This is a genomic window from Streptomyces sp. NPDC002888 (genome assembly GCF_042888465.1).
Lineage (GTDB): Bacteria > Actinomycetota > Actinomycetes > Streptomycetales > Streptomycetaceae > Streptomyces.
Genome location: NZ_JBIAPU010000017.1, coordinates 55,221 through 112,891, shown reverse-complemented (window position 1 = coordinate 112,891; position 57,671 = coordinate 55,221). Strand labels below are relative to the sequence as shown.

The following is a 57,671-nucleotide window of genomic DNA, read 5'->3' as shown; positions in this document are numbered from 1 at the left end:
CTCGGCAAAGGCTGGTGCGGACCCCGTCAACGGTGCCGTGAACAGGCGGTGAACGCCCGCTTCCCGGCATCCGATAGCCTCTGCCGACATGCCGCCCGCCTGGTGGAGCCATCCCGTCCGGTGCAGCCAAGGGGCGCCCCCATCGTGCAACGACCGGCGCGGACGCGTCGGGGACCCAGGGAGTGAGTTCGGTTGTCGACCGCCATCCTCACCGGTCAGCCGGTCCCGGGATCGTCGATCGAGGGGGATCTGCGGTCCCTCGGATTCGACGTCCGGGTCGCCGCCGACCCCACGGACGCGGAGACGCTCCTCGCCCAGGTGCCGACCGAGCAGCGGGTCGCCGTGGTCGACGCCCGTTTCGTCGGCCATCTGCACGCGCTGCGCCTCGCCCTCACCGACCCGCGTTTCCCGCTCGCCGCGATCCCGGGCGCCGTGACCGCCCAGGCGGCCGGCCGGCAGGCGCTGACCCGCGCGGTGGCCCGCGAGAACTCCGCGAGCGGCGGCACCGCACGTGGGGGCGCCCCCGCGCGAGCGAAGTCGAGCGTGGGGGACGTCGACAGCCTCGCCGACCGCATCGTCACCGCCCTCGACGCCGACGACACCCCGCTGCACCGCCCCACGCTCGGCAGCCTCGTCGCCGCCGTCCCCGCCGACCCGCAGGCCCGCAACGAGGCACGGCAGGCCGTCGCCGCCGTCGACGACGAGGCCGTACGCCTGAAGTCGGCCGTGAAGGCCCACGACGGCTTCTTCACCACCTACTTCATCAGCCCCTACTCCCGTTACATCGCCCGCTGGTGCGCCCGCCGAGGCCTGACCCCCAACCAGGTCACCACCGCCTCCCTGCTCACGGCGCTCATCGCGGCCGGCTGCGCGGCCACCGGCACCCGCGGCGGGTTCGTCGCCGCCGGCGTCCTGCTGATCGCCTCGTTCGTCCTGGACTGCACCGACGGTCAGCTCGCCCGCTACTCCCTGCAGTACTCCACGCTCGGCGCCTGGCTCGACGCCACCTTCGACCGGGCCAAGGAGTACGCCTACTACGCCGGCCTCGCCCTCGGCGCGGCCCGCGGCGGCGACGACGTGTGGGCGCTCGCCCTCGGTGCCATGGTCCTGCAGAGCTGCCGGCACATCGTGGACTTCTCCTTCAACGAGGCCAACCACGACGCCACCGCCAACACCAGCCCCACCGCCGCCCTCTCCGACAAGCTCGACAGCGTCGGCTGGACCGTCTGGCTGCGCCGGATGATAGTCCTGCCCATCGGCGAACGATGGGCCATGATCGCCGTGCTCACGGCGGCCACCACACCGCGGATCACCTTCTACGTCCTTCTCGTCGGCTGCGCCTTCGCGGCGACGTACACGACGGCCGGCCGGGTGCTGCGGTCCCTGACGCGCAAGGCACAGCGCACGGACAGGGCGGCGAAGGCGCTGGCGGACCTGACGGACAGCGGGCCGCTGGTGGAACTGCTGGTGCGCCGGGCCAGTGGCAAAAGCCACGCGCCGGCAGCCGGCGCAGCCGCCGTCGGCGGCGTGCTCGTGCTGATCCCCGCGCTGCTCTGGGGCGCCGGCTGGCAGACCGCCGTGTTCGCCGTCGGTTACGTCCTGGCCGCCGCCCTGGCCGTCGTCCGCCCCCTCAAGGGCACCCTGGACTGGCTGGTCCCCCCGTTCTTCCGCGCCGCCGAATACGGCACCGTCCTGATCCTGGCGGCCGAAGCGGGGGTGAACGGGGCCCTTCCTGCGGCTTTCGGGCTGGTGGCGGCCGTCGCCTACCATCACTACGACACGGTGTACCGCATCCGCGGCGACGCCGGAGCGCCCCCGGCCTGGCTGGTGCGCGCCATCGGGGGGCACGAGGGACGGACGCTGCTCGTCACCGTCCTCGCCGCGCTCCTCACCGCCTCGCAGTTCAAGGCAGCGCTCACGGCCCTCGCCGTGGCCGTCGCCCTCGTGGTGCTCGTCGAGAGCATCCGCTACTGGGTGTCCGCCCACAAGGGTGGCGCGCCCGCCGTACACGATGAAGGAGAACCCGCATGATCGGCCTCGTGCTGGCGGCCGGCGCCGGACGGCGTCTGCGCCCCTACACCGACAGCCTGCCCAAGGCGCTGGTGCCGGTGGGGCCCGCGGGCATAGAGGGCGAACCGACGGTCCTGGACCTCACTCTCGGCAACTTCGCCGAGATCGGCCTGACCGAGGTCGCGATCATCGTCGGCTACCGCAAGGAGGCCGTCTACGCCCGCAAGGCGGCGCTGGAGGAGAAGTACGGCCTCAAGCTCACCCTCATCGACAACGACAAGGCCGAGGAGTGGAACAACGCCTACTCCCTGTGGTGCGGCCGTGACGCCCTCAAGGACGGCGTGATCCTCGCCAACGGCGACACCGTCCACCCGGTCTCCGTCGAGCGGACGCTGCTCGCCGCCCGCGGCGACGGCAAGCGGATCATCCTCGCCCTCGACACCGTGAAGTCGCTGGCCGACGAGGAGATGAAGGTCGTCGTCGACCCCGACAAGGGCGTCCAGAAGATCACCAAGCTGATGGACCCGGCCGAGGCCACGGGCGAGTACATCGGCGTCACCCTCATCGAGGGCGACGCGGCCGCCGAACTCGGCGACGCGCTGAAGACGGTGTGGGAGACCGACCCGCAGCAGTTCTACGAGCACGGCTACCAGGAACTCGTCAACCGAGGCTTCCGCATCGACGTCGCACCGATCGGTGACGTCCGGTGGGTCGAGATCGACAACCACGAAGACCTCGCCCGGGGACGGGAGATCGCGTGCCACTACTGACCAGGCTCATCCCCTCGCCGGTCGTCGTGGACATCCGCCCGGGTGCCCTCGACGACCTGGGCTGCGTGCTCGCCGACGAGCGCATCTCGCACTCCGGCAAGCTCGCCGTCGCCGTCAGCGGCGGCTCCGGCGCCAAGCTCCGTGAGCGGATCGCCCCCAGCCTGCCCGGCGCCACCTGGTACGAGGTCGGCGGCGGCACCCTCGACGACGCGATCCGGCTGGCCGGCGAGATAAAGGCCGGCCACTACGACGCGGTCGTCGGCCTCGGCGGCGGCAAGATCATCGACTGTGCCAAGTTCGCCGCGGCGCGCATCGGCCTGCCGCTGGTCGCCGTACCGACGAACCTCGCCCACGACGGCCTGTGCTCGCCGGTCGCCACCCTCGACAACGACGCGGGCCGCGGCTCCTACGGCGTGCCGAACCCGATCGCGGTCGTCATCGACCTGGACGTCATCCGCGAGGCCCCGGTCCGCTATGTGCGCGCCGGTATCGGCGACGCCATCTCGAACATCTCCGCGATCGCGGACTGGGAGCTCGCCAACCGCGTCAACGGCGAGAAGATCGACGGCCTCGCCGCCGCGATGGCCCGTCAGGCCGGCGAGGCGGTGCTCCGCCACCCGGGCGGCATCGGTGACAACGACTTCCTCCAGGTGCTGGCCGAGGCGCTGGTCCTCAGCGGCATCGCCATGTCGGTGTCGGGCGACTCCCGCCCGTCCTCCGGCGCCTGCCACGAGATCAACCATGCCTTCGACCTGCTCTTCCCCAAGCGTGCCGCCGCCCACGGCGAGCAGTGCGGCCTGGGCGCGGCCTTCGCGATGTACCTGCGCGGAGCCCACGAGGAGTCGGCCTACATGGCCGAGGTGCTGCGTCGGCACGGGCTGCCCGTGACGCCGGACGAGATCGGCTTCACGGTGGACGAGTTCGTCCGGGCCGTGGAGTTCGCCCCGCAGACCAGGCCAGGCCGCTACACGATCCTCGAACACCTCGACCTCAGAACCCAACAGATCAAGGACACGTACGCCGACTATGTCAAGGCCATCGGTAGCTGAACTCCGTCCGGTCGTCCACCCCGCAGGGGTGAAGGACCGGCGCAGCGGTGAGCACTGGATGGGACGCCTCTACATGCGTGAGGTGTCCCTGCGGGTCGACCGCTACCTGGTGAACACCAGGGTCACGCCCAACCAGCTCACGTACCTGATGACCGTCTTCGGCGTGCTCGCGGCCCCGGCCCTGCTGGTGCCGGGGATCGCGGGCGCCGTGCTCGGCGTGTTCTGCGTCCAGATGTACCTGCTGCTGGACTGCGTCGACGGCGAGATCGCGCGCTGGAAGCAGCAGTACTCGCTCGGCGGGGTCTACCTGGACAGGGTCGGCGCCTACCTGACCGACGCCGCGGTGCTCGTCGGCTTCGGCCTGCGCGCCGCCGACCTGTGGGGCAGCGGGCGGATCGACTGGCTGTGGGCCTTCCTCGGCACCCTGGCCGCCCTCGGCGCGATCCTGATCAAGGCCGAGACCGACCTCGTCGGCGTCGCCCGCCACCAGGGCGGACTGCCGCCGGTCAAGGAGGCCGCCGCCGAGATGCGCTCCTCCGGCATGGCGCTGGCGCGCCGGGCCGCCGCCGCCTTCAAGTTCCACCGGCTGATCCTCGGCATCGAGGCGTCCCTGCTGATCCTGGTCCTCGCCGTCGTGGACCAGATGCGCGGCGACCTGTTCTACTCCCGGCTCGGCGTCGCGGTGCTGGCCGGCATCGCGATGCTGCAGACCGTGCTGCACCTGGTGTCCATCCTCGCCTCCAGCAGGCTGCGATGACCGGCACGAAGGTCGGCGCGGTGATCATCACCATGGGCAACCGCCCCGATGAGCTGCGCGCCCTCCTCGACTCGGTCGCCAAGCAGGACGGTGACCGGGTCGAGGTGGTCGTCGTCGGCAACGGCTCGCCCGTCCCGGACGTCCCCGAGGGCGTACGGACCGTCGAGCTGCCCGAGAACCTCGGCATCCCCGGCGGCCGCAACGTCGGCATCGAGGCCTTCGGCCCGGGCGGCCGCGACGTCGACGTCCTGTTCTTCCTCGACGACGACGGACTGCTCGCCCACCACGACACCGCCGAGCTGTGCCGCGCGGCCTTCGCCGCCGACCCGGAACTGGGCATCATCAGCTTCCGCATCGCCGACCCGGACACCGGCGTCACCCAGCGCCGCCACGTCCCCCGGCTGCGCGCCTCCGACCCGATGCGCTCCTCGCGGGTCACCACCTTCCTCGGCGGCGCCAACGCGGTCCGTACGACGGTCTTCGAGGAAGTCGGCGGGCTCCCGGACGAATTCTTCTACGCCCACGAGGAAACCGATCTGGCATGGCGGGCCCTCGACGCGGGCTGGATGATCGACTACCGGTCCGACATGGTGCTGTACCACCCCACGACCGCGCCCTCACGGCACGCGGTCTACCACCGCATGGTCGCCCGCAACCGGGTCTGGCTGGCCCGCCGCAATCTGCCCGCGCTCCTCGTCCCCGTCTACCTCGGGGTCTGGTTGCTGCTCACGCTGGCGCGCCGCCCCTCGCGGCCCGCGCTGAGGGCGTGGTTCGGCGGCTTCAAGGAGGGCTGGTCCACGCCTTGCGGACCCCGCAGGCCCATGAAGTGGCGTACGGTGTGGCGGCTGACGCGACTGGGACGGCCTCCCGTCATCTGACAAGCTCGTTCCTGAGAGCATTCGGGCCGTACCACGGCCCCCGGCTCATGCCAGGCCCGCACAGGCTGTGCATCTCGAAGACGAAAGTTTCCACTTGTGAGTGAGACAACGCATGACGGTGGAGTCGCGGTGAGTGCGCCTCCGTCGCCCGACGAGGGCCTCCCTCCGCGGCAGCTCGCCGCCAAGTACGGGCTGTCCGTGAGCGGCGCGCGGCCCTCGTTGAGGGACTACGTCCGCCAGCTCTGGGGGCGGCGTCACTTCATCCTGGCCTTCTCCCAGGCGAAGCTGACCGCCCAGTACAGCCAGGCCAAGCTCGGACAGCTGTGGCAGGTGGTCACCCCGCTGCTGAACGCGGCGGTGTACTTCCTGATCTTCGGCGTCATCCTCGAGGCGGACCGGGGTATGGAGCGCGAGGTGTACATCCCGTTCCTGGTGACGGGTGTGTTCGTCTTCACCTTCACGCAGAGCTCGGTGATGGCGGGCGTCCGCGCGATCTCCGGCAACCTCGGTCTGGTGCGCGCGCTGCACTTCCCGCGCGCGTCCCTGCCGGTCTCCTTCGCGCTCCAGCAGCTGCAGCAGCTGCTGTTCTCGATGGTCGTGCTGTTCATCGTGGCGGCGGCCTTCGGCAGCTACCCGGACCTGTCCTGGGTGCTGATCGTGCCGGCGCTCGCCCTGCAGTTCCTCTTCAACACCGGCCTGGCGTTGATCATGGCCCGGGCCGGCGCGAAGACCCCGGACCTGGCCCAGCTGATGCCGTTCGTGATGCGCACGTGGATGTACGCGTCCGGTGTGATGTTCTCCATCCCGATCATGCTGGAGGGCAAGCCGCAGTGGCTGGCCAACATCCTGCAGTGGAACCCGGCCGCGATCTTCATGGACCTGATGCGCTTCGCGCTCATCGACGGCTACGGCTCCGAGAACCTCCCCGAGCACGTCTGGGCGGCCGCGGGCGGCTGGGCCGCGCTGTTCGCCGTCGGCGGCTTCGTGTACTTCTGGAAGGCGGAGGAGAGGTACGGCCGTGGCTGAGCAGCAGACCGAGCAGATTCCCACCGTCATCGCGGACGAACTGCACATCGTCTACCGCGTCAACGGAGCCAAGACCGGCAAGGGCAGCGCCACCGCCGCCCTCAGCCGTATCGTCAAGCGCGGCGAGGAGCGCGGCGTGCGCAAGGTGCACGCGGTGCGGGGCGTCTCCTTCGTCGCCTACCGGGGCGAGGCCATCGGCCTGATCGGCTCCAACGGCTCCGGCAAGTCCACGCTGCTACGGGCCATCGCCGGTCTGCTGCCCGCGGAGAAGGGCAAGGTCTACACCGACGGCCAGCCCTCGCTCCTCGGCGTGAACGCCGCCCTGATGAACGACCTCACCGGCGAGCGGAACGTCATATTGGGCGGGCTCGCCATGGGCATGTCCCGTGAGGAGATCAGGGAGCGTTACCAGGACATCGTCGACTTCTCCGGCATCAACGAGAAGGGCGACTTCATCACCCTGCCGATGCGCACCTACTCCTCCGGCATGGCGGCCCGCCTGCGCTTCTCCATCGCCGCGGCCAAGGACCACGACGTCCTGATGATCGACGAGGCGCTGGCCACCGGTGACCGCAAGTTCCAGAAGCGCTCCGAGGAGCGCATCCGCGAGCTGCGCAAGGAGGCCGGCACGGTCTTCCTGGTCAGTCACAACAACAAGTCGATCCGCGACACCTGCAACCGCGTCCTGTGGCTGGAGCGCGGCGAACTGCGCATGGACGGCCCGACCGAAGAGGTCCTCAAGGAGTACGAGAAGTTCACGGGCAAGTAGCCCGTTCGGCCAGGGCCCCGCCGGAACTGTTCCGGCGGGGCCCTGCGTCTGCAAAGGAAACGTCAACTCCGGTCATGCCTAGGAATCTTGACGCCAATCGGTGTGTTCTTGTGATGCGCGGGACACCCCCTCGGACCTCGGCGCGTTGTACAACGTAAGCTGTACCGGTGCCGAAACGCGGCAAGTGGGGCGATAATGCGCGACACCCTTCGACAGCGCCACCGTGCGGACGGCTGGGCGGCGTGTCCGAAATAGTGTGCATTGGGTCGGCAGTGTAGAACGGGAGATGTGACGGCAATGGCTACGGAAACTCCCCAGCTCAACGCAGCACGTGCCGTCCCCGCGCCGGGCAGCCGACGGTGACGGGCACCGACACGCCGCGCACCGGCGCCGCGGAGCGCGGCACGCTCGACAAGGCCGCGGACGAGAACTTCCCCGTGGCGCCCTTCTTCCTGCCCCGGGCCTGGCGCGCCGACCTCATGGCCGTCTACGGCTTCGCCCGCCTCGTCGACGACATCGGCGACGGCGACCTCGCCCCCGGCGGCGCCGACGCCCGCCTCCTCGGCGTGTCGCCGCGGGAGGCCGAGGACCGGCTGGTGCTCCTGGACGCCCTCGAGGCCGACCTCCACCGCGTCTTCGACGGCACCCCGCGCCACCCCCTGCTGCGGCGTCTCCAGCCCACCGTCCACCTCCGCTCGCTCACCCCCGAGCCGTTCCTCGGCCTGATCGCCGCCAACCGGCAGGACCAACTCGTGCGGCGCTACGAGACCCACGACGACCTCCTCGCCTACTGCGAACTGTCGGCCAACCCCGTCGGCCGGCTCGTCCTCGCCGTCACCGGTAGCGCCACGCCCGAGCGCATCCGCCGCTCCGACGCGATCTGCACCGCCCTGCAGATCGTCGAACACCTCCAGGACGTGGCCGAGGACCTCGGCCGCGACCGCATCTACCTGCCCGCCGCGGACATGAAGCGCTTTCACGTCCAGGAGGCGGATCTCGCCACGAACACCGCGAGCGCATCGGTGCGCGCACTGGTTGCCTACGAAGCGCAACGCGCCCGCGACCTCCTGAATGAAGGCGCCCCTCTGGTGGGTAGCGTCCACGGCAGACTCAAGCTGCTGCTCGCGGGGTTCGTGGCGGGGGGGAGGGCGGCGATCCGCGCGATCTCCGCCGCCGAATACGACGTACTTCCCGGCCCGCCCAAGCCCGGCAAGCTCCGCTTGCTGCGCGAGGTGGGCCTGACTCTGCGAGGAGAGGGGTGATCCGGACCGTGGAGTCACCACCAGACGTGTCCGCACCGGTACTCGCCGCCTACAGCTACTGCGAGGCCGTCACCGGACAGCAGGCCCGTAACTTCGCGTACGGCATCAGACTGCTGCCGACGCCCAAGCGCCGAGCGATGTCGGCGCTCTACGCGTTCTCCCGGCGTGTCGACGACATCGGCGACGGCGCGCTGGGCGACGACGTCAAAGCCGCGCGACTGGAGGACACCAGGGCGCTGCTCACCCGGATCCGCCAGGACGAGATCGACGAGGACGACACCGACCCGGTCGCCGTCGCCCTCACCCACGCCGCCCGGGCCTTCCCGATCCCGCTGGGCGGCCTGGACGAGCTCATCGACGGCGTGCTCATGGACGTACGCGGTGAGGCCTACGAGACCTGGGACGACCTGAAGGTGTACTGCCGCTGCGTGGCGGGCGCCATCGGGCGGCTCTCGCTCGGCGTGTTCGGTACGGAACCGGGGGCGCGCGGCGCCGAGCGCGCTCCGGAGTACGCCGACACGCTCGGCCTCGCGCTGCAACTCACCAACATCCTCAGGGACATCCGCGAGGACGCCGAGGGCGGCCGCACCTATCTGCCCGCCGACGACCTCGCCAAGTTCGGCTGCTCGGCCGGGTTCAGCGGGCCGACACCACCGGAGGGCTCCGACTTCGCGGGCCTCGTGCACTTCGAAGTGCGACGGGCCCGCGCTCTTTTCGCCGAGGGCTACCGGCTGCTGCCCATGCTCGACCGGCGCAGCGGCGCCTGTGTCGCCGCCATGGCCGGCATCTACCGCCGTCTGCTCGACCGCATCGAACGCCACCCGGAGGCCGTGCTCCGCGGCCGGGTCTCGCTGCCCGGACGCGAGAAGGCGTACGTGGCCGTGCGCGGTCTTTCCGGGCTCGACACCCGGCACGTCACCCGGCATGTGTCCCGGCGGACCGTCAGGAGGCGCGCCTGATGGAGATCCTGGGCCGAGGCGACTCCACCGACGACATGGGCCGAGGTGACCGCACCGACGACATGCGCCGAGGCGGCCGCACCGGCCGCATCCGGCACGCAACCCTCCGGCGCGGGGCGGCGTCCCTGACTGCGACGGCTCGCCGCGCATGCTCGTCGCAGCTCGGCGGGGCCGCAGGGGAGGGTGCACGATGACCGACGGCACGCGGCCCGACCGGCTGCTCGCGGACGCTCCCGGAGACGGTGTCCATGAGCGCGGAACCCACGGCGGGAGGGACGCCGTCGTGGTGGGCGGCGGGCTCGCCGGCATCACCACCGCGCTCGCGCTCGCCGACGCCGGTGTGCGCGTGACCCTGCTCGAAGGCCGGCCGAGACTGGGCGGCCTCGCCTTCTCCTTCCGACGCGGCGAACTGACCGTCGACAACGGCCAACACGTCTATCTGCGCTGCTGCACCGCCTACCGCTGGTTCCTCGACCGGATCGAGGGCGCGGCGCTGGCTCCGCTGCAGGACCGTCTCGACGTGCCCGTCCTCGACATCACCAAGCCCGAGGGGCGGCGGCTGGGCAGGCTGCGGCGCGACGCGCTGCCGGTGCCCCTGCATCTGGGGCGCAGCCTCGCGACGTATCCGCACCTCTCGCTCGCCGAACGCGCGAAGGTCGGCCGTGCCGCGCTCGCGCTCAAGGGGCTCGACCTCGCCGATCCGACCCTGGACGCACAGGACTTCGGCAGCTGGCTGACCGCGCACGGTCAGTCGGCACGTGCCGTCGAGGCCCTGTGGGACCTGGTCGGGGTCGCCACCCTCAACGCGGTCGCGGGCGACGCCTCCCTGGGGCTCGCCGCGATGGTGTTCAAGACCGGTCTGCTGTCGGACCCGGGCGCGGCCGACATCGGCTGGGCGCGCGTACCGCTGGGCGAACTGCACGACCGGCTGGCCCGCAAGGCGCTCGACTCCGCGGGCGTGCGTACCGAAGTCCGTACACGAGTCACCTCCATCTCTACTGACGAAAACGGGACTTGGAGCGTTCAGGTTCCCGGGGAGACGCTCCGGGCCGACGCGGTCGTGCTCGCCGTACCGCAGCGGGAGGCGCACGGACTGCTGCCGGACGGAGCGCTCGAAGCGCCCGGACACCTGCTGGAGATCGACACCGCGCCGATCCTCAACGTGCACGTCGTCTACGACCGCAAGGTGCTCGCCCGCCCGTTCTTCACCGCCCTCGGCTCCCCGGTGCAGTGGGTCTTCGACCGCACCGAGGCGTCGGGGCTGCGCGAGGGCCAGTACCTCGCCCTGTCGCAGTCGGCCGCGCAGGACGAGATCGAGGAGCCCGTCGCCGTCCTGCGTGAGCGCTACCTGCCCGAACTGGAGCGGCTGCTGCCCGGCGCGCGGGGCGCCGAGGTGCGGGACTTCTTCGTGACCCGGGAGCGCACGGCGACGTTCGCGCCCACCCCCGGCGTCGGACGGCTCAGGCCCGGCGCCCGCACCAAGGCCCCCGGCCTCTACCTGGCCGGAGCGTGGACCGCCACAGGGTGGCCCGCGACCATGGAGAGCGCGGTCCGCAGCGGTGTGAGCGCGGCGGACGCCGCGCTGAGCGCTCTGGGCCGGCCCCGCCCCCGCCACCTCTTCGGCTTCGAGGAGGCAGCGTGACGTTCGATCAGCACGGCTCGGCAGGTCAACGCACCTCCGGTACCGCAACAAGAGGAGAGACTGTGCCCACTGTGCCCCCGGCCTCGACGGCCGCCCGGAGGACACCGGTGGACGTGACCGCGTTGCTGGAGCGCGGGCGGACCCTGGCCACCCCGGTACTGCGCGCGGCGATCGACCGCCTGGCGTCGCCCATGGACACTGTTTCCGCCTACCACTTCGGCTGGATCGACGCCCACGGCAACCCCACGGACGGCGACGGCGGCAAGGCCGTACGCCCCGCCCTGGCCGTGCTGTCCGCGGAGGTCACCGGGGCGGCGCCCGAGGTCGGCGTGCCCGGCGCGGTCGCCGTCGAACTGGTCCACAACTTCTCGCTCCTGCACGACGACCTGATGGACGGCGACGAGCAGCGCCGCCACCGCGACACCGTCTGGAAGGTGCACGGCCCCGCCCAGGCGATCCTCGTCGGCGACGCCCTGTTCGCCCTCGCCAACGAGGTCCTGCTGGAACTCGGCACGGTGGAGGCCGGCCGGGCCACCCGCCGCCTGACCACCGCCACACGCGCGTTGATCGACGGCCAGGCGCAGGACATCTCCTACGAGCACCGCGACCGCGTCAGCGTCGAGGAGTGTCTGGAGATGGAGGGCAACAAGACGGGCGCCCTGCTGGCCTGCGCCAGCTCGATCGGCGCGGTGCTCGGCGGCGCGAACGAGCACACCGCCGACACGCTGGAGAAGTACGGCTACCACCTGGGTCTCGCCTTCCAGGCCGTCGACGACCTCCTCGGCATCTGGGGCGACCCGGTCTCCACCGGCAAGCAGACCTGGAGCGACCTGCGCCAGCGCAAGAAGTCCCTGCCGGTCGTGGCCGCGCTCGCGGCGGGCGGCGCCGCCTCCGAGCGGCTCGGCGAGATGCTCGCCGCGGACGCCAAGAGCAGCGACTTCGAGAACTTCTCCGAGGAGGAGTTCGCGGCCCGCGCGGCCCTCATCGAGGAGGCCGGCGGCCGCGAGTGGACCGCCGAAGAGGCACGTCGTCAGCACACCATCGCCATCGAAGCCCTCGACGCCGTCGACATGCCCGACCACGTGCGGGCCCGGTTCACGGCGCTCGCGGACTTCGTCGTCGTACGAAAGAGATGATCACTATCGGTCGAATACTCCTCGCGTAGTCGCCGGCCGGTGTCGCGGACACCCGCGCACCGGCCGACGGCGGACCCACAGCAGACAGCACCACTTGCACACTGCACGAAGGGGAAGCCATGACAGCGACGACCGACGGAAGCACCGGGGCCCTGCCGCCCCGCGCTGCCGCGGCCAGCGAAACCGACAGCAATGTCCCCGCGGCGGCCGGGGTCCACGAAGCCGCCACGCGCGCGGTCCGGCGCGCCACCGACTTCCTGCTCTCCCGCCAGGACGCCGAAGGCTGGTGGAAGGGCGACCTCGAGACGAACGTCACGATGGACGCCGAGGACCTGCTGCTCCGTCAGTTCCTGGGCATCCGCGACGAGTCGACCACCCGGGCCGCCGCCCTCTTCATCCGCGGCGAACAGCGCGAGGACGGCACCTGGGCCACCTTCTACGGCGGACCCGGCGAACTCTCCACCACCATCGAGGCGTACGTCGCCCTCCGCCTGGCCGGCGACGCCCCCGACGACCCCCACATGGCGAAGGCGTCGGAGTGGATCCGTGCCCGGGGAGGCATCGCCGCCGCCCGCGTCTTCACCCGCATCTGGCTGGCCCTGTTCGGCTGGTGGAAGTGGGAGGACCTGCCCGAACTCCCGCCGGAGCTCATCTACTTCCCGAAGTGGGTGCCGCTCAACATCTACGACTTCGGCTGCTGGGCCCGGCAGACCATCGTGCCGCTCACCGTCGTCTCCGCGAAGCGCCCGGTACGGCCCGCGCCCTTCCCCCTCGACGAGCTGCACACCGACCCGGGCAACCCCAACCCGCACAAGCCCTTGGCCCCCGTGGCCAGTTGGGACGGCGCCTTCCAGCGTCTCGACAAGGCGCTGCACGCGCTGCGCAAAGTCGCCCCGCGCAGACTGCGCAGGGCCGCGATGAACACCGCCGCCCGCTGGATCATCGAACGCCAGGAGAACGACGGCTGCTGGGGCGGCATCCAGCCCCCCGCTGTGTACTCCCTCATCGCGCTGCACCTGCTCGGCTACGACCTTCAACACCCCGTGATGCGCGAGGGACTCGCCTCCCTGGACCGGTTCGCCGTCTGGCGCGAGGACGGTGCGCGGATGATCGAGGCCTGCCAGTCGCCGGTGTGGGACACCTGCCTGGCGACCATCGCCCTCGTCGACGCCGGGGTGCCCGCTGATCATCCCCAAGTCGTCAGGGCAGCGGACTGGATGCTCGGCGAGGAGATCGTCCGGCCCGGCGACTGGGCCGTCAAGCGACCCCAACTGCCGCCGGGCGGCTGGGCTTTCGAGTTCCACAACGACAACTATCCCGACATCGACGACACCGCCGAGGTCGCCCTCGCGCTGCGCCGCGTCAAGCACCCGGACCCTGACAGCGTCGACCGGGCCATCGGGCGCGGGGTGCGCTGGAATCTCGGCATGCAGTCGAAGAACGGGGCGTGGGGCGCCTTCGACGTCGACAACACCAGCCCGTTCCCCAACCGGCTGCCGTTCTGCGACTTCGGCGAGGTCATCGACCCGCCGTCCGCGGACGTCACCGCGCACGTCGTGGAGATGCTCGCCGTCGAGGGACTCACCCACGACCCGCGCACCCGCCGCGGAATCGAGTGGCTGCTCGCCGAACAGGAACCGGACGGCTCGTGGTTCGGGCGCTGGGGTGTCAACTACGTCTACGGCACCGGGTCGGTGGTGCCCGCCCTGACCGCCGCGGGCCTGCCCGGCTCGCACCCCGCGATCCGGCGGGCCGTGGCCTGGCTGGAGAGCGTCCAGAACGACGACGGCGGCTGGGGTGAGGACCTGCGCTCCTACCGGCACGTCAAGGAGTGGAGCGGCCGGGGCGACTCGACCGCCTCGCAGACGGGCTGGGCGCTGATGGCCCTGCTGGCGGCGGGGGAGAAGGACTCCAAGGCCGTCGAGCGGGGCGTCGAGTGGCTCGCGGCCACCCAGCGGGAGGACGGTTCCTGGGACGAGCCCTACTTCACCGGCACCGGCTTCCCGTGGGACTTCTCCATCAACTACCACCTCTATCGCCAGGTCTTCCCGCTCACCGCTCTCGGCCGCTACCTGCACGGAGACCCCTTCGCCGACCGGCAGCCGCCCGCCGAGGCCAAGGGGAGCTGATGACCACCAAGCCCGCCCCGGCCCCGCTGCTGATCGCCTGCGCGCTCGGCATCGAGCACCTCGCCCTGCGCATGGGCGACCGCAGCGTGAGGCGGAGGGGCGCGCCGGTGTCGAGAGCTCGAGCGCGCGGAGGCCCCGACGCAGGAGGGGCTGAGCACGGTCGAGCTCTCGACACCGGCTTTCCGCGCCCCGGAGCCGAACCGATCGAGTGGGCAGCCGGCGGGCCGGTCACGGTCCTGCGGACGGGCATGGGACCCCGGGCGGCCGAACGCTCCGTCGGCCGGGTCCTGGCCGACCCGGTGATCGGCGGGGCCGCCGTGCTGGCCACGGGCTTCTGCGCGGGGCTCGCCCCCGGTATGCACCCCGGCGACCTGGTCGTCGCCGAGGAGACCCGGGACCCCCGCGGAAACGTCCCCTGTGTGGCGACCGAGCTGCTCGTGAAGGAACTGGTGCGCACCCTGCCCGGGCGTACGGTCCACACCGGCCCCCTGGTGGGCTCCGACCACGTCGTGCGCGGACACGAACGGTCCGCTCTGCGCGCGACCGGCGCAATCGCGGTCGACATGGAGTCCGCGGCCACGCTCCTGAGCGCCGTCCACGCGGGCGAGCGCCCGGTTGCGGCCGTCCGGGTGGTCGTGGACGCTCCAGAACATGAACTCGTCCGGATCGGCACGGTGCGCGGTGGAATATCAGCCTTCCGCGTCCTTCGCTCTGTCCTGCCTGTTTTCTTCGAATGGCACCGTAATGTGCTGCTCCCCCGGAGGTGAGCCTCATGGCCATGCCGCTGCGCCAGTCCATCAAGGTCGCTACATACCTGGCCGAACAGAAACTCCGTAAGCGGGACAAGTTTCCGCTGATCGTGGAGCTCGAACCCCTCTACGCCTGCAACCTGAAATGCGAGGGCTGCGGCAAGATCCAGCACCCGGCCGGTGTGCTCAAACAGCGTATGCCGGTCGCCCAGGCCGTCGGAGCGGTGCTCGAATCCGGGGCCCCGATGGTGTCCATCGCGGGCGGCGAGCCGCTGATGCACCCTCAGATCGACGAGATCGTGCGCCAGTTGGTGGCGAAGAGGAAGTACGTCTTCCTGTGCACCAACGCCATGCTGCTGCGCAAGAAGATGGACAAGTTCAAGCCCTCCCCGTACTTCGCCTTCGCCGTGCACATCGACGGGCTGCGTGAGCGGCACGACGAGTCCGTGGCGAAGGAGGGGGTGTTCGACGAGGCGGTGGAGGCCATCAAGGAGGCCAAGCGGCGCGGCTTCCGGGTGACCACCAACTCGACCTTCTTCAACACCGACACCCCGCAGACCATCATCGAGGTGCTGAACTTCCTCAACGACGACCTGAAGGTCGACGAGATGATGATCTCGCCCGCCTACGCCTACGAGAAGGCGCCCGACCAGGAGCATTTCCTGGGCGTGGAGCAGACCCGCGAACTGTTCAAGAAGGCCTTCTCGGGCGGCAACCGGCGCCGCTGGCGGCTCAACCACTCGCCGCTCTTCCTGGACTTCCTGGAGGGCAAGGTCGACTTCCCGTGCACCGCGTGGGCGATCCCGAACTACTCCCTCTTCGGCTGGCAGCGCCCCTGCTACCTGATGAGTGACGGGTACGTGCCGACGTACCGCGAGCTGATCGAGGAGACCGACTGGGACAAGTACGGCCGCGGCAGGGATCCGCGCTGCGCCAACTGCATGGCGCACTGCGGCTACGAGCCCACCGCCGTCCTCGCCACCATGGGCTCCCTGAAGGAGTCCCTGCGGGCCATGCGCGAGACCGTCTCCGGAAACCGCGAGTGACGCCGTGACGGCCATCCCCTTGGGCGTTCCCGAGGTACCGGTCCGGCCGATCGCCGAGCGGCGCGTGTCGCGGCGTATCCAGGTCGGGCCGGTGGCCGTCGGGGGCGGGGCCCCCGTGTCGGTGCAGTCGATGACGACGACCCGTACGTCGGACATCGGCGCCACGTTGCAGCAGATCGCCGAGCTCACCGCGTCCGGCTGCCAGATCGTCCGGGTCGCCTGCCCCACGCAGGACGACGCTGACGCCCTCGCGACCATCGCCCGCAAGTCGCAGATCCCGGTGATCGCGGACATCCACTTCCAGCCGAAGTACGTGTTCGCCGCGATCGAGGCGGGCTGTGCGGCCGTCCGGGTGAATCCCGGCAACATCAAGCAGTTCGACGACCGGGTGAAGGAGATCGCGCAAGCCGCCAAGGAACACGGCACCCCGATCCGCATCGGTGTCAACGCCGGCTCGCTGGACCGGCGGCTGCTGCAGAAGTACGGGAAGGCGACCCCGGAAGCCCTCGTCGAGTCGGCGCTGTGGGAGGCGTCCCTCTTCGAGGAGCACGACTTCCGGGACATCAAGATCTCCGTCAAGCACAACGACCCGGTCGTCATGGTCGAGGCGTACACGCAGCTCGCCGCCCGGTGCGACTACCCGCTGCACCTCGGCGTCACGGAGGCGGGCCCAGCGTTCCAGGGGACGATCAAGTCGGCGGTGGCGTTCGGGGCGCTGCTCTCCCGGGGCATCGGGGACACCATCCGGGTGTCGCTGTCCGCGCCGCCCTCCGAGGAGGTCAAGGTCGGCATCCAGATCCTTCAGGCCCTGGGGCTCCGGCAGCGGCGTCTGGAGATCGTCTCCTGTCCGTCCTGCGGGCGGGCCCAGGTCGACGTCTACAAACTGGCCGACGAGGTCACCGCGGGCCTGGAGGGCATGGAGGTCCCCTTGCGCGTCGCGGTCATGGGGTGTGTGGTCAACGGCCCCGGCGAGGCGCGGGAGGCGGATCTGGGGGTCGCCTCCGGCAACGGCAAGGGCCAGATCTTCGTCAGGGGCGAGGTCGTCAAGACCGTGCCCGAATCGAAGATCGTGGAGACCCTCATCGAGGAGGCGATGAGGATCGCCGAGCAGATGGAGCAGGACGGCGCCGCGTCGGGGGAACCGACCGTCACCGTGAGTTGAACGGCACGGACCGAGAGGGGGCCCGAGCGTGACGATCCTGGAGAACATCCGGCAACCACGTGACCTGAAGGCGCTGTCCGAGGCGGAACTCGGTGAACTGTCCGAGGAGATCAGGGAGTTCCTGGTGCACGCGGTCGCCAGAACGGGCGGCCACCTGGGACCGAACCTGGGCGTGGTGGAGCTGACCATCGCGCTGCACCGGGTCTTCGAGTCGCCGGTCGACCGCATCCTGTGGGACACCGGACACCAGAGCTACGTACACAAACTGCTGACGGGACGTCAGGACTTCTCCAAGCTGCGCGGCAAGGGCGGCCTGTCCGGCTACCCGTCCCGTGAGGAGTCCGAGCACGACGTCATCGAGAACAGCCACGCGTCCACCGCGCTCGGCTGGGCCGACGGGCTCGCCAAGGCCCGCCAGGTGCAGGGCGAGAAGGGGCACGTCGTCGCGGTCATCGGCGACGGGGCGCTGACCGGCGGCATGGCCTGGGAGGCGCTCAACAACATCGCGGCCGCCAAGGACCGGCCGCTGATCATCGTCGTCAACGACAACGAACGCTCGTACGCACCGACCATCGGCGGCCTCGCCAACCACCTGGCCGCCCTGCGCACCACCGACAGCTACGAGAAGGTCCTGGCCTGGGGGAAGGACGTACTGCTGCGGACCCCGGTCGTCGGCAGCACCCTCTACGAGTCGCTGCACGGCGCGAAGAAGGGCTTCAAGGACGCCTTCGCCCCGCAGGGCATGTTCGAGGACCTCGGGCTGAAGTACGTCGGCCCGATCGACGGGCACGACATCAAGGCCGTGGAGTCGGCGCTGCGGCGCGCCAAACGCTTCCACGGGCCGGTCCTGGTGCACTGCCTCACCGAGAAGGGACGCGGCTACGAGCCCGCCCTCGCGCACGAGGAGGACCACTTCCACACCGTCGGCGTGATGGACCCGCTCACCTGCGCGCCGCTCGTCCCCTCCAGCGGGCCGTCGTGGACGTCGGTGTTCGGCCACGAGATCGTCAGGATCGGCGAGGCGCGCGACGACGTCGTGGCGATCACGGCGGCCATGCTGCACCCGGTGGGCCTGGGCGCGTTCGCCGAACGGTTCCCGGACCGGGTGTGGGACGTGGGCATCGCCGAGCAGCACGCGGCGGTGAGCGCGGCAGGCCTGGCGACCGGTGGACTGCACCCCGTCGTCGCCGTCTACGCCACCTTCCTCAACCGCGCCTTCGACCAGCTGCTGATGGACGTCGCCCTGCACCGCTGCGGGGTCACGTTCGTGCTGGACCGGGCCGGCGTCACCGGCGTCGACGGTGCCTCCCACAACGGCATGTGGGACATGTCGGTGCTCCAGGCCGTCCCCGGGCTGCGGATCGCCGCCCCGCGCGACGCCGAGCAGCTGCGCGCGCAGCTGCGGGAGGCCGTCGCGGTGGACGACGCACCGACCCTGGTCCGCTTCCCGAAGGAGTCGGTGGGGCCGGAGATCCCCGCGGTCGACCACGTCGGCGGCATGGACGTGCTGCACCGCGCGCCGCGGCCCGAGGTGCTGCTCGTCGCGGTCGGTGTCATGGCTCCCGTGTGCCTCCAAGCGGCCGAGCTGCTTCAGGCGCGCGGGATCACGTGCACGGTCGTCGACCCCCGCTGGGTCAAGCCGGTCGACCCGGCCCTTCCGGGCCTCGCCGCCGAGCACCGTCTGGTGGCCGTCGTCGAGGACAACAGCCGAGCGGCCGGCGTCGGCTCCGCCGTCGCGCTCGCCCTGGGCGACGCCGACGTCGACGTGCCGGTACGCCGTTTCGGCATCCCCGAGCAGTTCCTCGCGCACGCCAAGCGGGGCGAGGTGCTGGCCGACATCGGCCTCACGCCGGTGGAGGTCGCCGGCCGGATCGGCGCGAGCCTGGCCACGAGGGAGGCGGGCAGGGCCGTCGAGGAAGAGCTGTCCAAGGAGAAACAGGAATGACAACCGCCGAATCCGCGTCGCAGCCGTCGGGCCCGGCCGGGGACTTCGACCTCGGCGCCCTGCTCGCCGCACGCGGAGCCGAGCGCTACGAGCTGCACGCCAAACACCTCAACCACCAGCTCCCGCGCATGCTGCACACCATCGGCTTCGACAAGGTCTACGAGCGGGGTGAGGGCGCCTACTTCTGGGACGCGGACGGCAACGACTACCTCGACATGCTCGCCGGTTTCGGGGTGATGGGCCTCGGCCGCCACCACCCCGTCGTCCGCAGGGCGCTGCACGACGTCCTCGACGCCCAGCTCGCCGACCTCACCCGCTTCGACTGCCAGCCCCTGCCCGGGCTGCTGGCCGAGCGGCTGCTCACGCACAGTCCGCACCTGGACCGGGTGTTCTTCGGCAACAGCGGCACGGAGGCGGTCGAGACGGCGCTGAAGTTCGCCCGGTACGCGACGGGGAAGCCCCGGATCCTGTACTGCGATCACGCGTTCCACGGGCTGACCACCGGCTCGCTGTCCGTCAACGGCGAGTCCGGCTTCCGCGACGGCTTCGCTCCGCTGCTGCCCGACACGGCCGTCCCGCTCGGCGACCTCGACGCTCTGGCGAGGGAGCTGAAGAAGGGCGATGTGGCGGCCCTCGTCGTCGAGCCGATCCAGGGCAAGGGCGTGCACGAGGCCCCGCCCGGCTACCTGCGCGCCGCGCAGGAACTGCTGCACCGGCACAAGGCGCTGCTGATCGCGGACGAGGTGCAGACCGGACTCGGCCGAACCGGCGACTTCTACGCCCACCAGCACGAGGACGGCGTCGAGCCGGACCTGGTGTGCGTGGCGAAGGCGCTCTCGGGCGGCTATGTGCCGGTCGGGGCCACGCTCGGCAAGGACTGGATCTTCAAGAAGGTCTACTCGTCGATGGACCGGGTGCTGGTCCACTCGGCGAGCTTCGGATCGAACGCGCAGGCGATGGCGGCGGGCCTGGCCGTGCTGTCGGTCATGGAGAACGAGCAGATCGTCGCGAACGCGCGCGCCACCGGGGAGCTGCTGAGGTCCCGGCTCGCCGCGCTGGTCGACACGTACGAACTGCTCGCCGACGTCCGCGGCCGGGGCCTGATGATCGGCATCGAGTTCGGCCGGCCGAAGTCGCTGAAGCTGCGCAGCCGCTGGGCGATGCTCCAGGCCGCCCGCAAGGGGCTCTTCGCGCAGATGGTGGTCGTCCCGCTGCTCCAGCGGCACAGGATCCTCACCCAGGTCTCCGGCGACCACCTGGAGGTCATCAAGCTGATCCCGCCGCTGATCATCGGCGAGCGCGAGGTGGACCGGTTCGTCGACGCCTTCACGGAGGTGATGGACGACGCCCACGGTGGGGGCGGGCTGATGTGGGACTTCGGCAAGACCCTGATCAAGCAGGCGGTGGCGAACCGGTAGGGCTCGCTGGGTTTGCCTCTGAGGCAAGGAATTTGCCGCAGAGGCAAACCTCCGGCTCAATGGAGGCATGAGCTCCTCCGAACCCGACACCGGGACCGGGGCCGAATCCGGGGCCGAACCCGGCGTCGAGGCCGTCGTCGCGCCCAGGCTGCGGGCCCTGCGCCGGCGTGCCTCCCTCACCCTGGAGGCCGCGGCCCGCGCCGCCGGGCTTTCAGCCGCCCACCTCTCCCGACTGGAGACCGGGCAGCGCCAGCCCTCCCTGCCGATGCTGCTCGCGCTGGCCCGTATCTACGGTACGACGGTCTCGGAGCTGCTCGGCGAGACGGCCGCCGACCGGGACGCCGTCGTACGCGCCACCGACATGGAGCCGACCGCGGCGGGCGGCTGGACATACTGGCAGGCCGGCGCCCCCGGGCGCGGGATGCAGGCCCTGCGCGTCCATGTGCCGCACGGCTCGCAGGGCGACATCGTGCGCGTGCACCCCGGCGAGGAGTGGCTGCACGTCCTCAAGGGGCGGCTGCTCCTGCGCCTCGGCGACACCGCGCACCGGCTCGGGCCGGGCGACAGTGCGCACTTCGACTCGCTTACCCCGCACCGCATCGCCGCGCGGGACCCCGACGGGGTCGAACTCCTCTTCGTCCACACGCTGCTGCAGAGCCCCACGGCGACGCTCTGCCTCGGCCCCACCACGGGAGAAACGCCATGAGCGACATCGAACAGAAGTTCCCTCGTGCCCTCTGGGTCCGGCTGATCATCTACATCGCCGTGGGACACGCCCTCGCCGCCTTCATCTGGCTGCTGTTCGAGGCCGGGGCCCGGCACTAGAGGACGCGGCTCGACCTCAGTCGAGGAGCCGCCCGCGCAGCCGGTCCCGGGTCTTCGGGGCGAGTCCCAGCCCCTGCTCCAGGTAGGGGTCGACGCCGCCCCAGGTTTCCTCGATGGTCTCGAAGGCCGCCGACAGGTAGGCGGCGCGGGCGTCGAAGAGGGGGCTGAGCAGCTCCATGACCTCGGGGGAGTAGGCGCCGGCGGAGGAGCCGCCGCGGTGCACCTTGTAGCGGCGGTGCTTGGCGTTCGACTCCAGGTAGTCGGTGACGATCGCCTCGCGCTCCACGCCCAGGGCCAGCAGCGTCACGGCTATGGACAGCCCCGCGCGGTCCTTGCCGGCCGCACAGTGCATCAGGGCCGGGACGCTGTCCTCGGCGAGGGCGTGCAGCACCTGGGAGTGCTCGGCCGTGCGCTCCTTGATGATCGTGCGGTACGAGGTGATCATCCGGTGGGCGGCCTTGCCGTCGCCGAGGATCTCGCGCAGCTGGTCGGCGTGGCCGTCGCGGACCATCTTCCAGAACTCGGAGCCGTCCGCCGGGTCGGACAGCGGCAGGTTCACATTGCGCACGCCCGGCAGCTCGACGTCCGGACCCTCCAGCTTCTGGTCCGCCGCGTTGCGGAAATCGAAGATCGTGTGCAGGCCCAGGGTGGTGAGGAACGCGGCGTCGTCGTCGGTCGCGTGCGCGAGATGGCCGCTGCGGAACAGCACTCCGTGCCGCACCCGCCGTCCGTCTGCCGTCGGCAGTCCGCCCACGTCGCGGAAGTTGCGCACCCCGGCCAGCTCGGGTTCGGTCGACGGGACCTGCTGCGTCACGGGGGCTCCTCCCAGTCGGCCCCCGCCTGCGCGGCTCGTCGAATGACCGACGGGGTGCGGTCTCGACCATACGACACCGATTTACGGGCCAACGAGTTGTCCACAGGCCGATTACGGGTGGCATGCCGCGGCGACGCGTTGTCCACAGGCGTTGCCCGGAACGCCTCCGGACCTTGATGATGTTGGTGCTTGATCGCACCTGTTCGGATCTGTGAGGCCTGAATGCTGGAGATCGCGGAAAACGGCCGTACGTGGCTGCTCTCGGGACCCACGAGCAGCTACGCCGTCCACGTCACCGAGGACCACGAGCTCCTCCATCTGCACTGGGGCCCGAGAATCGCCCTGGCGGACGCCGAGGCCCTCGCCGTCCGCCCGCTGCCCGACTACTGGCCCTTCGAGTCCCCGCTCGACGGCCGCGAGGAGTACCCCGTCGAGGGGGGCCCGCGCTTCACCCGGCCCGCCCTGTCCGTGCGCACCGACGAGCGGCGCGGCACCGAGTGGCGCTTCGAGGCGTACGACACCGAGGGCGACCTCCTGCGACTGCGTTTCCGGGACGCCGGGCTGCTCGTCACGCTGCACTACCGCATCCGCGACGACGTGGTCGAGCGCTGGGTCACGCTCGACAACCAGGGACCCGCCTCCCTGGAGCTGCTGCGCGCCGACTCCGCCACCTGGACCCTGCCCGACCGTGACGGCTGGCGCCTGTCGCAGCTGCACGGCCGCTGGGCCGCCGAGTCCCGGCTGACGTCCTCCCCCCTCACCTACGGTGAGAAGGTGATCGGCAGCCGTCGCGGCCACACCGGTCACCAGCACCTCCCGTGGGTCGCCCTCGACACCGACGCGACCGAGGAGCGCGGCGAGGTCTACGGCTGTGCGCTCGGCTGGTCCGGCTCCTGGCGGATCGCCGTCGCCCAACTCCCGGACGCGCGCGTGCAGATCACCGGCGGCGCCGGGTACGACGACTCGGGCCTGCTGCGCCTCGCGGCGGGGGAGTCGTACACCACGCCCGTCTTCGCCGGCCTGTGGAGCGACGGCGGCTTCGGCGGCGCGAGCCGGGTCTGGCACGCCTACCAGCGGACGTACGTCGTCCCGGACGCCGAGCGGGACCGGCCCGTGCTGTTCAACTCCTGGGAGGCCACCGAGTTCGACATCTCCGAGGAGCAGCAGGCGACCCTCGCGCGGCAGGCAGCGACCATCGGCGTCGAACTGTTCGTGGTCGACGACGGCTGGTTCGGGGCGCGCACCAGCGACCGCGCCGGGCTCGGCGACTGGCGGCCCAACCCGGACCGCTTCCCCGGCGGCCTGCAGCCGCTCGCCGACTACGTCCACGCCCTCGGGATGCAGTTCGGCATCTGGGTCGAGCCCGAGATGGTGAACCCGGACAGCGAGCTGTACCGGGCGCACCCCGACTGGGTGCAGTACCAACCGGGACGAAAGCGGACTGAACTCCGCAATCAGCTCGTACTGAACCTCGCCCGCCGGGATGTCCAGGACTATCTCTGGGAGCAGCTCGACGCTCTCCTCTCCAGCGCCCCGATCGACTACGTGAAGTGGGACTTCAACCGCTGCTTCACCGACGCCGGCTGGCCGGGCGAGGAGTATCCGCAGCGACTCTGGGTCGACCACGTGAACGCCCTCTACGCCCTGCTGGACCGGCTGCGGGCGGCGCACCCGGGTGTCGCCTTCGAGTCCTGCTCGGGCGGTGGCGGCCGGATCGACCTCGGCGTGCTGAGCCGTACGGACCAGGTGTGGACCTCCGACAACACCGACCCCCTCGACCGGCTCGCCATCCAGCACGGCTTCAGCCAGATCCACCCCGCGCGGGTCATGGCCGCCTGGGTCACCGACAGCCCCAACACTCAGCTCAACGGCCGGGTCAGCTCCCTGCGCTTCCGGTTCGTCAGTGCCATGGCGGGCGTCCTCGGAGTCGGCGGCGACCTCGCCCAGTGGACCGAGGACGAACTCGCCGAGGCCCGGGAGTGGGTGGAGCTCTACAAGAAGATCCGTCCGCTGGTGCAGCACGGGGACCTTTACCGGCTACGGCCCCCGCGGGGCGGACTCAGTGCCGTGCAGTACGTCCGCGGGGACGAGTCCGTCGTCCTGGCCTGGCTGCAGGCGCAGCATCACGGCGAGCCGGTGCCGGCGCTGCGGCTGCGCGGGCTCGACCCGACAGCCTCGTACGAATGCCTCGAAACGGGCGAAATTCATCGAGGTGCCGTGCTGTTGCACCACGGGCTGCGCACCGGACTGCGGGGTGACCTGGATGCGGCAGTTCTCCGGCTGCGCCGCATCTGAGAGTTCTGTCCGAATTGCAGGGTTAATTCCAATTCGCTCTGAAAGAAAAGGGTCTGGAGCGACGTCACGTGATTAGCGTCATATCCGTGACCGTGCGTCGCCCGTCATGTCCACGTAATTCAGGTGGTTTTCAAGGGCTTTCACGAAAAACGGTGCCTTCGTATTACACGGAGTGTCACCGGGGATTCTCGCGGCGGATCACGAAAAGCGCATTGCCACGCAACCCTCTGCTTGTCCCTTCGCGTCCTGGTCGCTTACGTTCCACACCAATCCGGACGGACGCCCAATCCTGCCGCCGCCGGAGAACCGCACCCACTGACCCGTGCACGGCAGGAGCGGGGGACCCACAGGTAAGACCGCCTGTTCCGGTTCCCGGAACGGCTTGGGGTTAAGCCGCGCCTCGGCGCGGCCGGGCATCTCCAGCTCGCACCCGACAGCTCACCTCGCAGGCGCCGGAGAGGAATTCGCCATGCCCGCGAAGGGTAAGCACCGCCGCCCGAAGACCCAACGTTTCACCCGCTCCATCGCCGTCGCCGGAACCGGTGGCGCAGCGCTCGCCCTCCCCCTTCTCGGGGCCACCGGCGCCCACGCCGCTCCTTCCCAGTCCGCTCCCGAAAAGGCCGTTCAGTCCGCTCCGGTGGTGGAGAAGAAGGCCGCCGAGAAGAAGACCGCCGCGGACAACGCGAGCGCGCGGACCTACACCGTGAAGTCCGGCGACTACCTCTCGAAGATCGCCGAGGCCCAGCACCTCAGCGGTGGCTGGAAGAAGCTCTACGCCGACAACCGCGAGGCCATCGGCTCCGACCCGTCGCTCATCCACCCCGGCCTGAAGCTCTCCATAGGCAAGAAGGCCGCGACGAGCACCGGCAAGCCGTCCTCCTCGGAGTCGAAGGCGTCCAAGCCCTCGGCCTCCTCGAAGACCTCCACGTCCTCGAAGTCCTCCGCCGCGAAGACCACGACGGCCACCCAGTCCAACGACACCTCCACCGGCAGCGGTTACACCCTCCCCGTGGCAGGCGCCACCATCGGCACCCCGTACCACATGGCGGGCAGCATGTGGTCCAGCGGCTACCACACCGGCGTCGACTTCGTCGTCCCGACCGGCACGTCCCTCAAGGCCGTGGCCGCGGGCACGGTCGTCTCCGCGGGCTGGGGCGGCGCGTACGGCAACCAGGTCGTCATCAAGCTGGGCGACGGTTACTACGCCCAGTACGGCCACCTGTCCTCGCTCTCCGTCTCCGCCGGTCAGACCGTGACCGAGGGTCAGCAGGTCGGCCTCTCCGGCGCGACCGGCAACGTGACCGGACCGCACCTGCACTTCGAGATCCGGACCACCCCGGACTACGGCTCGGACGTGGACCCGGTCGCCTACCTCCGCTCGCACGGCGTCACCGTCGGCTGACGGAGCACCGCACCCCCGCACCACACCCCTGCCTGACACGCTGCCGAAGGCCGGACCCCGATCCCCGGGTCCGGCCTTCGGTGTGTCCGGACTCGCTCGCTCATGATCGCCGCGTTGCGGTTCTGTGGCAGGGGTTCCAGGAGTGTCGACAGCGAGGGCGGAGCCGGGAGACAGTGATCCCCGTCAGATGGCAAGCGCTTTCCATCCCGCACTTCACCCCGAGAAGGAGCCGTTTCCCGTGACGACCACGCGCAGAGCGTTCGGCGCCCTGGCTGCCGGCGCCGCCCTGGCCGGCCTCGCCCCCGCCACCACCGCGAGCGCCACGCCCCGCCACCGCCGCCTCATCGCCCACGACGACTTCCGCCACGGCCTCGACCGGTGGGCCGTCGAACTCGAGAAGGGCGGCACCGTCACCGCCTCCCGCGGCATCCTGGAGGTCGACGTGCCCGCCGGTGCGACGATCTGGTTCAGGCAGCCGCTCGAGGCTCCGTACGTCCTGGAGTACACCGCCACCCCCGTCTCCGCCGGCGGCGTCAACGACCGTGTCTCGGACCTCAACAATTTCTGGAACGCCGTCGACGTCCGCTCCCCGGACGACCTCTTCGCCACCCGGCGCGGCGGCGCGCTCGCCGAGTACGACTACCTCAAGACGTACTACGTCGGCTACGGCGCCAACACCAACACCACCACCCGGCTGCGCCGTTACGTCGGCCAGGCGGACGTGCGCCCGCTGATCTACGACTACACCGAGCCGCTGCTCGTCGCGAACGAGCCGAACCACGTCCGCATCGTCTCCGACGGCTCAACTGTGCGCTGGTGGAACAACGGGCGGCTCGTCTTCGACTACACCGACCCGGAGCCGTACACCGGCGGGCATTTCGCGTTCCGCACGACCTGGAGCCACTTCCGGATCAGCGGATTCCGGGTGTGGTCCCTGCACCGGCAGGCCTGACGCCCTATTCCCTGATTGGCAAACTCTTTAGCAGTGGCTTATCTCACCGCCCGTCAACCCTTGCCTACGGTCGCGTAGGTCACATTCGGGGGTGAATCATGAACTGCTGTGGCAGACGATTCGAAGAATGACAGCAGATCAGTGATCGGGTCGTACGTGGCGGTGGGGGACAGCTTCACCGAGGGCGTAGGCGACCCCGGCCCCGACGGGGCGTTCGTCGGCTGGGCCGACCGGTTCGCGGTATTGCTCGCGGACCGGCGGCCCGAGGGCGACTTCGAGTACACCAACTTCGCGGTACGGGGCAAACTCCTCGACCAGATCGTGGCGGACCAACTCCCGCAGGCCGTCGCGCTCGCGCCGGACCTGGTCTCCTTCTGTGCGGGCGGCAACGACATCCTCCGCCCCGGCACCGACCCGGACGAGGTCGCCGAGCGCTTCGAGCAGGCGATCGCGGCGCTGACCGCCGTGGCCGGCACCGTGATGGTGACGACCGGCTTCGACACCCGTGGCATCCCCGTGCTCAAGCATCTGCGCGGCAAGATCGCCACCTACAACGGGCACGTCCGCGCCGTCGCCGACCGGTACGGCTGTCCCGTGCTCGACCTGTGGTCGCTGAAGTCCGTCCAGGACCGCCGGGCCTGGGACCACGACCGGCTGCACCTGTCTCCCGAGGGGCACACGCGCGTGGCGCTGCGCGCCGGGCAGGCCCTCGGCCTCGAGGTCCCCGCCGACCCGGAGCAGCCCTGGCCTCCGCTCCCGGTGCGCGGCACCCTCGACGTGCGGCGGGACGACGTGCACTGGGCGCGCGAGTATCTGGTGCCGTGGATCGGCCGGCGGCTGCGCGGGGAGTCCTCGGGCGACCACGTGACGGCCAAGGGCACCCTGTCGCCGGACGACATCAGGATGCGGATCGCCGCGGTGGCGTGAAGGGTGGATCGGGAGGTCTGGCGGGCGCTCGGTGCGGCGCTCACCGATCCGACGCCGTCAACGCCTCCCGCTCCACCCCGAGTTCCCGGGCCAGCGCGTCGTCGACCCACTCGAGTGCGCGCACCCGGGGCACCCCACCCTCGTACGACGTCATCTGCACGGCGAGCCCGTCGAGCAGGGCCGTCAGCCGCAGGGCGGCACCGGTGGGGTCGGGGCACGCGAACTCGCCGCCGGCCACGCCCTCCGTGATGACCTCGGTGATCGCCGCCTTCCACCGCCGGTCGAGGCCCCGGGTGACCTCCCGCAGGGCGGGCTCGCGCAGCGCCACCGCCCAGCCCTCGATCCACAGCCGCCAGCCCTTGGCCTGCCCCGTCGGGGCATACCAGCGCACGGCCGACCGCAGCCGCCGCAGTGCCGTCGTGCGGCGGCCGAGGAGCTTGCGCAGATGCGCGAGGTCGTCCTCGGCGGCGCGGGTGAAGGCGGCGGCGACCAGCTTCTCCTTCGTCGAGAAGTGGTAGAGCACCAGCGCGTTGCTCACACCGAGCGCCGAGGCCACATCGGCGATCCTCACCGCCGCCACGCCCCGCGCCTCGATCTGCTCGACGGCGGCCCGCAACAACTCCTCGCGCCGCTCCGCCACACTCAACCGCACTCTTGCCACGCGGTCACCCTAGCCCGGCCTCCGCAGTGGGCGCCCCCAGCGGTCCCGCCCGAACCGCTCGTCCACCCCGTCGGCGCCCACGAACCGCCCGACCTCCCCTTTCGGCCCGGCCGAACCGCTCGGCCGTCCTCGGCGGCCCCGGCCGAACCGCTCGTCCGCCCCGGTCGGTGCCCACGAACCGCTCGCCCCCTTCCGGTCCGTGCCCGAGAACCGGAAGGCCTCTCCTTTTCGGCTCCGGCCCAACCGCTCGACCCTCCTCGGCGGTCCCGCCCGAACCGCTCGTGCGCCCCCGTCAGTCCCGGCCGAACCGCTCGGCCGTCCTCAGCGGTACCAGCCGAACCGCTCGTGTGCCCTCGCCAGTCCCGGCCGAACCGCTCGGCCGTCCTCAGCGGTACCAGCCGAACCGCTCGGCGATCAGCGGCAGCCGGTCCTCGGCGATGGTGTGGGCGGCGGCGCGTGGGGTCGTCCCGTCGGCCTGCGCGCGGGCCAGCATCAGATCGACCAGGGCCCGCATGGAGCGGCGCGTGTACGCGAACGCCTCGTCCGCGTCCGGGCCGATGTCGCCGAAGAGCGTCCACCACCACCAGGCGTTCGTCCCGGAGTTGACCACGACGTCCGGCAGCACGGTCACCCCGCGCGCGGTCAGCAGCGCCTCCGCGTCGGGCAGGACGGGCATGTTGGCCGCCTCGACCACCCAACGTGCGGTGATCCCCTCCTGGTTCACGGCGTCGATCGCGTACGAGACCGCCGCCGGTACCAGGACCTCGGCGTCGGCGGACAGCCAGGCGTCGCCCGGCAGTTCGCGGTCGCCGGGGCGCAGCACACCCCGGTCGACCGTGCCGTGGGCGTCCCGCGCCGCCAGCAGCGCCTCGACGTCGAGTCCGGCCGGGTTGGCGACCGTGCCCTTGACGTCGGCGACGGCCACCACCGTCAGTCCCGCGCGCGCGAGGAACCGCGCCGTGGCCCCGCCCATCGTGCCCAGCCCCTGCACGGCGACCCGCGCCCCCGCGTACGGCACACCGGCCCGGTCCAGGGCCGCGAGCGCCGACTCGGCGACCCCACAGCCGCCGACCAGCTCGTCCAGGCCGATGCCGTCCACCTCCACGGTGAACGCGTCCGCGAGCCGCCGCCGGGCCGCGGCCTCGTCGTCGAGCAGCGGATACACGGCCTGGATCGACGACACCAGCCCCGCCTCGGCGGCGGCCCGGTCGACCAGGTCCTGGGTGAGACCGAGGTCCTCCCCGGTGGTCCAGAAGCGCTCTATGTACGGCCGCATGGCGCGCAGGTAGCGCACGAGCAGCCCGTACGCCTCCGGGTCCCGCGGATCGCAGTCGATGCCGCCCTTGGCGCCGCCCAGGGGGACGTAACGGCTCTCGGGGTCGTAGTGCAGCGCCTCCTTCATGGTCATGCCGCGCGCGAGCCCGGCGACCTCGTCCAGCGTGCAGCCCTCCCGCATCCGCAGACCACCGCTCGCGACGCCGCGCACCAGCCGGTCGACGACGAGATGGCCCGGGCGACCGGTGACGTGGTCGACCCAGGTGAGGGACAACAGGGGCGACGCGGGCATGCGGACTCCTCGGCCCAAATACTGAACGGTAATTCAGTATCGAGAGCCTGCGGATGCCGTGTCAACGGACCGGAGGGGTCCTCGGCGGCGGGACAGGAGGGTCGGTCGTGACCCGCCCGGCCTCCGGTTGTCGGTGGGGCCGACCATAATGGGATCCCCCGACTCCATCTGGAGGTCCCGTGACCGGTTTCCGTTCCCCGAGCTCCGGGCTCCGCGCGCTGCAGCCCGCGGCCTTCGGTGCGGACCCGAGCGGTGAGCGCATGGCGCGCATCCGCAGATCACGCCACTTCAAGGACGGGGTCTTCCAGAATCCCGGCGGTCCCTCCCGGATCCGGCCCTCCGGCTCGGCCCTCGACTTCGCGAAGCGTTATTTCGACAAGGAGGACCGCCCCCGCCGCGCCCCCTCCGGCACGATCCCGGTGCACGCCACCACGCTCGCCGACATCGCCAAGCCGCCCGCCACCGGCCTGCGGCTGACCTGGATGGGCCACTCCAGCGTGCTCGCGGAGATCGACGGACACCGGGTGCTCTTCGACCCGGTCTGGGGCGAGCGCTGCTCGCCCTTCCCGTTCGCCGGACCCAAGCGGCTGCACCCGGCGCCCCTGCCGCTGGCCGCGCTCGGCCCGGTCGACGTCGTCGTCATCTCGCACGACCACTACGACCATCTGGACCTGCCCACGATCAAGGCGCTGGCCGGCACGGACACCCTGTTCGCCGTGCCGCTCGGCGTCGGCGCCCACCTCGAGCACTGGGGAGTGTCCGCCGACCGGCTGCGCGAGCTGGACTGGCACGAGGCGACCAAGGTCGGCGGCCTCACCCTGACCGCCACCCCGGCACGCCACTTCTGCGGCCGCGGCCTGCGCAACACCCAGCACACCCTGTGGGCCTCCTGGGCCGTCACCGGAGACGAGCACCGGATCTACCACAGCGGTGACACCGGGTACTTCGAGGGCTTCAAGGACATAGGCACCGAGTACGGGCCCTTCGACGCCACGATGATCCAGATCGGCGCGTACTCCGACTACTGGCCCGAGGGCCACACGGACCGCACTCCGCATCCCGGAGCGTGGCCGGACATCCACATGTCGCCCGCGCAGGGCGTCCAGGCCCACCTCGACCTCCAGGGCGGCCGGCCGCACGGCGTGCTGCTGCCGATCCACTGGGGCACCTTCAACCTGGCCCTGCACGCGTGGGCGGAGCCGGGGGAGTGGACGCAGGACGCCGCGGAGGAGGCCGGGCAGGCGGCCGTGTTCCCGCGCCCCGGCGAGCCCTTCGAGCCCGGGGGAACGCTCCCCACCGCCCCCTGGTGGCGAGCGGTGTCCGCGCCCCTCGCACATCCGTGGCGCCCCGGCACCCAAGACGTCGCCCCGGAGGTCACTCGGGGCGATGTCGACCTAGCGGGTGACCGCTGACGCGGCTCCCCGTCAACCGGGGAAGAAGGCGTGAGGCGTCCCCCGATCGGGTGATGTGCGGTCGCGCCCTCGGAGAGCGCGCCCTCTGCGCGGCGCGCATCTCCGACCGTTTCTGAACAGCCCCGACCGCTTCTTTTTCCTTCAAGGCTGGGCTCTTCGAGGTACTTGTCGTTCTGTCGTACCAGCGCTCCTACCACAGCCGGAGGGCGTGCGCGGCACTTTGTCAACTGCCCACCGCACATGGCGCATCGGCGACTACTGTCAGTGGCCGTCGGGCGACGCAGGGCCCCTTTTTCTCGGCCCTCTCGACCGACACCGGCCCGACGGACCAGTACCAGTACGAGGACACCGATGTCTCACCTCCGCGCACCGGCCGCACGCGCAGACCGCCGTGAGGGCGGGCGGCACGGGCGGCCGGTCCCCCGTGCCGTACCGCCACTGGCCGAGACACACATACGGCCCCAACTCCTGCGTCTGGCGGTACTCCCGCCGATCGCGGTCGCCCTCAGCGCCTGCGCGGCCGTGCTCTTCACCGTCCGCTCCACCGGGGCACGCCCCAGCCTCACCCTGTGGGGGGTGCTGGCCGGCGCGATCGCCGTGACCGGCGCGGGCATCGTGATCGCCGCCGTCGCCGCCAACCGCGCCGCCCGGTGCGTGAGCGACCGCATCGGCGCGCTGCGCGAGAGCAGCGCCCGCGGCGAGGCCGACCTGCGGGCCCTCGTCGAGGCGCTGCGCCGGGGCGAGGGTGCTCCGCAGCGCAAGCCGCGCGGCGGTGCGCCCGAGGACGCCGACGAGTTCGAACTGCTCGCCGCGGACCTGTCCCGTGCGCACGACGGAGCCGTCACCGCCGTCGTGCAGGCCGCCCAGCTCTCCAGCCAGACCGGCAGCGAACAGAAACTCGAGGTCTTCGTCAACCTCGCCCGCCGGCTCCAGTCGCTCGTGCACCGCGAGATCTCGATCCTCGACGAGCTGGAGAACGAGATCGAGGACCCGGACCTGCTCAAGGGCCTCTTCCACGTCGACCACCTCGCGACCCGCATCCGCCGCCACGCCGAGAACCTCGCCGTGCTCGGTGGCGCGGTCTCCCGCCGGCAGTGGAGCAACCCCGTCTCCATGACGGAGGTGCTGCGGTCCGCCATCGCCGAGGTCGAGCAGTACTCGCGGGTCAAGCTCGTCCCGCCGATCGACGGCGAGCTGGGCGGCCACGCCGTCGCCGACGTGATCCACCTGCTGGCCGAACTCATCGAGAACGCCACGGTGTTCTCCGCGCCGCACACCCAGGTGCTGCTGCGCGCCAACCTGGTCACCTCCGGGCTCGCCGTCGAGGTGGAGGACCGCGGCCTCGGCATGCCCGTCGAGGAGCAGAGCCGGATGAACGCCCTGCTCGCCGACCCCGACCAGGTCAACGTCGCCCGCCTCCTCGCCGACGGCCGCATCGGCCTGTTCGTCGTCTCCCAACTGGCCCGCCGCCACGGCATCCGGGTACGGCTGCAGACGAACATCTACGGCGGAGTGCAGGCGGTACTCGTGGTCCCGCAGGCAGTGCTGGGAACCGCACCGGGGGCTTCCGCCACGGCCGGCACGGGGGCGACGGTGCCCGCAGGCACGGAGACGACGGCCGCGGCAGGCCCGGGAGCACCGGGGAGTACGGCGGCACCGGTGAGTCAGGGGAGCGCACCCGGGGTCTCCGGGGCCGCGACGTCGGGCCTCTCCGGCGCAGTGGCCTCCGCTGCCCGGGGCACCGCGACTCCTGGAACCTCCGAGAGTGCGACGCCGGGAAGCGCCGGGCGAACGGCGCCCGGATCCCCGCTCACGGCAACGCCGGGCGCCCCCGGCGCGACATCACGGGGAAGCCTGGCCGCCGGCGCGGCATCAGAAGGCCGGGGCATCACAGCACCGGTAATCCCCGGCGCGGCCGCCCCCGACGCCCTCGGCGCGGCAACCCAGGTCGGCCGAGGGACCGTACCCCGGTCGCCCGCTCTCGCGGACGCCGACAGTTCCCTCGTACCGCCGTCGCGGCAGCGCCCGCACAGCGCATCGGCCTTCGACACCGCCCAGCCGACCGCCCCTCCCGTCGCCCTGCCGCGCCCGAACGAGCACCCGCGACCCACGCCTCCCCCGGCGAATCCGGCGCCGGACGGCAGCCGACCCGCGCCCGCGGCTGCGGACGCCGACAGGCCCATGCCCCCCGGGCCGGAGCGCGGTTGGCCCACGCCTGCCGCATCGGACGGCACTCGCCCCGTACCCCCGGCAGCCTTCGGCAGCTACCTCGCGCCCTTCACGTCGGACGGCAGTCTCCCTGTGCCCTTCCCCCGGGAGGGCAGTCGCCCCGTACCCCCGGCGGCCGACGGCAGCTACCTCGCGCCCTTCACCCCGGACGCCAGTCACCCCGCACCCCCCGCCCCGGACGCCAGTCACCCCGCGCCCCCCACCCCGGACCCCAGCCGCACCGCCCCCGCCCCCCTCCCCAGGCGTGGTGGGCGTGGGCAGCGGGCCAATCCTGCGGAGGCCGTGCCTGGGATTCGGGCTGCGGATCGGCATATCGTCGCGCAGAACGCGGGGGCTATGCCCACCCCGCGGGTCGGGACCGTGCGCGGGACGATGGGGAAGCCGCAGCTGCCGCGGCGGCGGGCTCAGGAACACATCGCACCGCAGTTGCGCGGTGGGCCGGCGCCACGTCAGGACGCCGAGCGGCAGCCCGTCGGCCACGACCCGGGCCTGATGGCGGCCTTCCAGCGCGGGATCGGCCTCGCCGAGGCCCAGCAGAGCCTGGAGTCGGACGGCACCCACACGGACCCCGCACCCCCGAACGCACCCGCAGCCGCGCCCCGCACCGTACCGCCGCCCCGGAGCCTGCCGCCCCTGGAGGTCCGGCGCCCGGACGCGAGCCGCATAACCGGGGCCCGCCCCGGGCGCCCGCCCGCGCCACCCGAGACGCATGAGGCGCGCGACGGACTGGCCGCGCCCGGCCCCGACCACCACACCACCCGGCACGACGGGAGCGCACCCGCCGGATGAGCACCCCCCTCTCCACCCCCACCCCCAGCGCTCCCGCAGACCTTCGTACCCCAAGGAGTCGATCCACCATGGTGAGCGATGCGCCGACGACCGGCCACGTATCCGATCTCGACTGGCTGATGAGCGGCCTCGTGCAGCGCGTACCCCACACCACCAGCGCGGTCCTCCTCTCCTGCGACGGCCTCGTGAAGTCCGTCCACGGCCTCGACGCCGACAGCGCCGACCACATGGCCGCCCTCGCCTCCGGCCTGTACTCCCTCGGCCGCAGCGCCGGCATCCGCTTCGGCGACGGCGGGGACGTACGGCAGGTCGTCGTCGAGCTCGACTCGACGCTGCTGTTCGTCACCACCGCCGGCTCCGGCACCTGTCTCGCCGTGCTCGCGGGCCGCGAGGCCGACGCCGCCGTGCTCGGCTACGAGATGGCGATGCTCGTCAAGAGCGTCCGCCCGTACCTGATGACGGCGCCTCGGCAGCATGCCGTCGAACCCCCGGCGATGAGGCGTTGAGCGTGGCGGCGGCCGGCGACGGGCCCTGGCTCGACGACGCGGCCGGACGGCTGGTGCGCCCCTTCACGATCAGCAACGGCCGCACCCGGCCCACCATCGCGCTGGACCTGATGTCACAGGTGAGGGGCACCGGGGCGACCCCCCTCGGCTACCTCGGCCCCGAGCACGCGCAGGCACTGGACCTGTGCCGTGCACCCGTCTCGGTCGCCGAGGTCGCAGCCCACCTGAAGCTGCCGGCGGCGGTCACCAAGGTGCTGCTGTCGGACCTTGTCGACTGCGGGGCGCTGACCACCAAGCCCCCCGAGTTCCACCACAACCCGACAGACCGGGCTCTTCTGGAGGCAGTGCTCGATGGACTACGACGCCAGCTCTGAGTACGAGGACGGCTCCGTCCCCTTTCCCACCGCGCTGAAGATCCTGGTCGCGGGCGGGTTCGGGGTCGGCAAGACGACGTTCGTCGGCGCGGTGAGCGAGATCGCGCCGCTCAGTACGGAGGAGCTGCTCACCACGGTCAGCGCCGCGACCGACAACCTCGACGGGATCGAGAACAAGGTCGAGACGACCGTGGCCATGGACTTCGGCCGGATCAGCCTAGACCCGGAACACGTGCTGTACCTGTTCGGCACCCCCGGGCAGGAGCGGTTCTGGTTCATGTGGGACGAGCTCTCCGAGGGGGCGCTCGGCGCGGTCATCCTCGCCGACACCCGCCGCCTGGAGGAGTGCTTCGCGGCCGTCGACTTCTTCGAGGAACGCGGCCTCGCCTTCATCATCGCGATCAACCAGTTCGACGGCGGCCACCGCTACGAACCCGACGAGGTGCGCGCCGCCCTCGACCTGGACCCCGAGGTCCCCGTCGTCCGCTGCGACGCGCGCATCTCCGCCTCCGGCGTCCAGACCCTGCTCACCCTCGTCCGGCACCTCATCGCCCACGCCCCGGCCACGCCACAGCCGAGCCGCGGCGCCCACATGTGACCCCCGCACACCACGCACCGGAGCCGCACATGAAGCACGTCCACAGCCACGGAGTCCGCCCATGAGCTACGACCCGCCGCGCCCGGCCGGTCGACTGCTGCTCACGCCCGACGACAAGGACGCTCCCGCCCGTAGTCGCAGGCTGCGCCGACTCGGCCTCGGGGAGCAGCAGGAGCCCGCCCTCGACTCCTTCGCGGACCACCTCGCCGAGGTGACCGGCGCGCCGTACGCCATGGTCAACTTCATCGACGAGGACCGGCAGTTCTTCGCCGGACTGCACACCCCGGCGGGCGGCCGGGCCGCCCGCGGCGGCAAGCCCGAGGTGGGCCGCCGACTGGCCCGCGAGTACGGCTACTGCCCGTACGTCGTCGTGCGGCGCAAGGCGCTGGTCCTGGAGGACGTGGGCGACTACCCGAGGTTCGCCGGCAACCCGGTCGTCGACGAGTACGGAATCCGCTCCTACCTCGGCGCCCCGCTGATCGACACGTCCGGCATGGTGCTCGGCACGGTGTGCGTCGCCGATCTGGCGCCCCGGCCCTGGGGGAAGGACGGCCTGCAGACCATCAAGGCGACGGCGGCCGACCTCGCCGGACGGCTGGAACGCCGGGAGGCCGACGGGTTCCCGCTGTGAGCCGTGCGCCTTCGTGTCCCCGTCAGGCGCCCCGCCAGATGTTGTCGAAGGCCGCCTTCTCGATGGTCCGGCGCTGCCGTACGGCCTCCAGTTCCGCCACCGCGTCGCCGACCGCCGCCAGGACCGTCTCGACCGCGTCCGTGAAGGGCGCCGAGAAACCGTCGGCCGGCTCCTCCCGCAGACCGACGGCGGCGGCCAGGACGGCGAGGACCGGCTCCTCCGACACCCAGCGTTCGGTGGCACGGCCACGGGCCGGTGAGTCCGCGGGCTCCGTCCGGGCGGACCCGACCGCGATCACGCGGCGGCGTGGCCGGGTGATCAGCCCGTCCGCCTCCATCCGGGCGGCGTAAACCGACGACAGCTCACGGCCACGCCGCCACAGCCAGTCGTCGACCGACTCGTACGGATGCACCCGTACGAGGGACGACGCGGCCTCCTCCAAAAGGTGGTCGTCCGGTGCCGACGGCGGGCCGGGGACGATGCGGTCGTCGTCGACGGCGACTGCTCCGGACTCGGCCAGGTCGATCAGTTCGGCTCCCGCGAGAGCGAGCGACAGATCGCCCTGCCCCACGGGGCGCACGGGTGTCACGTCCATCGAGACGATCATCAGGTCCTGCGCTGTGGTCATCAGGAGCTCCACGTCTGTCGGCCGGTTTTGTCCAGCGTGCCACGTGAAGGAAAGCTGCGGCGGCGCTTAAGAAATCCTCGATGGACCGCGGGCACGCGGTACGGCAGATTGCTGATCACATCCACTCCTCTCCCCGGCGCGGGTTCCTTCGCATGCCCACGCCCGGGACCTCACCCACAGGAGCCGTTGCGTTGAAGGCGCTGGTCAAGGAGAAGGCGGAGCCGGGGCTGTGGCTCGCGGACGTTCCGGAGCCCGTCGTCGGACCCGGCGACGTACTGATCAAGGTGCTGCGCACCGGCATCTGCGGCACCGACCTGCACATCCGGAACTGGGACGGCTGGGCGCAGCAGGCGATCCGCACCCCGCTCGTCGTCGGGCACGAGTTCGTCGGCGAGGTCGTCGAGACCGGCCGCGACGTCACCGACATCCGGATCGGCGACCGGGCCAGCGGTGAGGGCCACCTGGTGTGCGGCAGGTGCCGCAACTGCCTCGCCGGACGCCGTCACCTGTGCCGGGCCACGGTGGGGCTCGGCGTCGGACGGGACGGGGCGTTCGCCGAGTACGTCGCGCTGCCCGCCGGCAACGTCTGGGTGCACCGCGTCCCCGTGGACCTCGACGTGGCCGCGATCTTCGACCCGTTCGGCAACGCCGTGCACACCGCCCTGTCCTTCCCGCTGGTCGGCGAGGACGTGCTGATCACCGGGGCCGGGCCGATCGGGCTGATGGCCGCCGCGGTGGCCCGGCACGCCGGCGCCCGCAACGTCGTGATCACCGACGTGAGCGAGGAGCGGCTGGAGCTGGCCCGCAAGATCGGCGTGAGCCTCGCGCTGAACGTGGCGGAGTCGACGATCGCCGACGGGCAGCGCGAACTCGGCCTGCGTGAGGGCTTCGACATCGGCCTGGAGATGTCCGGCCGCGCCGAGGCGATGCGCGACATGATCGCCAACATGACGCACGGCGGCCGCATCGCGATGCTCGGCCTGCCCGCGCAGGAGTTCCCCGTCGACTGGGCCCGGATCGTCACCTCGATGATCACGATCAAGGGCATCTACGGCCGGGAGATGTTCGAGACCTGGTACGCGATGTCGGTCCTCCTGGAGGGCGGCCTCGACCTCGCCCCCGTGATCACCGGCCGCTACGGCTACCGCGACTACGAGGCGGCCTTCGCCGACGCGGCGAGCGGCCGCGGCGGCAAGGTCATCCTCGACTGGACTGCGTAACTCCCCTTCGGTGAAAGCACTTTAGGAGCTCCCCCCATGTTCGACTCCGTGCGCGACGACCTGCGCGCCACCCTCGACGAGATCCGCGCCGCCGGTCTGCACAAGCCCGAGCGCGTGATCGGCACCCCGCAGTCCGCGACCGTCGCCGTCACCGCGGGCGGGCGCCCCGGTGAGGTGCTGAACTTCTGCGCCAACAACTACCTCGGACTCGCCGACCACCCCGAGGTCGTCGCCGCCGCCCACGAGGCCCTCGACCGCTGGGGCTACGGCATGGCGTCCGTGCGCTTCATCTGCGGTACGCAGGAGGTGCACAAGGAGCTGGAGGCGCGGCTGTCCGCCTTCCTCGGCCAGGAGGACACGATCCTGTACTCCTCCTGCTTCGACGCCAACGGCGGTGTCTTCGAGACGCTGCTCGGCCCGGAGGACGCGGTGATCTCCGACGCCCTGAACCACGCCTCGATCATCGACGGCATCCGCCTGTCCAAGGCCCGCCGCTTCCGCTACGCCAACCGCGATCTGGCCGATCTGGAAACCCAGTTGAAGGAGGCCACCGACGCGCGACGCCGACTGATCGTCACCGACGGCGTCTTCTCCATGGACGGCTACGTCGCCCCCCTCGCCGAGATCTGCGACCTCGCCGACCGCTACGACGCCATGGTCATGGTCGACGACTCGCACGCCGTCGGCTTCGTCGGCCCCGGCGGCCGCGGCACCCCCGAGCTGCACGGCGTCATGGACCGCGTCGACATCATCACCGGCACCCTCGGCAAGGCTCTCGGCGGTGCCTCCGGCGGCTACGTCGCCGCCCGCGCCGAGATCGTGGCCCTGCTGCGCCAGCGCTCCCGGCCGTACCTCTTCTCCAACACCCTCGCCCCGGTGATCGCCGCGGCCTCCCTGAAGGTGCTCGACCTGCTGGAGTCGGCCGCCGACCTGCGAGTCCGGCTCCGCGAGAACACCGCCCTGTTCCGCCGCCGGATGACCGAGGAGGGCTTCGACATCCTCCCCGGCGACCACGCCATCGCACCGGTGATGATCGGCGACGCGGCGAAGGCGGGCCGGATGGCGGAGCTGCTCCTGGAGCGCGGGGTGTACGTGGTCGGCTTCTCGTACCCGGTGGTGCCGCAGGGGCAGGCGCGGATCCGCGTGCAACTGTCGGCCGCGCACTCCACGGACGACGTCAACCGCGCGGTGGACGCGTTCATCGCGGCGCGGGCCGAGCTGGAGGCGTGAGCACTCCGGCAAACCTGGGAGAATCGGTCCCGTGATCGAAGCGCGGCGGCTCCACATCCTCCGTGCGGTGGCCGACCATCGCACGGTGACGGCCGCTGCCGCCGCGCTCTACCTCACACCGTCGGCCGTCTCGCAGCAGTTGACGGCCCTGGAGCAGGAGACGGGCCACCGCCTCGTCGAGCGCGGCGCGAAGGGCGTACGGCTCACCCCGGCCGGCGAGATCCTCCTCAGCCACACCAACATGGTCCTGGCCCAGCTGGAGCGGGCCGAGGCCGAGCTGGCCGCGTACAGCTCGGGCGCGGCCGGCACGGTCACCGTCGCCTCCTTCGCGACCGGCATCGCGCTGGTCGTCGCGCCCGCCGTGGCCCGCCTCGCCGAGACCTCGCCCGGCATCCGGCTGCGCGTCCAGGACGCCGAGGGCGACGCCAGCCTGCCCATGGTGCTGGACCGGCAGGTCGATGTCGCGGTCGCCGTCGAGTACCGCGGGGCCCCGCCCGCCGACGACCCCCGCCTCACCCACGTACCGCTGTACGCCGAACCCTTCGACGCTGTCGTCCCGGTCACCCACCGGCTGGCCGACACCACCGAGGTGCCGCTGGCCGAACTGGCCAAGGACGCGTGGATCGGGCCGTACCCCGGCAACCCCTGTCACGACGTGGTGGTGCTGGCCTGCGAGAGCGCCGGGTTCCAGCCACGCCTCGAGCACTCCTCGGACGACTTCCGCGCGGTGGTGGCCCTGGCGTCGGCCGACGCGGGGGTGGCGCTCGTCCCGCGGTCGGCGCTGCGCGGGATGGATCTGACCGGCGTGGTCGTCCGCCCGGTCGACGGCGTCGCGCCGACCAGGCGGGTCTTCGCGGCCATAAGGCGGGGAGCGGAGGAGCACCCCCTGATCCGGCCGGTCCTCGCCGCCCTGCGGGAGGCCGCGGAGGGCTAGGGGGCGCCCGGCGCGGGAATCCGTGAGCCGCTGAGCGTTGAGGGTCGGGAACCGGCCACCGGTCCCACGCAGTCTCGGTTGGCATGCGTGTGACGATGATCCTTCCGGCCCTGACCGAGGCGACGAGCCCGCTGTTCCGGCCCATCAAGTACTCGCTGTTCCCGCCCCTCGGCCTCGCGACCCTGGCCGGCTACCTGGACCCCGACGACGAGGTCACCCTCCACGACGAGCATGTGGAGCGCATCGACCTGGAGGCGCTCAAGACGCCCGATCTCCTGGTGATCCAGCCGTACATCACCTCCGCCCGCCGCAGCTACGAGATCGCCGACCACTTCCGCGCCCGCGGTGTGCACGTCGCCATGGGCGGCCTGCACGTGACCTCCCTCCCCGACGAAGCCGCGGCCCACGCCGACACGATCTTCACCGGCCCGGGGGAGGACACCTGGCCTCTGTTCCTCAAGGACTTCCGGGACGGTGTCCCCGCCCGCCGCTACGACTCCACGCAGCGCACCCTGGCGGGGCTCCCGCCCGTCCGCCGGGACCTGATCAAGCGGCACCTGTACCTCGTCCCCAACTCCATCGTCGTCTCACGCGGTTGCCCGCACCACTGCGACTTCTGCTACAAGGACGCCTTCTTCGAGGGAGGCAAGTCCTTCTACACCCAGGCCGTCGACGACGCCCTGTCCGAGATCGACCGCCTCCCCGGCCGTCACCTCTACTTCCTCGACGACCATCTCCTCGGCAACAGGCGCTTCGCGGAGGCCCTGTTCGACGGCATGAAGGGAACGGGGCGGCTGTGGCAGGCGGCCGGCACGGTCAACTCCGTGCTGAAGCCGGATCTGTTGGAGCGGGCGGTGGAGGCGGGCCTGCGCAGTCTCTTCGTGGGGTTCGAGACCGTCAACGACGCCAACCTCGCCGAGCGCCGCAAGAACCAGAACATCGGCACGGACTACGCGGCCGCGGTACGACGCCTGCACGACGCCGGTGTCATGGTCAACGCCAGCTTCGTCTTCGGCCTCGACCAGGACGGCCCGGACGTCTTCGACCGGACCGTGGAGTGGGCCGTCGCGCAGGGCATCGAGACGGCGACCTTCCACATCATGACGCCGTATCCGTCGACGGGGCTGTGGAAGCAGCTGGAGGCCGAGGACCGCATCGTGCACCGCGACTGGGACCTGTACGACACCCGCCATGTCGTCTACCGGCCCAAGGGCATGACCCCCCGCCAGCTGGAGGACGGCTACTGGCAGGCCTACCGCGACTTCTACCGCTGGTCGAACATCTGGCGCGGTGCGGCGGCCCAGCCCGGCCGGCACGAGCGGCTGCGGCACCTCGCGTACGCGGGCGGCTGGAAGAAGTTCGAGCCCGCCTGGGATCTGCTGATCCGCTCGAAGCGCGTGGTGCGGGCGCTGCCGGCGCTGGAACGGACGCTGGCGGCGTTCGGGGGCCGGGAGTGACGAGGTGGACCTTCCCGGTTGTCTCGTATCTGGGATAGCATCCCTAATATGAAACAGGACGCCATGGACCCCGTCGATACACGGCTCGGCGCCCGTCTGGCCGAGCTGCGGGCCGAACGCGGCTGGTCCCTGGGGGAGTTGGCCGAGCGCAGTGGCGTGAGCCGGTCGACCCTCTCCCGGGCCGAGCGCGCGGAGATCAGCCCCACCGCCTCCTTGCTCAACCGTCTCTGCGCGGTCTACGGGCGGACCATGTCCCAACTGCTCAGCGAGGTGGAGGCGGAGCCCGCGCTGCTGGTGCGCGCCGCCGACCAGCGGGTCTGGGAGGACCGGGCCTCCGGCTTCGTACGGCGGTCCGTGTCCCCTCCGCACGCCGGGCTGCGTGGCGAACTCGTCGAGGGGCGGCTAGCCCCGGGCGCCGACATCGCCTACGACCGACCGCCCGTGCCCGGCCTGGAGCAGCACATCTGGGTGCTGGAAGGCGCCCTCTCCGTGACCGCGCAGGACGTCGAGCACTTTCTGGACGCGGGTGACTGCCTGCGGCTGCGGGTGTGGGGGCCGACGCGGTTCTGGTGCGCGGGCGACCGGGCGGTGCGCTACGTGCTGGCGGTGGTACTGCCGTGACGGTGACCGTGCGGTGCGCCGACGCGCCCCTAGTCCTCCTGCTCGTCGAAGAGTTGGCCGACCTGCTGGCCGACACCGTCGACGGCGGCGCCTCGATCGGGTTTCTCGCGCCGCTCGACCGGGCCGAGGCCGTCGCCTGGTGGAAGGGGCGCGCGGCCGGAGTGGCCGCCGGTGACCTCGCGGTGTGGGTGGCCCAGGACGGCGACCGCGTGGTCGGTACCGTCGGCCTGGCCTTCCCCGACAAGCCCAACAGCCGGCACCGCGCCGAGGTCGTCAAGCTCATGGTGCACAGGGCCGCCCGCGGACTCGGGCTGGGCGGTCGGCTCCTGGCCACGGCGGAGGCGTTCGCCGCCGAGGCCGGCCGCACCCTGCTGCACCTGGACACGGAGACCGACAGCCCCGCCGAGCACCTCTACCGCTCCGCCGGGTGGACCCGGGCCGGGGTGATACCCGACTACGCGGCGAGCCCGGAGGGGGTGCTGCGGCCGACGACGCTCTACTACAAGTCCGCCACCAGGTGATTGTCAGTGGCGGCGGCTACGGTGCGTCTCATGCCGGATGCCGAAGACGTACGCCGTATCGCCCTGTCCCTGCCGGATACCACGGAGAAGATCGCCTGGAGCATGCCCACGTTCCGGGTCGCGGGGAAGATGTTCGCCACCCTGCCCGAGGACGAGACCTCCCTCGCCGTGCGCTGCCCGAAGGAGGAGCGCGACGAACTCGTCCTCGCCGAGCCGGAGAAGTTCTGGATCGCCGATCACGAGGCGCAGTTCGCCTGGGTGCGGGCCCGCCTTACCGCCGTCGAGGACGAGCGGGAACTGCGCGACATCCTGGCCGACTCCTGGCGCCAGGCCGCCCCCACCCGGCTGCTGGAGGCCTACCCCGAGCTGGGGCTGCCGACCGCCGAATAAACGGGTGCGCGCCCACCGGCCCGGGTGCGGTATTGTTTCCCTGCGCGTTCAACCAGGGGAAACCCCAGGTCAGACGGGCAACGGGACGTGGCGCAGCTTGGTAGCGCACTTGACTGGGGGTCAAGGGGTCGCAGGTTCAAATCCTGTCGTCCCGACTTGCTCATCAGCGAGTCAGAGGCCGTATCGGAGGAATCCGGTGCGGCCTTTTGTTCGTCGTCGGATGGTCCTCCTTGGCACCCACGAACAACGTCAACATCCGGTATTTCGTACACGGTTCGAAGTTTCGTTGCTGAAGATAGAGTCGCGTCCCAAGCGCGTCAACCCCTTTTGGCCGGGGGGTTTGTCGCGGAGCACCGCTCTCCCCGGGGTCGGTGGGCACCTCGAGCCCCGCCTTCCGGTCGCGTTATTCAACCGTGACGACTTCCCGTTGCAACCCTCTTGACCGCCATGAATTGTTAGCGCTCACAATGACGTCCGCATTCATCAATCGGCATCCAGCGACATCCAGGGAGGTGTGATCGTCGTGACCGTCAGGTCCCGACTCGCCTCCCCGGCCGACCCGGGACGGGGCGGAGCGCAGGTCTTATCCGTGGACGACCGCCAAGGAGGTGCGGCCGTGGCACCATCGCAGCTTCGGCGGCCCACCATGGCCGACGTCGCACGACTGGCGGGCGTGTCCCACCAGACCGTGTCCCGGGTCCTGGGGGAGCACCCCAACGTCCGGGACGAGACAAGGGCAAAGGTGCTGCGGGCGATCGAGGAGATGGGCTATCGTCGCAACTCGTCCGCCCGGGCCCTCGTGACCCGACGCACCCGCACCCTGGGTGTGGTGGCCTCCGACACCACCCTCTACGGCCCGGCCAGCACCCTGTTCGCGCTCGAGGAGGCGGCGCGGGCCGAGGGGTACCTCGTCTCCACGGTCAGTCTGCGCAAACTGACCGTCGACACCCTCTCCGAGGCCCTGGACCACCTCAGTGACGGCGGGGTGGAGGGAGTCGTCGCCATCGCCCCCCAGCGGTCGGCGGTCGAGGCCCTCGCGGGACTTCGTCATCCGTTCCCGGTGGTGACCGTGGGGAGCGGTCTCGGTGGAGGCACCCCTTGCGTCACCGTGGACCAGGACCTGGGAGCACGACTGGCCACCGCCCATCTGCTGGCGGCCGGTCACCACAAGGTCTGGCATCTCGCCGGGCCCGAGGACTGGCAGGAGGCCGCCGACCGGGCGGCCGGCTGGCGGGCGACCCTCGAAGAGGACGGCATAGAACCGCCGTTGCTCCTGCGCGGAGACTGGAGTCCGCTGTCGGGGTATCGTGCCGGCCAGGAACTGGCGGGCTGGGTGGGGCGGGGACTGACCGCGGTCTTCGTCGCCAACGACCAAATGGCACTGGGGGTGTTGAGGGCCCTGCGGGAGGCGGGTGTACGAACTCCCGAAGACGTGGCGGTGGTCGGCTTCGACGACATCCCGGAGTCGGAGTACTTCGCACCCCCGCTCACCACGGTCCGGCAGGACTTCTCGGCCGTGGGCAAGCACAGCATCGCCCTGCTCCTGGACCTCATCGAGGGCAGGGAGATCTCCGGGCCCCCCCGGATCGCCATCGAACCCCAGCTGGTCGTCCGCGCCAGCACCTTCCCACAGACCCCACCACGAGCCCCACAACCACCCCCTCAACCGGGGGCGCCCCCCACCTGACGTGATCCCGGCCCATGGTCTTCTGTTCCTCCATGTGGTCGATATCTCGAACAATGATCGACAGGCTGGACGCAGTGCGGCCGGTCCCACGAGTACCTGGTCCAACACCGGGCCGGCTCTTCAAAGGAGAAGAAACATGCTCAACAGACGGAACTTCCTCACTGCGGCGGTCGGCGTGGCGGCTGCGGGCGGACTCGCGGCCTGCGCCAAGGAGGACAAGGGCTCCACCGGCTCCTCCGGGGGCGGCAGCAAGACGATCAGCCTCGGCTTCTCCCAGGTCGGCTCGGAGAGCGGCTGGCGCAGCGCCAACACCCAGTCGGTGAAGGACGCGGCGAAGGAGGCCGGCTACAACCTCAAGTTCTCCGACGCCCAGCAGAAGCAGGAGAACCAGATCTCCGCGATCCGCAGCTACATCGCGCAGAAGGTGGACGTCATCGCCTTCTCCCCGGTGGTCGTCACCGGCTGGGACGCGGTGCTCAAGGAGGCCAAGAACGCGAAGATCCCGGTCGTCCTGACCGACCGCTCCGTCGAGACCTCCGACGACTCCCTGTTCGTGACGCTGGTCGGCTCCGACTTCACGGACGAGGGCCGGCGTGCGGCCAAGATCCTGGAGAAGGTCCTGGAGAAGGCCGGCCACAAGGGCGCCGTGAAGATCGCCCAGCTGGAGGGCACCACCGGTGCCGCCCCGGCGATCGAGCGCGCCAAGGGCTTCAAGGAGGTCATGGAGGCCGACCACAAGGACGACTGGAAGATCGTCGTCAGCCAGACCGGTGACTTCACCCGCGCCGGCGGCAAGCAGGTCATGGCGGCCTTCCTGCAGTCCAACCCGGACGTCAACGTCCTCTTCGCGCACAACGACGACATGGCCATCGGCGCCATCCAGTCCATCGAGGCGGCCGGCAAGAAGCCCGGCAAGGACATCCTCATCGTCTCGATCGACGGCGTGAAGGACGGCTTCGTCGCCATGTCCGAGGGCAAGATCAACGCCATCGTCGAGTGCAACCCGCTGCTCGGCCCCCAGCTCATGGAGGTCGTGAAGAAGGTCAAGGACGGCGAGTCGGTCGAGCGGTGGATCAAGACCAAGGAGGGCGACTTCATGCAGGACCAGGCAAAGGCCGCGCTCCCCTCCCGTAAGTACTGACCGACCGCACCCACCGGCAGGGAGCCTCCGGCCGACCGAGAACGCCTCGGTCCAGGTGGCTCCCCGCGGGCCTGAACCCATTTCATGAGGAGCGCTGCCATGGCAGAGCCGCGGCCCGTCCTGGAGATGACGGGCATAGTCAAAGAGTTTGCGGGGGTACGGGCTCTGTCGGGCGTCGACTTCCGGCTCTTCCCCGGCGAAATACACGCCCTGATGGGCGAGAACGGTGCGGGGAAGTCCACCCTCATCAAGGTGCTGACGGGCGTCCACTCCCTCGACGGCGGCACGATCACCCTCGACGGCAAGTCCGTGCTGTTCGGCAGCCCGCTGCAGGCGCAGCAGGCCGGCATCAGCACGGTCTACCAGGAGGTCAACCTCTGCCCCAACCTGTCGGTGGCGGAGAACATCTTCATCGGACGTGAACCCACCCGTGCGGGCCGCATCCAGTGGAAGCGCCTGCGCCGCGAGGCGGCGGAACTGGTCGACCGGCTCGGCCTCGACATCGACGTGACCGCCCCGCTGTCCTCGTACCCGCTGGCCGTCCAGCAACTCGTCGCGATCGTCCGGTCGGTGAGCACCGGCGACAACCTCGGCGGCGGTTCCGGCACCAAGGTGCTGGTCCTGGACGAGCCGACGTCCAGCCTCGACCGCGACGAGGTCCAGGAACTGTTCCGCCTGATGCGGCAGTTGAAGGACGAGGGCGTGGCGATTTTGTTCGTCTCGCACTTCCTCGACCAGATCTACGAGGTCTGCGACCGGATGACGGTCCTGCGCAACGGCACACTGGTCGGTGAGCACATGGTCGCCGACCTCGACCAGGTCGGCCTGGTCCAGCTGATGATCGGCAAGGAGCTCGACCAGCTGGAGGAGCTCCACGACCACCAACTGCGCGCCGACGTCGGCGAGTCGCTGCTGCACGCCGAAGGTCTCGGCAGGGCCGGCGCCATCGACCCCTTCGACCTGGAGATCAAGAAGGGCGAAGTCGTCGGACTGGCGGGCCTGTTGGGATCCGGCCGCACCGAACTCGCCCGGCTGCTCTTCGGAGCCGACCAGCCGGACAGCGGCAAGGTGAGCATCGGCGGCAAGCAGGTCTCGATGAGCGCCCCGAACGACGCCATCGGCGCCGGCGTGGCGTTCTGCTCGGAGAACCGCAAGACCGAGGGCCTGGTACCGGACCTGACGGTGCGTGAGAACATCATCCTCGCCCTGCAGGCGGCACGCGGCTGGACCCGGCCCATCCCGGCCGCTCAGCGCGACGAACTCGTCGCCAAGTACATCAAGGCGCTGGACATCCGCCCCGCCAACCCCGAGGCCCGCGTCGGTCAGCTCAGCGGCGGCAACCAGCAGAAGGTGCTGCTCGCCCGCTGGCTGATCACCCAGCCGAAGCTGCTCATCCTCGACGAGCCGACGCGCGGTATCGACGTGGGCGCCAAGGCGGAGATCCAGAAGCTGGTGGTCTCCCTCTCCGAGGACGGCATGTCCGTCCTGTACATCGCGGCCGAGCTGGAGGAGGTACTCCGGCTCAGTCACACCATCGGAGTGCTGCGCGACCGCCGGCTGGTGGCGCAGATCGCCAACGGGCCCGAGATCACCCCGAGCCGGATCCTGGAGACCATCGCGAGCGGAGAGCACGAGTGAGCACCCCTTCCCGATGGCGAGCGCTGACGCACCACCACCTGTTCTGGCCGGTTGCGGTGCTGGTCCTCCTGCTGCTCGTCAACGTTCCCTTCACACCGGACTTCTTCGCGATCAAGATGACGGGTGGCCACCTCTACGGCAGCCTCGTCTCGATCGTGCTGTTCGGCTCGCCCCTGATCCTGGTGGCGGTCGGCATGACCCTGGTCATCGCGACCGGCGGCATCGACCTCTCCGTCGGCGCCGTCGTCGCCATCACCGGAGCCCTCGCCTGCTCGTACATCAGTGACCAGTCCGACCAGGGCGCCCTCTCCGGCGTGCTGCTGGCCATGGGCATCGGACTGCTGGCCGCGGTCGTCTGCGGCCTCTGGAACGGCTTCCTCGTCGCCAGGATGGGCATCCAGCCGATCATCGCCACGCTGATCATCATGGTCGCCGGACGCGGTGTCGCCCAGCTCATCACCGACGGCCAGATCATCACCATCAACAGCGAGCCGTACAAGCTGATCGGCGGCGGCTACTGGCTGACGCTGCCCTTCTCCATCTTCGTGGTGGCCGTGGTCGTCGCCGTCACCGTGGCACTGACCCGCAAGACGGCCCTCGGCCTGCTCGTCGAGTCCGTCGGCGGCAACGCCGAGGCCAGCCGCCTGGTGGGCATCAGGTCCCGCCGCATCAAGATCATGGTGTACGTGTTCTGCGCGTTGTGCGCGGGCATCGCGGGCCTGATGATCAGCTCCAACACCTCGGCCGCGGACGGCAACAACGCCGGTCTGTGGATCGAGCTCGACGCGATCCTCGCCGTGGTGATCGGCGGCACCTCGCTCGTCGGCGGCCGGTTCTCCATCGGCGGCACGGTGGTCGGCGCCCTCGTCATCCAGACCCTGACCACCACGATCTACACCATCGGTGTGCCGACCCAGACCAACCTGGTCTTCAAGGCCGCCGTCGTCATCGTCGTCTGCCTGCTGCAGTCCCCGAAGTTCCGCGCCAAGGTCTTCGGTGCGAAGTTCGGCGCCAAGTTCGGCCCCAAGTCCGGCTCCGGCTCCGGTGCCAAGGACGGCGGCAAGCCGGCCGCGGCCCCGTCGGGGACCGCCGCGACGACCGAGGCCGCTCCCCAGATGGAGGTGTCGTGATGACCACGACCACCCAGACCCCCACGGCCCCGGACAGCCGTACGACGTCCAAGGTCACGCGTCTGCTCGGCGACCGGCGCCTGCCCGTCCTGGTGACGGCCGTGCTCTTCCTCGTGATGTACGGGGTCGGTCTGAGCCGGTACCAGAACTACGGGTTCGCCGAGCCGCAGGTCTTCATGAACCTGTTCATCGACAACGGCTACCTGCTGGTCGCCGCCGTCGGCGCCACCTTCGTCATCCTGTCCGGCGGCATCGACCTGTCCGTGGGCTCGGTGATCGGCTTCACCACCATGCTCACGGCGTGGCTGGTGGAGCGTCAGGGGCTGCCGCTCGTCGTGGTCGTCCCCATCGCGCTGGGCGTGGGTGCGTTCGGTGGCTTCCTGATGGGCTACGTGATCCACAACTTCGAGATCCAGCCCTTCATCGTCACCCTCGCCGGTCTCTTCCTCTTCCGGGGGCTGTGTCTGGTCATCAGCAAGGAGTCGATCTCCATCGGCGACTCCTCCGTGAGCAGCCTCGCCCAGACACAGGTGCAGCTCGGTGCGGGCTTCCTGTCGCTCGGGGCCGTGATCGCCCTGGTCGTCCTCGCGGCGGCGTTCTACGTGCTGCACTACACGCGCTTCGGACGCCGGGTGTACGCCATCGGCGGCAACGAGCAGTCGGCCCTGCTGATGGGCCTTCCGCAGGGCGGCACGAAGATCGCCGTGTACACCGTGAGCGGCTTCTGCTCGGCGCTGGCAGGCCTGCTGTTCACCCTGTACATCCAGTCCGGTGACCCGCTGCACGCCACCGGCATGGAACTCGACGCGATCGCCGCGGTCGTCATCGGCGGCACGCTGCTGACGGGCGGCTCCGGCTACGTCCTGGGCACCCTCTTCGGCGTCCTCGTGCTGGGCCTGATCAAGAGCATCATCCAGTTCGAGGGCACGCTCAGCTCCTGGTGGACGAAGATCGCCACGGGTGTGCTCCTGTGCGCCTTCATCCTGATCCAGCGCGCGATGACGGCCCGTAAGAAGACCTGAGCCGTTCAGGGCACCCCCCGGCCCCGCCGGATGTGAAGCGGCCCGCCGCACGAGATACGCACCCCGCGTACCGTGCGGCGGGCCGCTTCGGCGTTGATGTTGGGCGGGACACAGCAGTGCCGCCTTCCGGTCGGGGCAGGGGCCCGAAGTGGCGGCGTGCGCCCGCCGGCCGGCGTAGCGGAAGCCCCCAGGCCGCCGGCCCCGCCCGGCCATGCCCGGCTGTGTCTGGGCCGAGGGGCTCGGTGAAGGCGGCGCCGCAGACCATCTGGCGCCTGGCGATGTGGGGCAAGAAGGCAGGCGCGGGCCTGGACGACCCGTCGTTCGTGCAGCCGCGCCCCGTCAGGGGCGCGGGGAACTGCGCGAGCAACCCCACACAACCCGCACGGGACGAAGCCCTCGCAGAGCATGTCGCCCGGCGTGCGGACGGCCGGGTCCGGCGGACGCCCTCGCCGTCCCCGTCGGTGAAGCGGGCAACCTGCGTTCCTTCGGGACCGTGCCTGACGGCTGTCGGCTGCACCGCCGAGCCATGAAGCGGCGCCCGGGGCTGTGGAGCCCCGGGCGCCGCTCGGTGGGTCTGACGACCGAGCCCTACGGCTCGGTCGTCGGTCGTGGCGTCAGCCGAAGATGATGCCGTAGGCCTTGCTGCCGGTGAGGTTGTCGTAGACGACGTCGCCGGTGGACTTCTTCCAGATCTTGATCCGGAAGGTGTCCGGGGAGTCGGTGACGGTGATGCGGAAGCCGTAACCGCTGGTGCCGTTGACCGTGCCGGAGCCCTGGTACCGGGCCTCGGAGCCGGTGACCACCAGCCAGTCGGACGACGTGGCACGGAACGACAGCTTGGCCGCCGCGTAGTCGAAGGTCGCGTTGCCGCTGGGGACGGTGGCGCCCTTCTTGTACGCGGCCCCGAAGGAGAAGCCGGCCGGACCGGTCAGGGTGGGCTTGGCCGGGTAGGCGCCGGCCGGCGAGGAGATGATGCCGACGCCCGCGAGGGGACCGGCCGCACGGTCGTAGACGATCAGTTCGGGGAGCTCGGTGGTGTCCGAGCCGCCGTCGTCGTCGGTGACGGTGATCTCCGGGCGGTGGATGCCCGCCTTGGCGTAGGCGTGGGTGGCCTCGCAGCGGGAGCCGGTGACCTTGCCGGCGGTCGGTGCGGTGCCGTCCTTCCAGTCGACCCGGCAGGTCTGGGTGTCAGCCGTGCCCAGGTCGGTGAAGTCCGCCGTGACCACCGCGCCCTGGCCGACCGCCACCGGCTTCGGGCCCGCTGCCCCCGTGATCACCGGGGCCGCGTTGGCGACCGTGACGGTGAGCGAGTCGCTGCTGCGGCCGCCGGTCAGGGTGACCTTGTAGGTGCCGTCGTCGGCGCAGGTGAGGGCGGTGAGGATGGCACCGGGGTCGGAGAAGGTGCAGGGTGCTCCGTCCTCCACCGTCCACTTGGGGCCGCCGGCGCCGGAGATGGTGCCGGTGAGGGAGATCGCGCTGCCCTCGGTGCCGCTCGCGTTCGGACCCGCGTGGACGATGGTGACCGGGTCGATGCTCGTGAGGGTCGGGACGACCTTCTTGATCAGGCCGTCGGTGTCGAACTCCAGCTTGTCGATGGTGGTTTCGCGGTGGGTGCCGTCACCGCCGGGGATGGCGAAGCGGTGGTAGGCGATGTACCAGTCGTCGGTGTTCGGGACGTGGACGACGGAGTGGTGGCCGGGGCCCTTGATCCCGAGGGAGAGGTCCTTCTCCAGGATCACGCCCTGCTTGGTCCAGGGGCCGGTCGGGGAGGGGCCGGTGGCGTAGGCGACGCGGTAGTTCTCGTCCCGCGTGTCGTTCTCCGACCACATGAAGTAGTAGGTGCCCTTGCGCTTGATGACGAAGGTGCCCTCGTTGTAGCCGCTCGGGGTGATGTTGGTGACCTTGGAGGCGTCGAAGGAGACCATGTCGTCGTTGAGCGGCACGACGTACGCCCGGCCGTTGCCCCAGTAGAGGTACGACTGGCCGTCGTCGTCCGTGAAGACGGCGGGGTCGATCATCTGCCCGGTGTACTGGCCCGCCTTGAGCAGTGGCTTGCCGAGGGCGTCCTTGAACGGCCCGGTGGGTGAGTCGGAGACGGCGACGCCGATGTTCGCGTCGGCGCAGAAGTAGAAGTAGTACTTGCCGTCCTTCTCGGCGATCGTCGGCGCCCACGCCCTGCTGTCCGCCCAGGACACGTCAGGTCCCAGGTCGAGGATGACGCCGTGGTCCTTCCAGTGGACGAGGTCGGTGGAGGAGTACGCCTTGAACTGCGTGCCGCTCCAGCCCTCGAAGCCGTCGGTGGTCGGGTAGATGTAGAAGGTGTCGCCGAAGCGGACGATGTTCGGGTCGGCGTTGAGCCCCGGCAGGACCGGGCTCTTCATGATCAGTGCCGAGACCGTCCAGGTGCGCTTCTCGCCGTCCGAGCCGGTGACCTCGTACGTCTGCGGCTTGGTGAAGTCGCGCAGCGTGCCGGAGGCGGGGCTGAGGGTCGCGCCGTGGGCGAGGGTGAACTGCGGTGCCAGGGCGCTCGGGTCACTGCCCTCGGTCAGCGGCAGGGTGATCGTGCTGTGGGCATCGTCGATGATGGCGTCGACCTTCAGCGCCGGGTGGGTCGCCGCGGCGATGCCCGTGGTGTTGCCGCTGAGCTCCAGGACCTCGGCGGGTGTCAGGGCCCGGTTGTAGATACGGAAGTCGTCCACCTCGCCGCCGAAGTACGGGTCGGGGGAGTACAGGGACTTGCCGATGTAGCCGGAGTAGCCCTTCGAGGCGTCGTACAGCTCGGACGGCTTGATGGTGACGCCGGTGGCGCGGGCGGCCTCGACGCCGTCGACGTAGAGGATCGCCGTCTCGGTCGCGCCGTCCACGGTGACGGTCACGTGCTGCCACTTGCCGGCGGTGAGCGGGGAGCCCGCCGTCATCTGCTTCTCACCCGACCAGGTGGCCTTGGTGATCGCCGAGAACAGCTTGCCGCCGCCGTTGGAGGGGGAGGCGAAGAGGTACTTGTTGTTGTCCGGGCCCAGTCCGAAGAGCCACTGGAAGTTGTCCCCGCCCTTCCACTTCGCGTACGTGGAGACGGTGACGCTCTCGGCGCCCTTCAGAACGCCGTTGGGGATCCGGACGTACGGGGAGGTGGTGGAGGAGCTGGAACCGCCGGACATCTTGAAGGAGCCGCCTTCCACCCCCGTCCCGAAGTCGGGCGTACGGACGTAGGTGCCGTGGTAGCCGTGACCGCTGGAGTCACGGGCGATGTTGCCGCCGGTCTCGTCGAACTTGTAGTCCAGGACGAGGTCCGCGGGCACGTCGGAGCCCTGCTCCGAGACCGTGACCTCGGCCTTGACCTTCAGCGCGGAGCCGTCCGGCAGGCTGCCCGTCACCGTGAAGGTCCCGGCCTGCGCGTACGCCGAGGCCGGGACGTCGTCCCAGGTGACGGAGACCGGGCGCTCGACGCCGTCGGCGTACTGCGCGATCACCGTGGCCGGCAGGACCGGGGCCTGACCGACGCGGGTCTTCACCGAGACGTCCTCGGCGCTCTGCACCAACTGGTCGGCCTCGTACGTGCGCAGCAGCCGGTCGTACTCGGCCTGCGTCACCGGGAGCACCGTGCCGTGACGGGGCTTGGCGGGCAGGTCGTAACCGGTGGACGGGGTCCACTGGCCGGAGTCGAGGTCGGTCGACTCGAACGGGATGTAGCCGCGGCCGCCGAACTCGTCGGCGAACAGGTACCACTTGTCCTCGGTGTTGGACTTGAAGACCAGCGGTCCCTCGGCGGCGCTCATCGTGCCCTTGCCGATGCCCGCCACGACCGGGTCGTAGGACGGGTTGAGGATCGAGTCGCTCTTCTCCTCGAAGATGAACTTGCTGTCGGGGGTGGAGGAGGTGTTGTTCCGCTCGTCCTTGGAGAAGCGGTAGTACGCGTTGTCGTGCTTGATCATCGTGGAGTCGATGACCGAGTAGCCGCGGTCGATCCACACCTTGGGCTCGCTGAAGGTGTAGAAGTCGCGGGTCGTCGCGTACATCATGCGGTTGTACGTGTCGCCGGAGTGCTCGGGGTTGTCGTACAGCTTCGACGCCCAGAAGACGACGTACTCGCCGAGCTTCTCGTCGTAGAACGCCTCCGGTGCCCAGGTGTTGCCGGCCGAGTCGGGGGAGACCTTCACCAGGCGCTGGTTGGTCCAGTGCACCAGGTCGGTGGACTCCCAGACCATGATGGACTTGCTGCCGGTGCGCTGTGAGGCGTCCCAGTTGCCGTTGCCGTAGATCCGCAGGTCGGTGGCGATCTGGTAGAACTTGTCGCCCTCGGGGGAGCGGATGATGAACGGGTCGCGCAGGCCCTTCTCGCCGAGCGTGGAGGTGAGGACCGGCTTGCCGTCGTTCAGCTCCCGCCAGTGCAGCGGGTCGTTGCCCTTGCTCAGGGCGGCGTAGAGCTGCTCGCCGTCCGCGGTGCCCTCGCCGGTGAAGTAGCTGAACATATAGCCCTTGAGGGCTTCCTTGACGGGGAGCTCGGGGACCTTGGCGGTGAACACGCGGGTCGCCTTCGCGTCGCCCTTCGTGACCGTCGCGGTCAGGTCGACCGTGGTGGCGCCGTCTCCGTGCGCGGGGCGGTGCACCACGCCGTCGGCGCCGACGACGTCCGGGTTAGCGGACGACCAGGTGACCTTGGTGGCGTAGTCACCGGTCGCCGGGAGGGTCAGGTTGCCGCGGGCGTCGTCGAGGTTGTGGACGCTCAGGGCCTCTGCGGCTTGCTGGGCGGCGGTCGCGTCGTCGAAGGCCGCGGGGACCGTGACGTCGAAGCTCTTGGTGTCGGTCACGGTGCCCTTCTTCAGGGTCGCCGTGAGCGTGGCGTGTCCGTCCGGCTCGCCGGAGGGCGGGCGGGTGACCTTGCCCGTGGCGGACACCACGGAGGTGTTGTCGCTGGCCCAGGTGATCTTCGAGCCGCCCGCGGTGCCGGTGGTCGGCAGGGTCAGGTCGGAGACGACGGCGCCGGTGTCGCCGAGGGTCAGGGCGGCCTTGTCGTCGGCGACACCCTGGGTGGCCACGGGGAGGGAGAGCTGCTCGACCTCCGTACCGGCCAGCGCGCGGTCGTACACCCGGAAGTCGCGGATGCGGCCCTTGAAGAGCTTGTCGCCGGGATACACGGACTTGCCGACGTAGTTGGCCGTGGTGATGCCGGAGCCGATCGCGCCGGGGGTGATGGTGACCGCCGTGTTGCGGCCGACCTCGATGCCGTCCTCGTACAGCACGCCGGTGGTGCCGGTCTGGGTGTAGGTGAGCGTCTTCCAGACGGCTCGGGTCAGGGCGTGCGAGTCGGCGGGCTTGGTGGTCTGTTCCGTGGACCAGTTGCCGGTGGCTATGGAGGTGCGCAGGCCGTCGCCGGTGGTGAAGAGGTAGCCGTTGCCGGCGGTGCCGCTCGTGTTGCCGAACCCGTAGATGAAGTACGGGGTCGGCTGGGCTGAGTCGATCTTCACGTCCATCGAGACGCTGATCGAGTTCATGCCGCTCATGATGTTGTTCGGCACCTTGATGTAGGTGTCCGAGCCGTTGAAGGCGAGCCCGTCACCGCTGCCGGACCAGGCGGCGGCGCCGTTCACCGTGCCGTCCCGGCCGTGGCCGGAGGCGTCCGTCGCCACGGTGCCCGAGGCGGCGTCGAGCTTGTACCAGAGGGCCAGGCCATCGGTGATGTCCGCCGCCTGTGCGGGGGCGAGGGGTCCGGCGAGACCCAGGAGCAGCGAGGCCGCGGTCAGTCCGGCGAGCCGGCCCGCCCTACGTCTCGCGCGGCTCCGCAGCCGGGGGGTGTGCAGCATGGACTGGTCTCCTCGTCGAGACATGACATGAGCAACGCGAGGACGGGACGGCGGGGAACTGACACTCCTGCGCACCCTTCCGGTTTCGTCTGTGTGACGTCGCGTTGCGCGAGTGTCAGACGTGGTGTGGGGCCAGGTCAAGAGTTCTCGAACGATGTCCGACCCATCGAACGATCTGGTGTCGTCCAGGGGGCTCGCCGGGGCGTCCGTGGCTTTGTGTGCGGTAGGGTTCGTCTGTGTGATCACGCGGCCCGGCCGCGGGAGACGCAGCGGGACGTGGCGCAGCTTGGTAGCGCACTTGACTGGGGGTCAAGGGGTCGCAGGTTCAAATCCTGTCGTCCCGACTTTGCGAAGTCGCAGGTCAGGGGTCGTTTCAGAGGAGATCTGAAACGGCCCCTTGATCATTTTTTGGGGACCAGTTGGGGACCAGCGCAGGCGGGACACGGAGCCCTCACTGGCGACCGCGTAAGTCCTCGAACCTACTGAATGACGATCGCCCCCAGGAACCCTGGGGGCGATCGCTGTTCACATGTGCCTGCGGATCAGTTGCCGATCAGTCGATGCGGTCGCTCAGGCCCAGTACCTTCGGGTCGTCGCTGGGGAAGTCCCTGGGCATACCCCCCACGTGGATGGTGCGCCCGTACACGCCGGCCAGGAACTCGACGGCACCTGCCTGGAACTCCATCCAGTCGCCGTTGTCCCCGCGGACGACCACCGGCCATGCGTCCGGGTCCGCGGGGCTCGTCTTCCAGTAGAAGGAGTCCCCCGAATAGGACGACGCCCAGCTGATCAGGCCACCCGGCTGCGGGTACGGGACGTAGTCCTCGGTGTCGCCCATCTCGTACAGATCCTGAAGGATCTCGTCCTCCCGGCACCCGGACGCCCACAGCGTCTCGGCACCGGGCGTCGGAACGGACACCATGAGGAAGTCATCGATGACCAGCACCGGGTACGCCTCCGCGAGGGAACGGAAGTCGGAGGGCAGCGCCCTCCCGAGGGCCGCCTCAAGGGCAGCCCAGTCCACGCTGCGCCCACCAGGCACACGCCACCGTGTCATCGACGGAAGCACGGCCTCCAGCTGTTCGGCCCTCAACATGCCGTCTGCCAATCCGGGCTGTTCTGGACCACGACGTGTGGCTGTAGTTGGCCTTCCCTGTGTACATGACCCACTTCCCGGCTGCGAGCTGCTTCTCCATCTTGATCTCGCAGCGCCGCATGCCGCTTTTGTTCATACGCGAGAATCCGGTGAACAGGTTCTCGTTGACCCAGTCGCCGCCCACCTTGTCGCCGACGGTGTGCGTGCGGTCGAAGATGGTTCCGCCCGTCTTGGTCTTGTTCTGCGCGGGGTCCGGGAACCCGTATACGTTCACCGAGCCGGTGTCCCGGTCGGCGAGCGGGGGCTTGAGGTCGCTCGGGCAGATCAGCGCGGTGGCCCCTTGGGCGCGGCCCGCCCCGTCCAGCGACTGGTACGCCGGTGTTCTTTGGCGCACGAGCGTCGAGGTGCCCCTCGGCCGGGACCCGATCGTCAGCATCGTCCTCGGCGAACAGGGCGGGCAGGCCCG

Annotated in this window: 50 protein-coding genes, 2 tRNA genes and 1 riboswitch (1 of these 53 only partly in view); of the genes, 45 read left to right on the top strand and 7 right to left on the bottom strand. The window is 70.6% G+C overall.

Annotated features, from left to right (window positions below; all coding sequences use genetic code 11):
* The first annotated feature begins 192 nt into the window (after window positions 1-192).
* From ACFYWX_RS26790 to ACFYWX_RS26695, 20 genes are all read left to right on the top strand, one after another.
* Window positions 193-2,031 carry a DUF5941 domain-containing protein gene (locus ACFYWX_RS26790; protein ID WP_389426649.1) on the top strand — a complete coding sequence of 613 codons (1,839 nt, stop codon included), beginning with the start codon at window positions 193-195 and terminating at the stop codon, window positions 2,029-2,031.
* Window positions 2,028-2,780, top strand: coding sequence for a sugar phosphate nucleotidyltransferase (locus ACFYWX_RS26785; protein WP_389426648.1), 753 nt, complete (start codon window positions 2,028-2,030; stop codon window positions 2,778-2,780). Before ACFYWX_RS26790 ends, ACFYWX_RS26785 begins: the two co-directional genes overlap by 4 nt.
* Window positions 2,768-3,829 (top strand): iron-containing alcohol dehydrogenase family protein, encoded by a 1,062-nt coding sequence (locus tag ACFYWX_RS26780; RefSeq protein ID WP_389426647.1) that lies wholly within the window; start codon window positions 2,768-2,770, stop codon window positions 3,827-3,829. The genes ACFYWX_RS26785 and ACFYWX_RS26780 overlap by 13 nt, the downstream gene beginning before the upstream one ends.
* A complete protein-coding gene (locus ACFYWX_RS26775; protein ID WP_389426646.1) occupies window positions 3,807-4,586 on the top strand; it encodes a CDP-alcohol phosphatidyltransferase family protein in 780 nt (259 codons plus the stop codon). The genes ACFYWX_RS26780 and ACFYWX_RS26775 overlap by 23 nt, the downstream gene beginning before the upstream one ends.
* Window positions 4,583-5,464, top strand: a complete 882-nt coding sequence (locus tag ACFYWX_RS26770; RefSeq protein ID WP_389426645.1) for a glycosyltransferase family 2 protein — start codon at window positions 4,583-4,585, stop codon at window positions 5,462-5,464. Before ACFYWX_RS26775 ends, ACFYWX_RS26770 begins: the two co-directional genes overlap by 4 nt.
* Before the next feature lie 96 nt (window positions 5,465-5,560).
* Complete coding sequence (locus tag ACFYWX_RS26765) at window positions 5,561-6,490, top strand: ABC transporter permease (RefSeq protein WP_389426644.1); 930 nt, start codon at window positions 5,561-5,563, stop codon at window positions 6,488-6,490.
* The gene (locus ACFYWX_RS26760) at window positions 6,483-7,259 is read left to right on the top strand and encodes an ABC transporter ATP-binding protein (RefSeq protein ID WP_389426643.1); all 777 of its coding nucleotides are present in this window, start codon (window positions 6,483-6,485) and stop codon (window positions 7,257-7,259) included. Before ACFYWX_RS26765 ends, ACFYWX_RS26760 begins: the two co-directional genes overlap by 8 nt.
* A 359-nt stretch (window positions 7,260-7,618) precedes the next feature.
* Window positions 7,619-8,521 carry a squalene synthase HpnC gene (gene hpnC / locus ACFYWX_RS26755; RefSeq protein ID WP_389426642.1) on the top strand — a complete coding sequence of 301 codons (903 nt, stop codon included), beginning with the start codon at window positions 7,619-7,621 and terminating at the stop codon, window positions 8,519-8,521.
* The gene (gene hpnD / locus ACFYWX_RS26750) at window positions 8,518-9,480 is read left to right on the top strand and encodes a presqualene diphosphate synthase HpnD (RefSeq protein WP_389426641.1); all 963 of its coding nucleotides are present in this window, start codon (window positions 8,518-8,520) and stop codon (window positions 9,478-9,480) included. Before hpnC ends, hpnD begins: the two co-directional genes overlap by 4 nt.
* Window positions 9,480-9,674: a DUF6380 family protein gene (locus ACFYWX_RS26745; RefSeq protein WP_389426640.1), complete on the top strand. Its 195-nt coding sequence runs from the start codon at window positions 9,480-9,482 to the stop codon at window positions 9,672-9,674. The genes hpnD and ACFYWX_RS26745 overlap by 1 nt, the downstream gene beginning before the upstream one ends.
* Window positions 9,671-11,122 (top strand): hydroxysqualene dehydroxylase HpnE, encoded by a 1,452-nt coding sequence (hpnE, locus tag ACFYWX_RS26740; protein ID WP_389426639.1) that lies wholly within the window; start codon window positions 9,671-9,673, stop codon window positions 11,120-11,122. The genes ACFYWX_RS26745 and hpnE overlap by 4 nt, the downstream gene beginning before the upstream one ends.
* 71 nt (window positions 11,123-11,193) lie before the next feature.
* On the top strand, window positions 11,194-12,258 hold the full coding sequence (locus ACFYWX_RS26735; RefSeq protein WP_389426754.1) for a polyprenyl synthetase family protein: 1,065 nt from the start codon (window positions 11,194-11,196) through the stop codon (window positions 12,256-12,258).
* Between the two features lie 119 nt (window positions 12,259-12,377).
* Window positions 12,378-14,387, top strand: coding sequence for a squalene--hopene cyclase (gene shc / locus ACFYWX_RS26730; protein WP_389426638.1), 2,010 nt, complete (start codon window positions 12,378-12,380; stop codon window positions 14,385-14,387).
* Window positions 14,387-15,154 carry a 1-hydroxy-2-methyl-2-butenyl 4-diphosphate reductase gene (locus ACFYWX_RS26725; protein WP_389426637.1) on the top strand — a complete coding sequence of 256 codons (768 nt, stop codon included), beginning with the start codon at window positions 14,387-14,389 and terminating at the stop codon, window positions 15,152-15,154. Before shc ends, ACFYWX_RS26725 begins: the two co-directional genes overlap by 1 nt.
* 5 nt (window positions 15,155-15,159) lie before the next feature.
* Window positions 15,160-16,182 (top strand): adenosyl-hopene transferase HpnH, encoded by a 1,023-nt coding sequence (gene hpnH, locus ACFYWX_RS26720; RefSeq protein ID WP_389426636.1) that lies wholly within the window; start codon window positions 15,160-15,162, stop codon window positions 16,180-16,182.
* 4 nt (window positions 16,183-16,186) lie between these two features.
* Window positions 16,187-17,344: a flavodoxin-dependent (E)-4-hydroxy-3-methylbut-2-enyl-diphosphate synthase gene (gene ispG / locus ACFYWX_RS26715; protein WP_389426635.1), complete on the top strand. Its 1,158-nt coding sequence runs from the start codon at window positions 16,187-16,189 to the stop codon at window positions 17,342-17,344.
* A gap of 28 nt (window positions 17,345-17,372) precedes the next feature.
* Window positions 17,373-19,289 (top strand): 1-deoxy-D-xylulose-5-phosphate synthase, encoded by a 1,917-nt coding sequence (dxs, locus tag ACFYWX_RS26710; RefSeq protein ID WP_389426634.1) that lies wholly within the window; start codon window positions 17,373-17,375, stop codon window positions 19,287-19,289.
* Window positions 19,286-20,707 (top strand): aspartate aminotransferase family protein, encoded by a 1,422-nt coding sequence (locus ACFYWX_RS26705; RefSeq protein WP_389426633.1) that lies wholly within the window; start codon window positions 19,286-19,288, stop codon window positions 20,705-20,707. The genes dxs and ACFYWX_RS26705 overlap by 4 nt, the downstream gene beginning before the upstream one ends.
* 67 nt (window positions 20,708-20,774) lie before the next feature.
* Window positions 20,775-21,413, top strand: a complete 639-nt coding sequence (locus tag ACFYWX_RS26700; protein WP_389426632.1) for a helix-turn-helix domain-containing protein — start codon at window positions 20,775-20,777, stop codon at window positions 21,411-21,413.
* Window positions 21,410-21,532 carry a DUF6126 family protein gene (locus ACFYWX_RS26695; protein ID WP_389426631.1) on the top strand — a complete coding sequence of 41 codons (123 nt, stop codon included), beginning with the start codon at window positions 21,410-21,412 and terminating at the stop codon, window positions 21,530-21,532. Before ACFYWX_RS26700 ends, ACFYWX_RS26695 begins: the two co-directional genes overlap by 4 nt.
* Before the next feature lie 16 nt (window positions 21,533-21,548).
* On the opposite strand, the gene ACFYWX_RS26690 is transcribed toward ACFYWX_RS26695, so the two are convergent.
* A complete protein-coding gene (locus tag ACFYWX_RS26690; protein ID WP_389426630.1) occupies window positions 21,549-22,346 on the bottom strand; it encodes a tyrosine-protein phosphatase in 798 nt (265 codons plus the stop codon).
* 222 nt (window positions 22,347-22,568) lie between these two features.
* Between ACFYWX_RS26690 and ACFYWX_RS26685 the strand changes: the two genes are divergently transcribed.
* The 4 genes from ACFYWX_RS26685 (at window position 22,569) to ACFYWX_RS26670 (ending at window position 27,922) form a co-directional block, all read left to right on the top strand.
* Entirely contained in the window at window positions 22,569-24,641 is a 2,073-nt protein-coding gene (locus ACFYWX_RS26685) for an alpha-galactosidase (RefSeq protein ID WP_389426629.1), read from the top strand.
* 303 nt (window positions 24,642-24,944) lie between these two features.
* Window positions 24,945-25,106: riboswitch (cyclic di-AMP (ydaO/yuaA leader) on the top strand.
* 4 nt (window positions 25,107-25,110) lie between these two features.
* Window positions 25,111-26,043: a peptidoglycan DD-metalloendopeptidase family protein gene (locus tag ACFYWX_RS26680; protein ID WP_389426628.1), complete on the top strand. Its 933-nt coding sequence runs from the start codon at window positions 25,111-25,113 to the stop codon at window positions 26,041-26,043.
* Between the two features lie 238 nt (window positions 26,044-26,281).
* Window positions 26,282-26,995, top strand: a complete 714-nt coding sequence (locus tag ACFYWX_RS26675; RefSeq protein WP_389426627.1) for a DUF6250 domain-containing protein — start codon at window positions 26,282-26,284, stop codon at window positions 26,993-26,995.
* 141 nt (window positions 26,996-27,136) lie between these two features.
* Window positions 27,137-27,922: an SGNH/GDSL hydrolase family protein gene (locus ACFYWX_RS26670; protein ID WP_389426753.1), complete on the top strand. Its 786-nt coding sequence runs from the start codon at window positions 27,137-27,139 to the stop codon at window positions 27,920-27,922.
* Between the two features lie 40 nt (window positions 27,923-27,962).
* On the opposite strand, the gene ACFYWX_RS26665 is transcribed toward ACFYWX_RS26670, so the two are convergent.
* Window positions 27,963-28,583, bottom strand: coding sequence for a TetR/AcrR family transcriptional regulator (locus tag ACFYWX_RS26665; protein ID WP_389426626.1), 621 nt, complete (start codon window positions 28,581-28,583; stop codon window positions 27,963-27,965).
* 385 nt (window positions 28,584-28,968) lie between these two features.
* Window positions 28,969-30,150 (bottom strand): Glu/Leu/Phe/Val dehydrogenase dimerization domain-containing protein, encoded by a 1,182-nt coding sequence (locus ACFYWX_RS26660; RefSeq protein WP_389426625.1) that lies wholly within the window; start codon window positions 30,148-30,150, stop codon window positions 28,969-28,971.
* A 179-nt stretch (window positions 30,151-30,329) separates the two neighbouring features.
* On the opposite strand from ACFYWX_RS26660, the gene ACFYWX_RS26655 reads away from it, so the two are divergent.
* The 6 genes from ACFYWX_RS26655 to ACFYWX_RS26630 all read left to right on the top strand — a co-directional run bounded on the left by ACFYWX_RS26655 (window position 30,330) and on the right by ACFYWX_RS26630 (window position 36,689).
* Window positions 30,330-31,562 (top strand): MBL fold metallo-hydrolase, encoded by a 1,233-nt coding sequence (locus ACFYWX_RS26655; protein ID WP_389426624.1) that lies wholly within the window; start codon window positions 30,330-30,332, stop codon window positions 31,560-31,562.
* Between the two features lie 351 nt (window positions 31,563-31,913).
* On the top strand, window positions 31,914-34,580 hold the full coding sequence (locus tag ACFYWX_RS26650; RefSeq protein ID WP_389426623.1) for an ATP-binding protein: 2,667 nt from the start codon (window positions 31,914-31,916) through the stop codon (window positions 34,578-34,580).
* A gap of 68 nt (window positions 34,581-34,648) precedes the next feature.
* A complete protein-coding gene (locus ACFYWX_RS26645) occupies window positions 34,649-35,086 on the top strand; it encodes a roadblock/LC7 domain-containing protein (RefSeq protein ID WP_389426622.1) in 438 nt (145 codons plus the stop codon).
* 2 nt (window positions 35,087-35,088) lie between these two features.
* Window positions 35,089-35,460, top strand: a complete 372-nt coding sequence (locus tag ACFYWX_RS26640) for a DUF742 domain-containing protein (RefSeq protein WP_389426621.1) — start codon at window positions 35,089-35,091, stop codon at window positions 35,458-35,460.
* Complete coding sequence (locus tag ACFYWX_RS26635) at window positions 35,438-36,058, top strand: ATP/GTP-binding protein (protein WP_389426620.1); 621 nt, start codon at window positions 35,438-35,440, stop codon at window positions 36,056-36,058. Before ACFYWX_RS26640 ends, ACFYWX_RS26635 begins: the two co-directional genes overlap by 23 nt.
* 61 nt (window positions 36,059-36,119) lie before the next feature.
* A complete protein-coding gene (locus ACFYWX_RS26630; protein WP_389426619.1) occupies window positions 36,120-36,689 on the top strand; it encodes a GAF domain-containing protein in 570 nt (189 codons plus the stop codon).
* A gap of 22 nt (window positions 36,690-36,711) precedes the next feature.
* Here the strand turns inward: ACFYWX_RS26630 and ACFYWX_RS26625 are convergent, their stop codons facing one another.
* Window positions 36,712-37,317, bottom strand: a complete 606-nt coding sequence (locus tag ACFYWX_RS26625; RefSeq protein ID WP_389426618.1) for a GPP34 family phosphoprotein — start codon at window positions 37,315-37,317, stop codon at window positions 36,712-36,714.
* Between the two features lie 191 nt (window positions 37,318-37,508).
* Between ACFYWX_RS26625 and tdh the strand changes: the two genes are divergently transcribed.
* The 13 genes from tdh to yjfF all read left to right on the top strand — a co-directional run bounded on the left by tdh (window position 37,509) and on the right by yjfF (window position 50,308).
* Entirely contained in the window at window positions 37,509-38,537 is a 1,029-nt protein-coding gene (tdh, locus tag ACFYWX_RS26620) for an L-threonine 3-dehydrogenase (protein WP_389426617.1), read from the top strand.
* Between the two features lie 36 nt (window positions 38,538-38,573).
* Complete coding sequence (locus tag ACFYWX_RS26615) at window positions 38,574-39,767, top strand: glycine C-acetyltransferase (protein WP_389426616.1); 1,194 nt, start codon at window positions 38,574-38,576, stop codon at window positions 39,765-39,767.
* Window positions 39,768-39,798: 31 nt separating this feature from the next.
* Window positions 39,799-40,701: a LysR family transcriptional regulator gene (locus ACFYWX_RS26610; RefSeq protein WP_389426615.1), complete on the top strand. Its 903-nt coding sequence runs from the start codon at window positions 39,799-39,801 to the stop codon at window positions 40,699-40,701.
* Window positions 40,702-40,784: 83 nt separating this feature from the next.
* Window positions 40,785-42,158: a B12-binding domain-containing radical SAM protein gene (locus ACFYWX_RS26605; RefSeq protein ID WP_389426614.1), complete on the top strand. Its 1,374-nt coding sequence runs from the start codon at window positions 40,785-40,787 to the stop codon at window positions 42,156-42,158.
* 48 nt (window positions 42,159-42,206) lie between these two features.
* The gene (locus ACFYWX_RS26600; RefSeq protein WP_389426613.1) at window positions 42,207-42,779 is read left to right on the top strand and encodes a helix-turn-helix domain-containing protein; all 573 of its coding nucleotides are present in this window, start codon (window positions 42,207-42,209) and stop codon (window positions 42,777-42,779) included.
* 2 nt (window positions 42,780-42,781) lie between these two features.
* The gene (locus tag ACFYWX_RS26595; RefSeq protein WP_389426752.1) at window positions 42,782-43,300 is read left to right on the top strand and encodes a GNAT family N-acetyltransferase; all 519 of its coding nucleotides are present in this window, start codon (window positions 42,782-42,784) and stop codon (window positions 43,298-43,300) included.
* Window positions 43,301-43,330: 30 nt separating this feature from the next.
* Window positions 43,331-43,690: an MmcQ/YjbR family DNA-binding protein gene (locus ACFYWX_RS26590; protein ID WP_389426612.1), complete on the top strand. Its 360-nt coding sequence runs from the start codon at window positions 43,331-43,333 to the stop codon at window positions 43,688-43,690.
* An 81-nt stretch (window positions 43,691-43,771) separates the two neighbouring features.
* Window positions 43,772-43,845 (top strand) — tRNA-Pro (locus ACFYWX_RS26585).
* Window positions 43,846-44,336: 491 nt separating this feature from the next.
* Window positions 44,337-45,377, top strand: coding sequence for a LacI family DNA-binding transcriptional regulator (locus ACFYWX_RS26580; RefSeq protein WP_389426751.1), 1,041 nt, complete (start codon window positions 44,337-44,339; stop codon window positions 45,375-45,377).
* Window positions 45,378-45,513: 136 nt separating this feature from the next.
* Entirely contained in the window at window positions 45,514-46,518 is a 1,005-nt protein-coding gene (locus tag ACFYWX_RS26575; protein WP_389426611.1) for an ABC transporter substrate-binding protein, read from the top strand.
* Between the two features lie 99 nt (window positions 46,519-46,617).
* Window positions 46,618-48,156, top strand: coding sequence for a sugar ABC transporter ATP-binding protein (locus ACFYWX_RS26570; protein ID WP_389426610.1), 1,539 nt, complete (start codon window positions 46,618-46,620; stop codon window positions 48,154-48,156).
* Window positions 48,153-49,286, top strand: coding sequence for an ABC transporter permease (locus ACFYWX_RS26565; protein WP_389426609.1), 1,134 nt, complete (start codon window positions 48,153-48,155; stop codon window positions 49,284-49,286). The genes ACFYWX_RS26570 and ACFYWX_RS26565 overlap by 4 nt, the downstream gene beginning before the upstream one ends.
* Entirely contained in the window at window positions 49,286-50,308 is a 1,023-nt protein-coding gene (gene yjfF / locus ACFYWX_RS26560) for a galactofuranose ABC transporter, permease protein YjfF (protein ID WP_389426608.1), read from the top strand. The genes ACFYWX_RS26565 and yjfF overlap by 1 nt, the downstream gene beginning before the upstream one ends.
* 614 nt (window positions 50,309-50,922) lie before the next feature.
* On the opposite strand, the gene ACFYWX_RS26555 is transcribed toward yjfF, so the two are convergent.
* Window positions 50,923-56,109: a family 43 glycosylhydrolase gene (locus ACFYWX_RS26555; protein WP_389426607.1), complete on the bottom strand. Its 5,187-nt coding sequence runs from the start codon at window positions 56,107-56,109 to the stop codon at window positions 50,923-50,925.
* Between the two features lie 270 nt (window positions 56,110-56,379).
* On the opposite strand from ACFYWX_RS26555, the gene ACFYWX_RS26550 reads away from it, so the two are divergent.
* Window positions 56,380-56,453, top strand: a tRNA-Pro gene (locus ACFYWX_RS26550).
* Between the two features lie 209 nt (window positions 56,454-56,662).
* On the opposite strand, the gene ACFYWX_RS26545 is transcribed toward ACFYWX_RS26550, so the two are convergent.
* Together ACFYWX_RS26545 and ACFYWX_RS26540 are read right to left on the bottom strand one after the other, a co-directional pair.
* Window positions 56,663-57,133, bottom strand: a complete 471-nt coding sequence (locus ACFYWX_RS26545) for an SMI1/KNR4 family protein (protein WP_389426606.1) — start codon at window positions 57,131-57,133, stop codon at window positions 56,663-56,665.
* Window positions 57,114-57,599, bottom strand: coding sequence for a DNA/RNA non-specific endonuclease (locus tag ACFYWX_RS26540; protein ID WP_389426605.1), 486 nt, complete (start codon window positions 57,597-57,599; stop codon window positions 57,114-57,116). Before ACFYWX_RS26540 ends, ACFYWX_RS26545 begins: the two co-directional genes overlap by 20 nt.
* A 10-nt stretch (window positions 57,600-57,609) precedes the next feature.
* On the opposite strand from ACFYWX_RS26540, the gene ACFYWX_RS26535 reads away from it, so the two are divergent.
* Window positions 57,610-57,671 carry the 5' portion of a hypothetical protein gene (locus ACFYWX_RS26535; protein WP_389426604.1) on the top strand. It continues 112 nt past the right edge of the window, so only the first 62 of its 174 coding nucleotides appear in the window; its start codon is at window positions 57,610-57,612; its stop codon lies off the right edge, out of view.

Excerpts from the sequence above, each read along its gene's own strand:
- ACFYWX_RS26785 (WP_389426648.1), top strand. The coding sequence starts at position 2,028 with ATGATCGGCCTCGTGCTGGCGGCCGGCGCCGGACGGCGTCTGCGCCCC.
- ACFYWX_RS26775 (WP_389426646.1), top strand. The coding sequence starts at position 3,807 with ATGTCAAGGCCATCGGTAGCTGAACTCCGTCCGGTCGTCCACCCCGCA.
- ACFYWX_RS26770 (WP_389426645.1), top strand. The coding sequence starts at position 4,583 with ATGACCGGCACGAAGGTCGGCGCGGTGATCATCACCATGGGCAACCGC.
- ACFYWX_RS26745 (WP_389426640.1), top strand. The coding sequence starts at position 9,480 with ATGGAGATCCTGGGCCGAGGCGACTCCACCGACGACATGGGCCGAGGT.
- hpnE (WP_389426639.1), top strand. The coding sequence starts at position 9,671 with ATGACCGACGGCACGCGGCCCGACCGGCTGCTCGCGGACGCTCCCGGA.
- shc (WP_389426638.1), top strand. The coding sequence starts at position 12,378 with ATGACAGCGACGACCGACGGAAGCACCGGGGCCCTGCCGCCCCGCGCT.
- ACFYWX_RS26725 (WP_389426637.1), top strand. The coding sequence starts at position 14,387 with ATGACCACCAAGCCCGCCCCGGCCCCGCTGCTGATCGCCTGCGCGCTC.
- hpnH (WP_389426636.1), top strand. The coding sequence starts at position 15,160 with ATGGCCATGCCGCTGCGCCAGTCCATCAAGGTCGCTACATACCTGGCC.
- ACFYWX_RS26705 (WP_389426633.1), top strand. The coding sequence starts at position 19,286 with ATGACAACCGCCGAATCCGCGTCGCAGCCGTCGGGCCCGGCCGGGGAC.
- ACFYWX_RS26700 (WP_389426632.1), top strand. The coding sequence starts at position 20,775 with ATGAGCTCCTCCGAACCCGACACCGGGACCGGGGCCGAATCCGGGGCC.
- ACFYWX_RS26695 (WP_389426631.1), top strand. The coding sequence starts at position 21,410 with ATGAGCGACATCGAACAGAAGTTCCCTCGTGCCCTCTGGGTCCGGCTG.
- ACFYWX_RS26685 (WP_389426629.1), top strand. The coding sequence starts at position 22,569 with ATGCTGGAGATCGCGGAAAACGGCCGTACGTGGCTGCTCTCGGGACCC.
- ACFYWX_RS26680 (WP_389426628.1), top strand. The coding sequence starts at position 25,111 with ATGCCCGCGAAGGGTAAGCACCGCCGCCCGAAGACCCAACGTTTCACC.
- ACFYWX_RS26660 (WP_389426625.1), bottom strand. The coding sequence starts at position 30,150 with ATGCCCGCGTCGCCCCTGTTGTCCCTCACCTGGGTCGACCACGTCACC.
- ACFYWX_RS26650 (WP_389426623.1), top strand. The coding sequence starts at position 31,914 with ATGTCTCACCTCCGCGCACCGGCCGCACGCGCAGACCGCCGTGAGGGC.
- ACFYWX_RS26645 (WP_389426622.1), top strand. The coding sequence starts at position 34,649 with ATGGTGAGCGATGCGCCGACGACCGGCCACGTATCCGATCTCGACTGG.
- ACFYWX_RS26635 (WP_389426620.1), top strand. The coding sequence starts at position 35,438 with ATGGACTACGACGCCAGCTCTGAGTACGAGGACGGCTCCGTCCCCTTT.
- ACFYWX_RS26630 (WP_389426619.1), top strand. The coding sequence starts at position 36,120 with ATGAGCTACGACCCGCCGCGCCCGGCCGGTCGACTGCTGCTCACGCCC.
- ACFYWX_RS26625 (WP_389426618.1), bottom strand. The coding sequence starts at position 37,317 with ATGACCACAGCGCAGGACCTGATGATCGTCTCGATGGACGTGACACCC.
- ACFYWX_RS26615 (WP_389426616.1), top strand. The coding sequence starts at position 38,574 with ATGTTCGACTCCGTGCGCGACGACCTGCGCGCCACCCTCGACGAGATC.
- ACFYWX_RS26605 (WP_389426614.1), top strand. The coding sequence starts at position 40,785 with ATGCGTGTGACGATGATCCTTCCGGCCCTGACCGAGGCGACGAGCCCG.
- ACFYWX_RS26600 (WP_389426613.1), top strand. The coding sequence starts at position 42,207 with ATGAAACAGGACGCCATGGACCCCGTCGATACACGGCTCGGCGCCCGT.
- ACFYWX_RS26590 (WP_389426612.1), top strand. The coding sequence starts at position 43,331 with ATGCCGGATGCCGAAGACGTACGCCGTATCGCCCTGTCCCTGCCGGAT.
- ACFYWX_RS26580 (WP_389426751.1), top strand. The coding sequence starts at position 44,337 with ATGGCCGACGTCGCACGACTGGCGGGCGTGTCCCACCAGACCGTGTCC.
- ACFYWX_RS26575 (WP_389426611.1), top strand. The coding sequence starts at position 45,514 with ATGCTCAACAGACGGAACTTCCTCACTGCGGCGGTCGGCGTGGCGGCT.
- ACFYWX_RS26570 (WP_389426610.1), top strand. The coding sequence starts at position 46,618 with ATGGCAGAGCCGCGGCCCGTCCTGGAGATGACGGGCATAGTCAAAGAG.
- yjfF (WP_389426608.1), top strand. The coding sequence starts at position 49,286 with ATGACCACGACCACCCAGACCCCCACGGCCCCGGACAGCCGTACGACG.
- ACFYWX_RS26555 (WP_389426607.1), bottom strand. The coding sequence starts at position 56,109 with ATGCTGCACACCCCCCGGCTGCGGAGCCGCGCGAGACGTAGGGCGGGC.